Annotated in this window: 60 protein-coding genes, 2 tRNA genes, 1 other RNA gene and 2 pseudogenes (2 of these 65 only partly in view); 26 read left to right on the top strand and 39 right to left on the bottom strand. The window is 65.6% G+C overall.

Going from position 1 to position 52088, the window contains the following annotated elements:
• A protein-coding gene (gene uvrB / locus KQ693_RS02130; protein WP_267261783.1) for an excinuclease ABC subunit UvrB crosses the window boundary here: on the top strand, positions 1–1565 show its 3' portion. 436 nt of this gene lie to the left of the window's left edge; only the last 1565 of its 2001 coding nucleotides appear in the window; its start codon lies off the left edge, out of view; its stop codon occupies positions 1563–1565.
• Here uvrB and KQ693_RS02125 read toward each other — a convergent pair.
• Entirely contained in the window at positions 1562–2680 is a 1119-nt protein-coding gene (locus KQ693_RS02125; RefSeq protein ID WP_267261782.1) for an E3 binding domain-containing protein, read from the bottom strand. The genes uvrB and KQ693_RS02125 overlap by 4 nt on opposite strands.
• A 20-nt stretch (positions 2681–2700) precedes the next feature.
• Between KQ693_RS02125 and KQ693_RS02120 the strand changes: the two genes are divergently transcribed.
• A complete protein-coding gene (locus KQ693_RS02120) occupies positions 2701–3789 on the top strand; it encodes an aminopeptidase (protein ID WP_267261781.1) in 1089 nt (362 codons plus the stop codon).
• On the opposite strand, the gene KQ693_RS02115 is transcribed toward KQ693_RS02120, so the two are convergent.
• Together KQ693_RS02115 and KQ693_RS02110 are read right to left on the bottom strand one after the other, a co-directional pair.
• A complete protein-coding gene (locus tag KQ693_RS02115; protein WP_219758848.1) occupies positions 3786–4556 on the bottom strand; it encodes an ABC transporter permease in 771 nt (256 codons plus the stop codon). The genes KQ693_RS02120 and KQ693_RS02115 overlap by 4 nt on opposite strands.
• On the bottom strand, positions 4549–5427 hold the full coding sequence (locus tag KQ693_RS02110; protein ID WP_267261780.1) for an ABC transporter ATP-binding protein: 879 nt from the start codon (positions 5425–5427) through the stop codon (positions 4549–4551). The genes KQ693_RS02115 and KQ693_RS02110 overlap by 8 nt, the downstream gene beginning before the upstream one ends.
• Before the next feature lie 19 nt (positions 5428–5446).
• Here KQ693_RS02110 and ffs point away from each other — a divergent pair.
• Positions 5447–5547: signal recognition particle sRNA small type (gene ffs / locus KQ693_RS02105), an RNA gene on the top strand.
• Between the two features lie 85 nt (positions 5548–5632).
• On the opposite strand, the gene KQ693_RS02100 is transcribed toward ffs, so the two are convergent.
• Positions 5633–6835 carry a CaiB/BaiF CoA transferase family protein gene (locus KQ693_RS02100; RefSeq protein ID WP_267261779.1) on the bottom strand — a complete coding sequence of 401 codons (1203 nt, stop codon included), beginning with the start codon at positions 6833–6835 and terminating at the stop codon, positions 5633–5635.
• 44 nt (positions 6836–6879) lie between these two features.
• Between KQ693_RS02100 and KQ693_RS02095 the strand changes: the two genes are divergently transcribed.
• The 4 genes from KQ693_RS02095 (at position 6880) to KQ693_RS02080 (ending at position 8873) form a co-directional block, all read left to right on the top strand.
• Entirely contained in the window at positions 6880–7665 is a 786-nt protein-coding gene (locus KQ693_RS02095; RefSeq protein WP_038070644.1) for a carbohydrate ABC transporter permease, read from the top strand.
• Positions 7666–7836: 171 nt separating this feature from the next.
• Positions 7837–8358 carry a hypothetical protein gene (locus KQ693_RS02090; RefSeq protein WP_219758846.1) on the top strand — a complete coding sequence of 174 codons (522 nt, stop codon included), beginning with the start codon at positions 7837–7839 and terminating at the stop codon, positions 8356–8358.
• A 12-nt stretch (positions 8359–8370) separates the two neighbouring features.
• Positions 8371–8604 (top strand): hypothetical protein, encoded by a 234-nt coding sequence (locus KQ693_RS02085; RefSeq protein WP_267261778.1) that lies wholly within the window; start codon positions 8371–8373, stop codon positions 8602–8604.
• A 77-nt stretch (positions 8605–8681) separates the two neighbouring features.
• Entirely contained in the window at positions 8682–8873 is a 192-nt protein-coding gene (locus KQ693_RS02080) for a hypothetical protein (RefSeq protein WP_267261777.1), read from the top strand.
• On the opposite strand, the gene KQ693_RS02075 is transcribed toward KQ693_RS02080, so the two are convergent.
• Positions 8851–10098 carry a replication-associated recombination protein A gene (locus KQ693_RS02075; protein ID WP_267261776.1) on the bottom strand — a complete coding sequence of 416 codons (1248 nt, stop codon included), beginning with the start codon at positions 10096–10098 and terminating at the stop codon, positions 8851–8853. The two genes, KQ693_RS02080 and KQ693_RS02075, sit on opposite strands and share 23 nt — an antisense overlap.
• A gap of 44 nt (positions 10099–10142) precedes the next feature.
• Here KQ693_RS02075 and KQ693_RS02070 point away from each other — a divergent pair.
• A pseudogene (locus KQ693_RS02070) lies at positions 10143–10728 on the top strand (hypothetical protein).
• Positions 10729–10793: 65 nt separating this feature from the next.
• Entirely contained in the window at positions 10794–10916 is a 123-nt protein-coding gene (locus KQ693_RS02065) for a hypothetical protein (RefSeq protein WP_256378171.1), read from the top strand.
• Between the two features lie 45 nt (positions 10917–10961).
• Here KQ693_RS02065 and phnE read toward each other — a convergent pair whose 3' ends face one another.
• The 4 genes from phnE to typA form a co-directional block, all read right to left on the bottom strand.
• Positions 10962–12587, bottom strand: coding sequence for a phosphonate ABC transporter, permease protein PhnE (phnE, locus tag KQ693_RS02060; RefSeq protein WP_267261775.1), 1626 nt, complete (start codon positions 12585–12587; stop codon positions 10962–10964).
• Entirely contained in the window at positions 12584–13333 is a 750-nt protein-coding gene (gene phnC / locus KQ693_RS02055) for a phosphonate ABC transporter ATP-binding protein (protein WP_219758841.1), read from the bottom strand. Before phnC ends, phnE begins: the two co-directional genes overlap by 4 nt.
• Before the next feature lie 61 nt (positions 13334–13394).
• Positions 13395–14258 (bottom strand): phosphate/phosphite/phosphonate ABC transporter substrate-binding protein, encoded by an 864-nt coding sequence (locus KQ693_RS02050; protein ID WP_475353408.1) that lies wholly within the window; start codon positions 14256–14258, stop codon positions 13395–13397.
• A 52-nt stretch (positions 14259–14310) separates the two neighbouring features.
• Complete coding sequence (gene typA / locus KQ693_RS02045; protein WP_219758839.1) at positions 14311–16074, bottom strand: translational GTPase TypA; 1764 nt, start codon at positions 16072–16074, stop codon at positions 14311–14313.
• Positions 16075–16126: 52 nt separating this feature from the next.
• On the opposite strand from typA, the gene KQ693_RS02040 reads away from it, so the two are divergent.
• The 4 genes from KQ693_RS02040 to folE are packed head-to-tail and all read left to right on the top strand — an operon-like array spanning position 16127 to position 18684.
• Entirely contained in the window at positions 16127–16993 is an 867-nt protein-coding gene (locus KQ693_RS02040; protein ID WP_267261773.1) for a DUF1028 domain-containing protein, read from the top strand.
• The gene (locus KQ693_RS02035; RefSeq protein WP_219758837.1) at positions 16984–17364 is read left to right on the top strand and encodes an NUDIX hydrolase; all 381 of its coding nucleotides are present in this window, start codon (positions 16984–16986) and stop codon (positions 17362–17364) included. The genes KQ693_RS02040 and KQ693_RS02035 overlap by 10 nt, the downstream gene beginning before the upstream one ends.
• Complete coding sequence (locus KQ693_RS02030; protein WP_267261772.1) at positions 17345–18037, top strand: gamma carbonic anhydrase family protein; 693 nt, start codon at positions 17345–17347, stop codon at positions 18035–18037. The genes KQ693_RS02035 and KQ693_RS02030 overlap by 20 nt, the downstream gene beginning before the upstream one ends.
• 38 nt (positions 18038–18075) lie before the next feature.
• On the top strand, positions 18076–18684 hold the full coding sequence (gene folE, locus KQ693_RS02025) for a GTP cyclohydrolase I FolE (RefSeq protein WP_015718261.1): 609 nt from the start codon (positions 18076–18078) through the stop codon (positions 18682–18684).
• Positions 18685–18722: 38 nt separating this feature from the next.
• Here folE and KQ693_RS02020 read toward each other — a convergent pair whose 3' ends face one another.
• From KQ693_RS02020 to KQ693_RS01995, 6 genes are read right to left on the bottom strand one after another with little or no spacing between them, the layout of a single operon-like run.
• The gene (locus tag KQ693_RS02020; protein ID WP_054391547.1) at positions 18723–19154 is read right to left on the bottom strand and encodes a hypothetical protein; all 432 of its coding nucleotides are present in this window, start codon (positions 19152–19154) and stop codon (positions 18723–18725) included.
• A 15-nt stretch (positions 19155–19169) separates the two neighbouring features.
• Positions 19170–20330, bottom strand: a complete 1161-nt coding sequence (locus tag KQ693_RS02015) for a hypothetical protein (protein WP_267261771.1) — start codon at positions 20328–20330, stop codon at positions 19170–19172.
• Between the two features lie 31 nt (positions 20331–20361).
• Positions 20362–23475: a hypothetical protein gene (locus KQ693_RS02010; protein WP_267261770.1), complete on the bottom strand. Its 3114-nt coding sequence runs from the start codon at positions 23473–23475 to the stop codon at positions 20362–20364.
• Position 23476: 1 nt separating this feature from the next.
• The gene (locus KQ693_RS02005; protein ID WP_267261769.1) at positions 23477–23965 is read right to left on the bottom strand and encodes a hypothetical protein; all 489 of its coding nucleotides are present in this window, start codon (positions 23963–23965) and stop codon (positions 23477–23479) included.
• Positions 23962–24804 (bottom strand): fimbrial biogenesis chaperone, encoded by an 843-nt coding sequence (locus KQ693_RS02000; RefSeq protein ID WP_015718256.1) that lies wholly within the window; start codon positions 24802–24804, stop codon positions 23962–23964. The genes KQ693_RS02005 and KQ693_RS02000 overlap by 4 nt, the downstream gene beginning before the upstream one ends.
• A 52-nt stretch (positions 24805–24856) precedes the next feature.
• Positions 24857–25690, bottom strand: coding sequence for a hypothetical protein (locus KQ693_RS01995; RefSeq protein WP_267261768.1), 834 nt, complete (start codon positions 25688–25690; stop codon positions 24857–24859).
• A gap of 152 nt (positions 25691–25842) precedes the next feature.
• Between KQ693_RS01995 and KQ693_RS01990 the strand changes: the two genes are divergently transcribed.
• Positions 25843–27564, top strand: a complete 1722-nt coding sequence (locus KQ693_RS01990) for a hypothetical protein (RefSeq protein ID WP_267261767.1) — start codon at positions 25843–25845, stop codon at positions 27562–27564.
• On the opposite strand, the gene KQ693_RS01985 is transcribed toward KQ693_RS01990, so the two are convergent.
• The 5 genes from KQ693_RS01985 to rlmB are packed head-to-tail and all read right to left on the bottom strand — an operon-like array spanning position 27475 to position 30600.
• Positions 27475–27696, bottom strand: a complete 222-nt coding sequence (locus tag KQ693_RS01985; RefSeq protein ID WP_267261766.1) for a DUF2905 family protein — start codon at positions 27694–27696, stop codon at positions 27475–27477. The two genes, KQ693_RS01990 and KQ693_RS01985, sit on opposite strands and share 90 nt — an antisense overlap.
• A complete protein-coding gene (locus tag KQ693_RS01980) occupies positions 27683–28591 on the bottom strand; it encodes a glucokinase (protein WP_054391557.1) in 909 nt (302 codons plus the stop codon). The genes KQ693_RS01985 and KQ693_RS01980 overlap by 14 nt, the downstream gene beginning before the upstream one ends.
• Positions 28588–28824, bottom strand: coding sequence for a hypothetical protein (locus KQ693_RS01975; protein ID WP_038028718.1), 237 nt, complete (start codon positions 28822–28824; stop codon positions 28588–28590). The genes KQ693_RS01980 and KQ693_RS01975 overlap by 4 nt, the downstream gene beginning before the upstream one ends.
• Positions 28809–29879, bottom strand: a complete 1071-nt coding sequence (locus tag KQ693_RS01970; RefSeq protein WP_038028715.1) for a M20 family metallopeptidase — start codon at positions 29877–29879, stop codon at positions 28809–28811. Before KQ693_RS01970 ends, KQ693_RS01975 begins: the two co-directional genes overlap by 16 nt.
• Before the next feature lie 4 nt (positions 29880–29883).
• Entirely contained in the window at positions 29884–30600 is a 717-nt protein-coding gene (gene rlmB, locus KQ693_RS01965) for a 23S rRNA (guanosine(2251)-2'-O)-methyltransferase RlmB (protein ID WP_267261765.1), read from the bottom strand.
• 46 nt (positions 30601–30646) lie between these two features.
• On the opposite strand from rlmB, the gene KQ693_RS01960 reads away from it, so the two are divergent.
• From KQ693_RS01960 to KQ693_RS01940, 5 genes are all read left to right on the top strand, one after another.
• Positions 30647–31081 carry a universal stress protein gene (locus tag KQ693_RS01960; RefSeq protein ID WP_105317534.1) on the top strand — a complete coding sequence of 145 codons (435 nt, stop codon included), beginning with the start codon at positions 30647–30649 and terminating at the stop codon, positions 31079–31081.
• 43 nt (positions 31082–31124) lie between these two features.
• Positions 31125–31640 (top strand): LOG family protein, encoded by a 516-nt coding sequence (locus KQ693_RS01955; protein ID WP_267261764.1) that lies wholly within the window; start codon positions 31125–31127, stop codon positions 31638–31640.
• The gene (locus KQ693_RS01950) at positions 31637–32020 is read left to right on the top strand and encodes a VOC family protein (RefSeq protein WP_267261763.1); all 384 of its coding nucleotides are present in this window, start codon (positions 31637–31639) and stop codon (positions 32018–32020) included. The genes KQ693_RS01955 and KQ693_RS01950 overlap by 4 nt, the downstream gene beginning before the upstream one ends.
• A 13-nt stretch (positions 32021–32033) precedes the next feature.
• Positions 32034–32783 (top strand): HAD family hydrolase, encoded by a 750-nt coding sequence (locus KQ693_RS01945; RefSeq protein ID WP_267261762.1) that lies wholly within the window; start codon positions 32034–32036, stop codon positions 32781–32783.
• 84 nt (positions 32784–32867) lie between these two features.
• Complete coding sequence (locus KQ693_RS01940) at positions 32868–33257, top strand: hypothetical protein (RefSeq protein ID WP_219760228.1); 390 nt, start codon at positions 32868–32870, stop codon at positions 33255–33257.
• Positions 33258–33261: 4 nt separating this feature from the next.
• Here KQ693_RS01940 and KQ693_RS01935 read toward each other — a convergent pair.
• From KQ693_RS01935 to amrS, 3 genes and pseudogenes are all read right to left on the bottom strand, one after another.
• A pseudogene (locus KQ693_RS01935) lies at positions 33262–33351 on the bottom strand (Uma2 family endonuclease); the annotation flags it as partial.
• Positions 33352–33365: 14 nt separating this feature from the next.
• A complete protein-coding gene (gene amrB, locus KQ693_RS01930) occupies positions 33366–34178 on the bottom strand; it encodes an AmmeMemoRadiSam system protein B (RefSeq protein ID WP_267261761.1) in 813 nt (270 codons plus the stop codon).
• Positions 34166–35218, bottom strand: a complete 1053-nt coding sequence (amrS, locus tag KQ693_RS01925) for an AmmeMemoRadiSam system radical SAM enzyme (protein WP_267261760.1) — start codon at positions 35216–35218, stop codon at positions 34166–34168. Before amrS ends, amrB begins: the two co-directional genes overlap by 13 nt.
• A 72-nt stretch (positions 35219–35290) precedes the next feature.
• Between amrS and KQ693_RS01920 the strand changes: the two genes are divergently transcribed.
• The gene (locus tag KQ693_RS01920; RefSeq protein ID WP_267261759.1) at positions 35291–36727 is read left to right on the top strand and encodes an SWIM zinc finger family protein; all 1437 of its coding nucleotides are present in this window, start codon (positions 35291–35293) and stop codon (positions 36725–36727) included.
• Between the two features lie 164 nt (positions 36728–36891).
• Here the strand turns inward: KQ693_RS01920 and KQ693_RS01915 are convergent, their stop codons facing one another.
• Genes KQ693_RS01915 through KQ693_RS01905 form a run of 3 tightly spaced genes read right to left on the bottom strand, consistent with a single transcriptional unit; the run spans position 36892 to position 37571 of the window.
• The gene (locus tag KQ693_RS01915; protein ID WP_038028697.1) at positions 36892–37224 is read right to left on the bottom strand and encodes a nucleotidyltransferase domain-containing protein; all 333 of its coding nucleotides are present in this window, start codon (positions 37222–37224) and stop codon (positions 36892–36894) included.
• On the bottom strand, positions 37187–37411 hold the full coding sequence (locus tag KQ693_RS01910) for a HEPN domain-containing protein (protein ID WP_253269348.1): 225 nt from the start codon (positions 37409–37411) through the stop codon (positions 37187–37189). The genes KQ693_RS01915 and KQ693_RS01910 overlap by 38 nt, the downstream gene beginning before the upstream one ends.
• Positions 37332–37571: a HEPN domain-containing protein gene (locus tag KQ693_RS01905; RefSeq protein ID WP_253269347.1), complete on the bottom strand. Its 240-nt coding sequence runs from the start codon at positions 37569–37571 to the stop codon at positions 37332–37334. Before KQ693_RS01905 ends, KQ693_RS01910 begins: the two co-directional genes overlap by 80 nt.
• A 54-nt stretch (positions 37572–37625) precedes the next feature.
• On the opposite strand from KQ693_RS01905, the gene KQ693_RS01900 reads away from it, so the two are divergent.
• From KQ693_RS01900 to KQ693_RS01890, 3 genes are all read left to right on the top strand, one after another.
• Positions 37626–37716 (top strand) — tRNA-Ser (locus KQ693_RS01900).
• An 8-nt stretch (positions 37717–37724) separates the two neighbouring features.
• Positions 37725–37817, top strand: a tRNA-Ser gene (locus KQ693_RS01895).
• Between the two features lie 36 nt (positions 37818–37853).
• On the top strand, positions 37854–38564 hold the full coding sequence (locus KQ693_RS01890) for a DNA/RNA nuclease SfsA (RefSeq protein WP_151165759.1): 711 nt from the start codon (positions 37854–37856) through the stop codon (positions 38562–38564).
• On the opposite strand, the gene KQ693_RS01885 is transcribed toward KQ693_RS01890, so the two are convergent.
• Positions 38517–39263: a ZIP family metal transporter gene (locus KQ693_RS01885; protein ID WP_267261758.1), complete on the bottom strand. Its 747-nt coding sequence runs from the start codon at positions 39261–39263 to the stop codon at positions 38517–38519. The genes KQ693_RS01890 and KQ693_RS01885 overlap by 48 nt on opposite strands.
• Positions 39264–39273: 10 nt before the next feature.
• On the bottom strand, positions 39274–39972 hold the full coding sequence (locus KQ693_RS01880; RefSeq protein ID WP_267261757.1) for an alpha/beta hydrolase: 699 nt from the start codon (positions 39970–39972) through the stop codon (positions 39274–39276).
• 94 nt (positions 39973–40066) lie between these two features.
• Between KQ693_RS01880 and KQ693_RS01875 the strand changes: the two genes are divergently transcribed.
• Complete coding sequence (locus tag KQ693_RS01875) at positions 40067–40891, top strand: DUF4388 domain-containing protein (RefSeq protein WP_219760215.1); 825 nt, start codon at positions 40067–40069, stop codon at positions 40889–40891.
• Between the two features lie 3 nt (positions 40892–40894).
• Positions 40895–42250, top strand: a complete 1356-nt coding sequence (locus KQ693_RS01870; protein ID WP_267261756.1) for an alanine/glycine:cation symporter family protein — start codon at positions 40895–40897, stop codon at positions 42248–42250.
• A 49-nt stretch (positions 42251–42299) separates the two neighbouring features.
• Here KQ693_RS01870 and KQ693_RS01865 read toward each other — a convergent pair whose 3' ends face one another.
• From KQ693_RS01865 to KQ693_RS01845, 5 genes are read right to left on the bottom strand one after another with little or no spacing between them, the layout of a single operon-like run.
• Positions 42300–42698: a hypothetical protein gene (locus tag KQ693_RS01865; RefSeq protein WP_219760213.1), complete on the bottom strand. Its 399-nt coding sequence runs from the start codon at positions 42696–42698 to the stop codon at positions 42300–42302.
• Between the two features lie 2 nt (positions 42699–42700).
• A complete protein-coding gene (locus tag KQ693_RS01860; protein WP_267261755.1) occupies positions 42701–42985 on the bottom strand; it encodes a hypothetical protein in 285 nt (94 codons plus the stop codon).
• 9 nt (positions 42986–42994) lie between these two features.
• Complete coding sequence (locus KQ693_RS01855; protein WP_219760211.1) at positions 42995–43273, bottom strand: hypothetical protein; 279 nt, start codon at positions 43271–43273, stop codon at positions 42995–42997.
• 1 nt (position 43274) lies between these two features.
• Positions 43275–43751, bottom strand: coding sequence for a YbaK/EbsC family protein (locus tag KQ693_RS01850; RefSeq protein WP_219760210.1), 477 nt, complete (start codon positions 43749–43751; stop codon positions 43275–43277).
• The gene (locus KQ693_RS01845; RefSeq protein ID WP_267261754.1) at positions 43748–44863 is read right to left on the bottom strand and encodes a M20 family metallopeptidase; all 1116 of its coding nucleotides are present in this window, start codon (positions 44861–44863) and stop codon (positions 43748–43750) included. Before KQ693_RS01845 ends, KQ693_RS01850 begins: the two co-directional genes overlap by 4 nt.
• Before the next feature lie 198 nt (positions 44864–45061).
• On the opposite strand from KQ693_RS01845, the gene KQ693_RS01840 reads away from it, so the two are divergent.
• Entirely contained in the window at positions 45062–46681 is a 1620-nt protein-coding gene (locus KQ693_RS01840; RefSeq protein ID WP_219760207.1) for a 30S ribosomal protein S1, read from the top strand.
• Positions 46682–46745: 64 nt separating this feature from the next.
• On the opposite strand, the gene KQ693_RS01835 is transcribed toward KQ693_RS01840, so the two are convergent.
• The 6 genes from KQ693_RS01835 to KQ693_RS01810 all read right to left on the bottom strand — a co-directional run.
• Complete coding sequence (locus KQ693_RS01835; RefSeq protein ID WP_267261753.1) at positions 46746–48008, bottom strand: cytochrome b; 1263 nt, start codon at positions 48006–48008, stop codon at positions 46746–46748.
• Between the two features lie 9 nt (positions 48009–48017).
• On the bottom strand, positions 48018–48647 hold the full coding sequence (locus KQ693_RS01830; protein WP_219760204.1) for a QcrA and Rieske domain-containing protein: 630 nt from the start codon (positions 48645–48647) through the stop codon (positions 48018–48020).
• A gap of 10 nt (positions 48648–48657) precedes the next feature.
• Entirely contained in the window at positions 48658–49140 is a 483-nt protein-coding gene (locus tag KQ693_RS01825) for a cytochrome C (RefSeq protein ID WP_219760202.1), read from the bottom strand.
• A 13-nt stretch (positions 49141–49153) separates the two neighbouring features.
• Positions 49154–49879, bottom strand: coding sequence for a c-type cytochrome (locus KQ693_RS01820; protein ID WP_219760200.1), 726 nt, complete (start codon positions 49877–49879; stop codon positions 49154–49156).
• Positions 49880–49975: 96 nt separating this feature from the next.
• A complete protein-coding gene (locus KQ693_RS01815) occupies positions 49976–50743 on the bottom strand; it encodes a sugar phosphate isomerase/epimerase family protein (RefSeq protein WP_219760198.1) in 768 nt (255 codons plus the stop codon).
• A gap of 134 nt (positions 50744–50877) precedes the next feature.
• Positions 50878–52088, bottom strand: the 3' portion of a protein-coding gene (locus KQ693_RS01810) for an ABC transporter substrate-binding protein (RefSeq protein ID WP_267261752.1). Its footprint extends 7 nt past the window's final position; 1211 of the gene's 1218 nt are visible here — the last part of the coding sequence; its start codon lies off the right edge, out of view — the gene reads right to left on this strand; its stop codon occupies positions 50878–50880.

The raw sequence follows: 52088 nt of genomic DNA, 5'->3' as shown, positions 1-52088 counted from the left end.
GCGACCCCCGGGAGTACAGGGAGCGGAACCTGGTGGTGGAGCGGGGGGCGGTTTACCCACGGGAAGCCCTTTTGGAAAGGCTTTTGGAGCTTGGGTACCAGCGGAACGACATCGACCTCTCCCCGGGCCGGTTCCGGGCCAGGGGGGAGGTGCTGGAGATCTTCCCCGCCTACGAGACGGAGCCCCTGCGGGTGGAGCTCTTCGGGGACGAGGTGGAGCGGATCCTCCAGGTGCACCCCATCACCGGGGAGAGGCTTAGGGAGCTCCCCGGCTTCGTGCTCTTTCCCGCCACCCACTACCTTTCCCCGGAAGGGCTGGAGGAGATCCTGAAGGAGATCGAGAAGGAGCTGTGGGAACGGGTCCGCTACTTTGAGGAAAGGGGCGAGGTCCTCTACGCCCAGCGCCTTAAGGAGCGCACCCTCTACGACCTGGAGATGCTCCGGGTCATGGGCACCTGCCCGGGGGTGGAGAACTACGCCCGCTACTTCACCGGTAAGGCCCCGGGGGAGCCTCCCTATACCCTTCTCGACTACTTCCCTGAGGACTTCCTGGTCTTCCTGGATGAGTCCCACGTGACCGTGCCCCAGCTTCAGGGGATGTACCGGGGGGACTATGTGCGCAAGAAGACCCTGGTGGACTATGGCTTCCGCCTGCCGAGCGCCTTGGACAACCGCCCCCTTCGCTTTGAGGAGTTCTTGGAGAGGGTGTCCCAGGTAGTCTTCGTTTCCGCCACCCCGGGGCCCTTTGAGCTTCAGCACTCGGGGCGCATCGTGGAGCAGATCATCCGCCCCACGGGGCTTCTGGATCCCCTGGTGGTGGTGAAGCCCACGGAGAACCAGATCCTGGACCTCATGGAGGGGATCCGGGAGCGGGCGAATAGGGGGGAAAGGACCCTGGTCACCGTCTTAACCGTGCGCATGGCGGAGGAGCTCACCGCCTTCTTGCAGGAGCACGGGATACGGGCCCGCTACATGCACCACGAGCTGGATGCCTTTGAGCGCCAGGCCCTGATCCGGGACCTGCGCCTCGGGCACTTTGACGCTTTGGTGGGGATCAACCTCCTGAGGGAGGGCCTGGACATCCCCGAGGTTTCCCTGGTGGCCATCCTGGACGCCGACAAGACGGGCTTCCTGAGAAGCGAGCGAAGCCTCATCCAGACCATTGGCCGGGCGGCCAGGAACGCCAAGGGGGAGGTGTGGCTTTACGCCGATACCATCTCCGAGGCCATGGAGAGGGCCATCCGGGAGACTAACCGGAGAAGGGCCCTCCAGGAGGCCTACAACCGGGAGCACGGCATCGTCCCGGAGACCGTGCGCAAGGAGGTTAGGGCCATCATCCGCCCCGAGGAGTACGGGGAGAAGGTTCCTGGGGAAGCCTGGGAGGGGGAGGACCTGAAGGAGCGGATCGCCGAGCTGGAGCTAGCCATGTGGCAGGCGGCGGAGGCTTTGGACTTCGAGCGGGCGGCGAGGCTAAGGGATGAGCTACGGGCCCTCGAGGCCCGCCTGCAAGGCCTCACGCCCCCGGAAGCCCTGCCGGGAGGCCGGAAGCGGCGCAGGCGGCGCTAGGCCAAAAGCAGCACGGGGTTTTCCAGGTAAAGGGCCACCCGTTTTAAGAGCTTTTGGGCGATGGGAGCCTCGAGGCCCGAGGCGGCAAGCACCCCCTCCTGGGAGAGGAAAAGGCTCGGGCGGCCGGAGTGCACCTCCTCCTCCCCCGCGAAGCAAAGAAGCCCCTCCCCTTCCTCCCCCTCCTGCTGGCGGAAGAGGGCGAGGAAGCCGCCCATGGGCCTTACGCCCCGCACCTCCTCCCCTGCCACCTGGCCCAGGAGGGGCCTTAGGGGAAGCTCCAGCTCCGCCAGGGCCTTTTCCGCCGCCTTCAGCAGGAAGGGAAGGGGGTTATGGGGCACCCCGTGGGCCTGGTGGAAGGCTTCCAGGGCTGCCTCCAGCCTCCCGGGGTCAAACCGCAGGCGCTGCACCCGCAAGAGGAAGGGAGCAGGGGCTGGGGCGGCAGTGAGGCCCGGGGCCGGGCTGGGCGGAGGAACGGGGGCAGCCGGGGGCGGAGGTTCTGGGGCAGGGGGTGCTTCCTCCAGGGCCTGGAGGGGCTCCGGAGAAGGAGCTTCCTGGGTTTCGCCGAGGAGGAGGTCTTCCTCGAGCTCCAGCTCCTCCGGTTCGGGGGAAAGCGTTTCCTCCTCGGCGGTGAGGAGGAGCTCTTCGAGCTCCTCTTCCTCCACGGGCTCGGGGAGGAGGGTTTCCTCTTCCTCCAGCCCGGAGAGGGAAGGGGCTTGGTCTTCCCGGGCGGGTTCCTCGGCCAGGAGGAGGTCCTCCTCCAGGTCGAGGTCAAGGTCCTCCAGGAGGGCGGGCTCGAGGTCCAGCTCCTCTTCCGCCACCTCCTCCACCGCCAGGGTGGGGGCCTTGGGGGTTTCGGGGAGGACGTCTTCCAGATCCACGCCCTCCCGGCTCAGGACCTCCTGTACCCGTTTCAGTTCCTCTTCCGGGGGAAGGGGCGGGGCTTCCTCGGGCATGGGGGGCAGATCCACCTCCCCGGCCATCACCTTGGCCAGGAAGGCGAGGATGTCCCGCTCCACGATGGTGCCATCGGGGCCGGTGCCCTGGAGCCTGCGCCAGTCTATGCCGTTTTCCTCGGCAAGACGCCGGGCCAAGGGCGTGATCTTGGGTTCTGCCATCTTGGCCCTATGATAACAAAGTGGAAGCCGCTTTCGCTCAACTCCTGGTGGAGTACTGCCTCGAGGCCCAGGAAGGGGAGACCATTTTGGTGGAGGCGGAGGCCCCGGCCTTACCCCTCCTGCCCCATTTGAAAAGGGCCTTCCTGAAACGGGGGGCCTACCCCCTTTTCCGCATAGGCTACCCCGGGGAGGGGCGGGACTTCCTCCTCTACGGGGGGGCTTGGCTGGAGAGGATACCGGAGGTGGAGCGCGCCCTTTACGAAAAAGCGGACAAGTTCCTGCGCATCCTTTCCGCGGAAAACCCCCTGGAGGGAGCTTCCCTGGACCCCGGCCTTTCCCTAAAGCACCAGCGGGCCTGGCGGCCCCTGGCCGAACTCCGCCTGAAAAAGCGCTGGACCCTCACCCTCTACCCCACGGTGGGGTATGCGGTGGGGGCAGGGATGGGGACGGAGGAGTTCCGGGAGTACCTTAAGGGGGCGTTATTCCTGGACCGGGAGGACCCGGTGGGCGCCTGGCGGGCCCTTTCCCGCTTCCAGGAGGCCTTGATCGGGAGGCTTTCCCAGGGCAGGGAGCTTCGCATCCAGGCCCCGAGCACGGACCTCAGGCTTTCCGTGGCGGGGAGGAGGTGGATCAACTCCGACGGCCGGCGCAACATGCCCTCGGGGGAGGTGTTCACCGGGCCCCTCGAGGATTCCGCCGAGGGGGAGGTGCGCTTCAACCTCCCCGCCTTCGTGGGGGGCAGGCGGGTGGAAGGGGTTTACCTGCGCTTCCAGGGAGGCGAGGTGGTGGAGGCCCGGGCGGAGGTGGGGGAGGAGTACCTGCTTGCGGCCCTGGCCACGGATGAGGGGGCCAGGCGGCTTGGCGAGGTGGGGATCGGCACCAACTTTGGCCTCACCCGGCCCACCGGCCTCATCCTCCTGGACGAGAAGATGGGGGGCACCGTGCACCTGGCCCTGGGCCGGAGCTACCCGGAAACCGGCGGGAAGAACCCAAGCGCCCTGCACTGGGACCTGGTGCTTTCCCTAAGGGAAGGAAGCCTTCTCTTGGACGGCAAACCCCTGGTGGAGCAAGGGCGCTTCGTGGGCGTTTCTGAACCCCATCCCTTCTAGAGGTCCTTGCGTTCAAAAACCAAGGCCGCCAGGAAGGCGAAGCCCAGGGTGTAGATGAGGAGGAGGGGCAGGCCAAGCCCCGCCGCGCTGGGCCTTAAGTGGAGGTCCAGGTAGGTGGTGAGGAGGAAGGGGGTAAGGGCGGGGAAGGCCACCAGGAGGCGCATGAGAAGCAGGGTGGCCACCGCCGCCAGGGCGCTTGCCGTGGTGGAGAGGAAGACCGTGGCGTAGAGGAGGGCTAAGGCGGCGAGGGGCAGCAGGACGATCCCCGCCAGGAGGTGGGCGGAAAGGAGTTGGCCAAGGGCCTCTTGGGCGCTCAGAAAGCCTACCCCGGCGAACCCTCCTGCCCCAAGCCCCGTGCCCCCGTAGAACCCTCCTAGCCCGTGGGGCAGGCCTGCCAGGAGGCTTCCCAGGAAGCTCGCCCCCAAAAGGACGAAGGGGTAGAGGAGGGCAGAGAGGAGCTTGGCCAGGATCAGCCGGGTCCGGGGGAGGGGGTGGAGGAGGAGGCTTTTCAAGGTGCCTTGGGCCACCTCGCTTCCCAGGGACTCGCTGGCCGCCATCACCACCAGAAAGGGAAAGAGGAACTCCATCCCCGCCATCAGGCTTAGGGAAACCACCTGCCAGCCCGAGGCCAGGACCAGGCCGTACACTTCCTTAAGCCCCGGGGCCAGGGCCCACAGGAAGGGAAGAAGGAAGGCGGCCAGAAGCCCAAGCTGGACCGAGCGCAGGCGGAAGAGCTTGTAGAGCTCAAAGACCAGAAGCCTAAGCATGCTTCACCCTCTCCTGGTAGTAGAGCTTCAGATCAAAGCCTTGGGGATGGAGGGCCTTCACCCGGTACCCTTCCCTGAGGAGGGCTCCTAAGGCCGCCTCCGCCTCGCCCTCAAAGAGGATGGCCTGGCCTTGGATCCTGGCCGAGGCCACCTGGGGCAGGGTCTTGAGGAGGGCCAGGGCGCCTTCCAGGGGCTCGGCCTCGAGGCGGTAGGCCTTCCGCCCCTCGAGGACCACCTCGTCCAGAAGCCTCCCTCCTCCCAGGATCCCCACCTTGTGGGCGTACTGGCTCACCTCCTCGAGGTGGTGGGTGGAAAGGAGAACGGCCACTCCCTCCCGAGCCACCTCCTGCAAGAGGCTATGGACCAGCTCCACCCCCTCGGGGTCCAGTCCGCTGGTGGGTTCGTCCAGGACCAGGACCCTGGGCCGGTGCAGGATGGCTGCCGCCAGGCCCAGGCGCTGGCGTTGCCCCAGGGAATAGCTCCCCACCCTCTGGTCGGCCACGGCGAGGAGCCTTAAGCGAGCCAGCACCTCCGTGATTCGGTCTTCCTCCTTCACCCCAGCCAGGTAGGCCCGCATCCTGAGGTTCTCCCGGCCCGTGAGGTAGGGATAGAAGGCGGCCGGAGCTTCCACCACCGCCCCCAGGTGGCGCCGGGCTTGGGGGTTTTGGTGCACGTCCTCCCCCAGGAGGAGGGCCCTTCCCTCGCTGGGAAAGGCCAGGCCGGTGACCAGGCGGATAAGGGTGGTCTTCCCCGAGCCGTTGGGTCCCGCCAGGGCGTAGACCTCCCCGGGGTGCACGGAGAGGTTTATCTTCTCCAGGATGGGTTTGCGCCCGTAGCGCTTGCCCAGGCCCTCTAGCCTTAGGGCTTCCATGGGTGCTATACTACCCAAGCCCCCGGTCCAGCGCGACGGTCCGGGCGTGAACCGGGTCAGGTCCGGAAGGAAGCAGCCCTAAGCGCCACGGGTCGAGTGCCGCTGGGGCGCCGGGGGCAGTTATCCACAAGGTTATCCACAGGCCAAAAGAACCCATGAATAGCGGACCCGGGAGCAAAAAGGGCCTTGGGGACGAGGATTTTCCTCACCGCCTTTCCTTGGCCTGGATGCGGACCACACCCTTTTCCACAAGCCGGGCCACCTCCTCCGGCGTATAGCCTGCTTCCCTCAGCACCGCCTCCGTATGCTCCCCCAGCAGGGGCGGGGGCAGGGAGGGGCTTGCCGGGGTGCGGGACAGGAAGCGCAAGGGGTTCGCCAGGGTAGGCAGGGCTTCCAAAAGGGGGTGGGGAAGGGTCCAGATGGCCCCCCGGGCCTGGGCCTGGGGGTCTTGGAAGGCTTCGGCCAGGTCGTTCACCGGGGCGGCAGGGATGCCCTTCTCCCGAAACCTTTCCAACCAGTGGGCCCGGGGTTGGGTCTTGAGCACCTGGGAAATCGCCTCCACCACCTCCTTTCTTGCCTCCACCCTCTCTGCGTTAGTGGGAAACCGTGCCAGGAGGTCCGGCAGGTCCAGGACCTGGCAGAGCCTGGCGAACTGCTCGTCGTTCCCCACCGCCAAAACCAGCCACCCGTCCGCCGCGGGGAAGGCCCCGTAGGGCACGATCTGGGCGTGGGCGTTCCCCAGGCGCTTGGGGGGTTTGCCCGTGAGGAGGTAGCTTTCCCCCAGGTTGGCCAGGGCGAAGAGGCCCACGTCAAAGAGGGAAAGGTCGATGTGCTGGCCCAGGCCGCCTTTTTCCCGCTCGTAAAGGGCGGAAAGCACCGCCACCGCCCCCATCATGCCCGTCATCACGTCGATCCAGGCCACCCCCACCTTCATGGGGGGGCCTTCCGGCTCCCCGGTTACGGACATGATGCCCGTGTAGCCCTGCAAGGCGGCATCGTACCCGGGTTCCTGGGCCCTGGGTCCCGTGTGGCCGAAGCCGGTGATGGAGAGGTAGACCAGGCGGGGGTTAAGCTCCTTCAGGCTTTCATAGTCCAGGCCGTAGCGCCTCAGGTCCCCGGTTTTGAAGTTTTCCACCAGGACATCGGCCCTTTGGGCTAGCCTGCGCACCACCTCCTGGCCCTCGAGGGTCTTGAGGTCCAAGGCCAGGCTCTTCTTGCCCCGGTTCACGGAGAGGAAATAGGCGCTCTCCCCCTTCACAAAGGGGGGTCCCCAGCCCCGGGTTTCATCCCCCCAAGGGGGCTCCACCTTGATCACCTCCGCCCCCAGGTCGGCCAGGATCATGGTGCAAAGGGGTCCCGCCAGCACCCGGGAAAGGTCCAGCACCTTGATGCCGGAGAGAGGTTGCATGGAAGCATCTTAAGGCCCAGGCCCCTGTGGGGTATATTGGGCACGTGGGCCGGGCTTTGGGGCATCTTCTGGTCTTTTTGGCCTTGTTTTTCGTCCTCCTTCCCTTTCTCTGGATGGCCTACGCCGCCTTCATGCCCAAGGAGGCGGTGTACTCGGGGGAGCTCTTCTCCAAGGTGGGCTTTAGCCTGGAAAACGTCCAGGGCCTAGCCAAGGAGGGGTTTTGGGGCCGGCTCTTCTTCTCCCTGGGGCTTTCCTCGGGGGTGGTGATCCTTCAGCTCTTCACCGCCCTTTTGGCCGCCTACGCCTTAAGGGCGGGGCTTGGGCTTCTGCCCTTTTACCTGGTGCTTATGGCCATACCCGCCGAACTCCTCCTGGTGCCCCTGTACGGCATCCTCAAAGGGCTTTCCCTCCTGGATACCGCCTTGGCCTTGGCCCTGCCCTTCGCCGCCAGCCCCTTCGTCATCTACCTGGTCTACCAGGCCATGCGGGCGGTGCCGGAGGAGCTTTTGGAAGCCGCCAGACTCGATGGAGCGGGGCACCGGGTGCTGCTTTTCGGCATCCTTTTCCCCTTGGTGCGCCCCACCCTGGTGGCGGCTGGGGTGCTGGCCTTCGCCGCCCATTGGAACCTGGTGCTCTACCCCAGGGTGATGGTTTCCGACCCCAGGTTCTGGACCCTCCAGACCTGGCTTACGGACCTGCAGCGCAAGTACCCCACCGACTGGGGCCTCCTTTCCGCCGCCGCCCTTTTCTCCGTCCTTCCCATCGCCTTGCTCTACCTTGTCTTTGAAAGGCGGGTGGTGGCTACCTTTGAGGAAGGGCTAAAGGGGTGAGCAAGGCTCTGGTGGGGTGGGGAACTCCTCCCGGCTTCCCCTGAGGAAGGCTTCCTACCAGGTTCTTTGCCGTCCTAGCTGGGCTTCGCCGGGGGCTGGCCAGCCAGGGCTTAGAAGGTGCCTGCACGGGGTCCTCGAGGGGGCTATAGTCAAGGCTAAGGGGGTGAAGCCATGCGGGTTCTCTTGTTGGCCCTGGCCTTGGTGTTGGCCGGTTGTCTGCCGGTGGCGGTGTTGCGCACCCCGGAGCCCGTTTCCGGGAGGAGCCTGGCCTTTGGCCTGAGCGCGGTGGGGGTGGAGGGAGGGGTGGGGTTCCTCCCCTATGCCGCGTACGCCCAGGGGGATGGCCAGACCGAGTACAACTTCTCCGTCCAGATGGGCTTCAGGGCGGGGATCAAGCAGGCCCTGGCCCCGGGGTTCTCCCTGGATATGGGCCTGACCCTGCCTCCCCTGCTGGGAGGGGGTGGGGTGCCCTTGGCCCTGGATGCCGGGCTTCTCGTGGGTCTGGGGGATGTCTACCTCTCTCCGCGGGTGCACTGGATAGGATTCCAGTCCCAGAATACCAGCGTGTCGGGTTTGCTCTACCAGGCCACCCTGGGCTACGCCGGGGAGGGGTTTTTAGGGGAGGGAAGCATCCTCTTCAGCGGCCAAGGGGGAGGGTTGATATTGGTCGTTTCCGCAGCAGCGCGTTTCTAGGGGGGTTAAAGGATGCGGGCCCTGGCGCTTCTGGCCCTTCTTTTGGCGGGGTGCGTACCCATCGCCGTGCTTCGTTCGCCGGAGCCGGTGCAGGGGCATGTCTTTACCGTGGGAGGCAGTGTTTTCCCAAGCTCCCAGGGCCAGTACCCGGTCTGGGCCGTGCCGTACCTGGGCTATGCGGGAGGGAATGGCTTTTGGGAGCTTAGCCTCTCCGTTCAAGGGAGCCCAAGGGTGGGGGGAAGCTGAAGCTGGCCCCGGGGCTCAGCCTGGATGGCGGCCTCAGCCTTCTGCTAACATCTCGGGGGTCTGTAGCGTTTCGCGATGTGGACGTGGGCTTGATTCTGGGCGTGGATCGTTTCTACTTTTCCCCTCGCCTTCATGCGTTGGCGTATGGGGACCGCTCCGACCTTGCTTTCCAGGTGAGCCTGGGTTACTGGGGAGAGGGTTGGGTCCTGGAGGCGGGCTACCCAGGTCCCTACCTGGCCTTGGGCCTCAGCTTCGGAACCGCTCTCTAAGGGCTTTGAGCCGTTCCCGCACCCGTTCTTCCCAGCCTTCCCCCGTGGCCTCAAAGAGGAGGAGGTCTTCTAGTCCCTCCGGCAGGTATCGTTGGGCGAAGCTGCCCTCCTTGTCCTCGTGGTAGTAGGCGTACCCCTTACCGTGGCCCAGGGCCCGTTGCAGGCCGGTGGGGGCGTTCCTGAGGTTCAGGGGGACGGGGGCGTGGGGGTGGGCCCCTGCGGCCTCTTCCGCCTTCTTCCAGGCGGTGTAAAGGCTGTTGGACTTGGGGGCCAAGGCCAGGTAAACCGTGGCCTCCACCAGGGCCAGCTCTCCTTCCGGGCTTCCCAGGGCCTCGTAGGCTTCCTTGGCCGCCATCGCCAGGCGCAGGGCCAGGGGATCGGCGAGGCCCACATCCTCCACCGCCACCCGGATGAGGCGTCGGGCCAGGTAAAGGGGGTCGGCCCCGGCCTTAAGAAGCCTGGCCAGATAGTAGAGGCTTGCGTCCACGTGGCTTCCCCTGAGGCTTTTGTGAAGGGCGGAAACCAGGTCGTAAAACTGGTCCCCTTCCCGGTCCATGGCGAAGCGTTCCGCTCCCAGGGCCTCCCTCACGCTGCTGGCGTCCACCCGGCCCAAGGAGGCGGCCAGTTCCAGGGTGTTGAGGGCAAAGCGGGCATCGCCTCCGGCAGCCTGGGCCAGGAGGCGGAGGGCCTCCTCCTCAAAAGGGGTTCCCGGGAGGCCCCTGGGGTCCGTGAGGGCCTTCTTGAGGAGGGCGAGGAGGTCCTCCTCGGAAAGGGGCCTTAGGGGAAAGAAGCGGAGGCGGGAGCGGAGGGCAGGGGTGAGCTCAAAGGCGGGGTTTTCCGCGGTGGCCCCGATCAGGGTGAGGAGGCCGGACTCCAGGTGGGGTAGGAGAGCATCCTGCTGGGTGCGGTTGAAGCGGTGCACCTCGTCCAGGAAGAGGACCAGGCCCCCTTCCCTCCGGGCTCTTTCCACCACCGCCCTTACCTCCTTAACCCCGGCCTCCACCGCGGAAAGCCTTAGGAAGGGCTTGCCCACCCCTTCCGCCAGGATTTGGGCCAGGGTGGTCTTGCCCGTACCGGGGGGGCCGAAGAGGACCATGGAGGAAAGCCTTTTCGCCTCCAGCATCCGCCTTAAAAGCCCTTTGGGCCCCGTGAGGTGGGGCTGGCCCAGGACCTCGTCCAGGGAACGGGGCCTGAGGCGCTCGGCTAGGGGCTCCATCCCCTTCATGCTAAGGCCAGGGTAAGGGGAGGCATGGTAGGCTTGGAAGCAACATGCGCTGGCTTTTCCTCCTGCCCTGGGGCCTCTTCCTTTTGGGGCTTGCTCCCTTGGCCTTGGCCGAACCCCTGGGCCAGGTGGAGCGGGGGCTTGGCCTTCTGCTCGCCGCCCTTTTGCTGGCGGCGGCGGGAAGCCTGTTCTCCCGGTTCCCCGTGGTCTTTTCCGTGCAGTTTTTCCTGGTGCTGGGCCTTGGCCCTGGCCATAGCCTTCTTCCTGGGCACCGGCAGGGAGGCACCCCTTTTGCCGGCCCTCGAGGGGGTGGGGACCCGGGAGGACCTCCTGCGCCTGGCCGGGGCCTTGGAGGGGCTGGCCCTTAGGCGCCCTCTGGTGCTGGTGTACCTTTCCACCTCCGCCCCCCCTGAGCGGCTTCAGGCGGAGCTTCGCCGGGGGGACTTGGCCTTCCGCCTGGCGGGGGGGTATCTTCTGGTCCTCCAGGGAAGCCGGCCTGAGGATGCGGCGGGGCTGGTGCGAAGGCTTAAGGAGCGGTTTCCCCTTTCCGCCTACGCCGTGGAGCGCTGGCAAGGGGGGAGCCTGGAGGGTGTGCTGGCCCGCCTCGAGGCGGAGGCCCTTCTCCAGTCCTGAGCGCTTTGGTGTAGGTAGTAGAGGCTACACCGACCCCGGGGTGTACGGGTTTTTTCTTTACCTTGATGCGCCTGCCCCTCCCGCCCCTTACCCTTAGGCTCAGGGAGGTCAAGATGGAGCAGGCCAAGGAGATCAGCCAGGCGTGGCAGGAGGCCCTGGAAACCTACGGGGAGCGGGAAGAGGAGTAGGCGGGAAGAAAGCCCAAACCGGGCCCCATGGGGCCCGGTTTTTTTCTACACCAGGCGGCTTCGCAGCCAGCTGGAGGCAAAGTCGATCAGGTTCACCACGATGATGATGGCGATGATGCCGATCACCATCTGGTCGTAGTGGCCCGCATCCATGGCACCCTTGATGAAGAAGCCAATCCCCCCGGCCCCCACCAAGCCCAGGACGATGGACACCCGGAAGTTGATCTCAAAGCGGTACAGGGTATAGGACACGAAAAGGGGAAGCACCTGGGGCAGAATAGCCCAGCGCAGCACATTGCTCCCGCTGGCCCCCACGCTCTCCAAAGCCTCGATGGGCCCTTTGTCCACGTTCTCTATGGCTTCGGAGTAAAGCTTGCCCAGGTCGGCGATGGAGTGGATGGCCATGGCCAGCACCCCGGCGAAGGGGCCCAGGCCCACCGCCGCCACCAGGATCAGGGCCAGGATCAAGGTGTCCACCCCCCGGTCCACGTTGTAAAAGCCTCGCATCAAATAGAAGAGAATGCGGAGCAGGGGGTTCTGGAAGGTGAGGTTGCGGGCGGCGAGGAAGCTGGTGGGCAATGCGAATAAGGCGGCCAGCAGGGTGCCCACCAGGGCGATCTCCAGGGTCAGGAGCATCTCGCTGGCCACGCTCTGGAGCGGGTAGATGCCGCTTTGGGGTTGGGCCAGATTGGGGGGCCAGGCCCGGTCCAGGAAGTTCACCAGGAAGGGCCAGCCTTTGACCAGTTTGCCCAGGTCAAACTCGGTGGCGTCAAAGGCGGGAAAGACGCTGGCGGCCACCAGGGCCAGGACCAGGCCCGTGCGGAGGTCATCGGGTTGCGCCAGCTGGGGTCGGAGAAGAAGCCAGATCCCCGAGCCCATCATCACCCCCAGGAAGAGGAGAAGGGCCACGTTGCCGTAGGCGGTGGACTGGGGTTGCAGGAGCCGGTAGCCCGCCTGGGCCACCTCCTGGGGCAGGCGCCCCTCGTTGAGGCCCGTGAGGTCCCGGATGGGCTTTAAGGGGGGAAGCCCGATTTCTTCCCGCACCCGGTTTAGCTCTTCCAACCCCTGGTTGTACGCCGCCACCAGCTTTTCTTCGGTCCCGGGCTCGGCGGGAAGGATGAGCTTATAGTAGCCCTCCATCCGGGGAAAGTAGGTGTGGGCCTGGGGGGAGGTGAGCCAGGCGAAGGTGGAAAGGGCCAGGGCCACCCCCAAGGGTAGCCAAAGCCCAGCCTGTTTCCTGCGCCAGACGGCCAGGAGCACGAAGGGAACCAGGAGGCTTAGGGCCACCACTCCCTCCATAAGCCCCGGGAGGGGTTTAAGCCGCACCAGGTGGGCAGGGCCCTGGAGGAAGGTCAGAAGGCTTGCAAGAGCCAAGCCCCCGCCCAGCACGCCTCCGACACCTGCGGCCCGCCCGCCGAAGTGGGCCAGAAGCAAGGCCAAAAGGGCTCCTAAGGGAACCAGGGCCAGGTGGGGGGCCATGGGGAGGAGGGCCAGGAGGGTGGGCCCCAGGGTTTCCCGGGAAAGGTACCCCACGGCCTCCACCACCGGGAAGGTGGGGGTGGCCACCAGAAGGCCCAAGGCCGTAGCCACCAAGTAGCGGCGCATGGAACCCCGGCCTAGGCCGAGGAGGCCCGCCAGGGCCATACCCAGCAGGAAAACCGCCAAGTTCATAGAGCCTCCAGGTTGCCCGCGTAGACCATCCGCTCCACCTCGAGGGTCAGGGCCTCCACCGGACCGTCAAAGACCAGCCTTCCCCGGTTGAAGGCCAGAATGCGCCGGGCGTAGCGCCGGGCCAGTTCCAGCACGTGGATGTTCACCAGGACCGTCACCCCTTTTTCCTGGTTGTACTCCTTGAGAATGCCCAGGATCACGTCGGAAAGCCTGGGGTCCAGGCTGGCCATGGGTTCGTCCGCCAGGATCAGCTGGGGTTCCTGGGCCAAGGCGCGGGCGATGGCCACCCGCTGTTGCTGGCCCCCGGAAAGCTGGTCGGCCCGGGCTTGCTCCTTTCCCTGAAGCCCCACCCGACGGATCTGCTCGAGGGCGATGGCGATATCCTCCTCCCGGTAGAGCCCAAGGAGCCCCTTCCACGTGGGCAGGTAGCCCAGGCGCCCGTGAAGCACGTTTTCCAGGACGGTGAGGCGCTGCACCAGGTTGAACTGCTGGAAGATGAAGCCCACCTTCCGGCGAAAGGCCTGGAGCTCCTTGCGGGAAAGCCTGGTCACCTCCACCCCCCCCACCCACACCTCGCCGGTGGTGGGCTCTACCAGGCGGTTTAAGGTGCGCAAAAAGGTGCTCTTCCCCGCACCCGAGAGGCCGATGATGGCCACGAAGTCGCCCTGGGGGATGGAGACGTTCACCTCCGAAAGCGCCCGGGTCCCGTCGGGAAAGACCTTGCTCAGGTTCTTGACCGCGATCATGTTTCCTCGGCTTCCCCAAAAAGGCCCCCAGGGGGTCCTGGGGGCCCGGAGGGTCAAGGCCTCACTTGTCCTGGCCGGAGATGCGCCGGGCCTCACGCACCACGTCGTAATCGCTATCCTTGGCCGGGACCATGTAGTCGATGCGGTAGAGGTTTTGGAGCAGGGTGCATTTGGGCGCCTGGCAACGCTGGATAGCGGCGGCGATTCCCTTGGCCAGGTTGAGGTATTTGCTGAGGAAGTCCTTGGCTACGGAGAAGGTGTCGCCGGGGATGGGCTTGGAGTAGAAGATGGCGGTGATCTGCCGTGCCTCCTCGGGTTTTAGGAACTGGGTCCAGGCCCCGGACTTGTTCTTGTCGTCGTTGGCGAAGGTGGCGGCGGCGTCCACGGACTTGTTGAGGACCGCCAGCACGGCAGCGTCGTGCTTGCCGGCGAAGACCTGCTTGGCGAAGAAGGTGTCGGGGTTGATGCCCCGGCTCACCAGGGCCGCCCGGGGGAAGACGTAGCCGGCGGCGGAGAGGGGGTCTACCCAGGCGATGGTCTTGCCCTCGAGGTCCTCGATCTTCTTGATCCCCGAGTCCTTGCGCACGATGATGGCCGACCAGTAGTAGGGGCTGCCGTTCCGCACCGACTTGAGGAGGACCTCCGCCCCCGCTTCCCGGTGGGCCAGCACGTAGCCGTCGGGGGGGAAGAAGGCGAACTCCAGCTTCCCCGCCCTCATGGCCTCGATGAGGCCGCGGTACTCGGTGGGGACGAAGATCTCCACCTCCACCGTCCCCCTGAACTCCTTCTCGATGTAATCGGCGATGGCCTGGGCGGCCGCCTTGAGCTGGTCGGAGTTTTGGGTGGGGTTAAAGCCGATGCGCACCTTTACCGGGGCCTGGGCAAGACCCAGGCCAAGGCCCAGAAGGGCCAAAAGAAAAAGCATGAAGCGCTTCACGGGCCGATTCTACACCGCTTGGACCCGGGGGCAAGGGGGGCTACTTCCCCACCAGGCGTTTGCGCTGGGAAGGGTCCAGCACCTTCTTGCGCAGACGAAGGCTCTTGGGGGTTACCTCCAGAAGCTCATCCTCGGCCAGGAACTCCAGGGCCTCCTCCAGGGAGAGCCGCCTCGGGGGAACCAGGCGGATGTTCTCATCGGAGCTCGCCGCCCGGATGTTGGTGAGCTTCTTGGCGAGGGTGACGTTCACATCCAGGTCGTTTTCCCGCACGTGCTCCCCCACGATCATGCCCACGTAGACCTCGGTGCCCGGCTCGATGAAAAACTGGACCCGCTCCTGCAGGCGGTTCAGGCTGTAGGCGGTGGCCACCCCGGCCTCCATGGCCACGGCGCTTCCCGTGGTGCGGGTGGGGATGGGGCCGGCCTCGGGGCCGAAGCCGTGGAAGGTGTGGCTTAGAAGGCCCTCCCCTCCGGTGAGGGAAAGGAAAAGGCTACGGAAGCCGAAAAGGGCCCGGGCCGGGACCACGAACTCCGCCCGCACCCTTTCCCCCACCTCCATGTGCACCATCTCCGCCCGGCGGGCTCCCAAAGCCTCCATGACGCTTCCGAAACGGTCCTGGGGCACCTCCACCACCAGAAGCTCGTAGGGCTCGAGGCCATCCTTGGTGAGCACCCGGGGCTGGCCCACGCTGAACTCGTAGCCCTCCCGGCGCATGGTTTCCAGGAGGATGGCCAGATGGAGCTCCCCCCGGCCCCTAAGCTCAAAGACCTCGGGGCCCACCTCCTCCACCTGGAGGGCCACGTTGGTGCGAAGCTCCTTAAGGAGGCGCTCCTTCAGCTTCTGGCCCGTCACGTGCGCCCCCTCCCGTCCGGCGAAGGGGGAGGTGTTGGCGGTGAGGGTGAGGGCCACGGTGGGCTCGTCCACCTTAAGGCGGGGAAGGGCCTCAGGGGCTTCTCTGGCGGCCAGGGTGTCCCCGATTCCCACGCCCTCCACCCCTGCCAGGGCCACGATGTCCCCGGGGAGGCTTTCCTCCACCTCCACCCGCTCCAGGCCCTGGTGGGTGTAGACCGCCACCACCCTGGCGGAAAGGACCCCGTCCCCTTTCAAGATGGCCACGCTTTCCCCCTTGCGCACCCGGCCCCGGGCCACCTTGCCGATGGCGATCCGCCCCAGGTAGGGGGAGTGGTCCAGGTTGGCCACCAGAAGCTGGAAGGGCCCTTCCTGCCACCTGGGTGAGGGGATGTGCTCGAGGATGGTCTGGAAAAGATCCGAGAGATCTTCTTTGGGTACTTCCCGCCAGGCCCGGCCATCCCGGCCGATGGCGTAGAGGTAGGGGAAGTCCAGCTGCTCCTCCGTGGCCCCCAGCTCCACCATGAGGTCAAAGGTGAGGTTGAGCACCTCGTCGGGGCGGGCCTCCTTCTTGTCCACCTTGTTGAGGACCACGATGGGCTTGAGCCCGGCCTGGAGGGCTTTCCGCAGAACGAACCGGGTTTGGGGCATGGGGCCCTCGGCGGCATCCACCAGAAGGAGCACCCCGTCCACCAGGGAAAGGGCCCGCTCCACCTCCCCGCCGAAGTCCGCATGGCCGGGGGTGTCCACGATGTTGATCTTCACCCCATCCCAGACCACAGCGGTGTTCTTGGCCAGGATGGTGATCCCCCGCTCCTTCTCCAGGTCGCCCGAGTCCAGGATCCGCTCCCCTTCTTCCTTGGACAAGGCCTTGGCCTGGCGGAGCATGGCGTCCACCAGGGTAGTTTTCCCGTGATCCACGTGGGCAATGATGGCAATGTTTCTAATCTCCATGGGCGCACCCAATCCCCCCACTCTACCACGTGGGGGCGCGTAGGATAGGGGCATGGTGGTGGCTACCTTTTCCCTGGTGGCCCAGGACCCGGAAACCGGGGACCTGGGCGTGGCCGTGGCCAGCAAGTTCCTGGCGGTGGGCTCGGTGGTACCCTTTGCCCGGGCGGGGGTGGGGGCGATCGCCACCCAGTCCTACGCCAACCCCCGCTTTGGGCCGCAGGGGCTTGCCCTTTTGGAGCAAGGGGCAAGCCCAGAAGGGGTCCTGGAGGCCTTCCAGCGCACCGATCCCGGGTTGGAAAGGCGCCAGTTCGGCCTGGTGAGTGCCCGCGGCGAGGCCCTCACCTTTACCGGAGGGGAGTGCCATCCCTGGGCCGGGGGGAGGGCGGGGAAGGGATTGGCCGCCCAGGGCAACCTTCTGGCAGGTCCCCAGGTGGTGGAGGCCATGGTGGAAACCTTCCTGCAGGAGGAACGGGTTCCTTTTCCCGAAAGGCTTCTTCTGGCCTTAAAGGCGGGGGAGGAGGCGGGAGGGGATAAAAGGGGCAAGCAGTCCGCGGCGCTTCTGGTGGTGGGGGAGGGCAAGGGGTACGGAGGGCTTTGGGACCGGTACATCGACCTCCGGGCCGACGACCACCCGGAGCCGGTGGAGGAGCTTTTCCGCCTGCTTTCCCTCCACCGCCTCCTCTTTGAAAGGCCCAAGGAGCGCCGCCCCTTGGCCCCGGAGGAGGTGCGGTGGTTGCAGGGGGTGCTCCGGAGCCTTGGGCTTTACGCAGGGGAAGTGCATGGGGAGTTTGACGAGGCCACGGAGCGCGCTTTCCTTGCCCTGATCGGCATGGAGAACCTGGAGGAGCGCTACCAGGGAGGCCCGGAGGTGGACGAGGCCACCCTGAGCTACCTCAAGAGGAGGTATCCATGGAGCTAGGGGCGGGAGGTGTGGTCTTCAACGAGAAGGGGGAGGTGCTCCTCCTCCGCGACCGCATGGGCTTCTGGGTCTTTCCCAAGGGGCACCCGGAGCTGGGGGAAACCCTCGAGGCGGCCGCGGTGCGGGAGGTCCTGGAGGAAACCGGGGTAAAGGCGGAGGTTCTGGCTCCCCTTTTCCCCACCCGCTACGTGAACCCCAAGGGAGTGGAGCGGGAGGTGCACTGGTTCCTCATGCGGGGCACCGGGGAGCCCCGCCTGGAAAAGGGGATGACGGGCCTGGGGTGGTTCAGTCTGGAGGAGGCCCGCTTGCTCCTTTCCTTCCCCGAGGACCTGCGCCTTCTAGAGGTGGCCCTTGAGCGTTTACCGCTTTGAGGACAAGCTTCCCAAGGTGCACCCCAGCGCCTTCATCGCCCCCGGGGCCTACGTGGTGGGGGAGGTGGAGGTGGGGGAGGGAGCCTCCATCTGGTTTGCCGCCGTGGTGCGGGGGGATCTGGAGCGGGTGGTGATCGGCCCGGGAAGCAACGTCCAGGATGGCGCCGTTCTCCACGCGGACCCGGGTTTTCCCTGCCTTTTGGGTGCCGGGGTGACCGTGGGGCACCGGGCGGTGGTCCACGGGGCGGTGGTGGAGGAAGGAGCCCTGATCGGCATGGGGGCGGTGGTGCTGAACGGGGCCCGGGTGGGCAGGAATGCGGTGGTGGGGGCAGGGGCGGTGGTTCCCCCGGGGATGGAGATCCCCGAGGGTACCCTGGCCCTGGGGGTTCCAGCCCGGGTCAAGGGTCCCGCCGGGCCCCCGGGCAACGCTCCCCGGTACCGGGCCCTGGCGGAGCGGTACCGGAAGGGGCTTTTGGCCATGGACCTTCCCAGGCACTACCGCCTTACCCTGCGAGGACAGGATGCCCTAAACCCCTTTAGCGAGCTTCACCTCCACCTGAAGCGCACCCGGAAGGACGCCCTGGAAGCCTTGAGGCGGGCTTCCCAGGGGTTTCCCCTGGCCCTGGAAGAGGCCCTGCCCCTGGTGGAGGAGGGCTTCCTCGCTCCGGAGTGAGCCCAGGGCCACACAGGGGGAGGACCGGAGGTGGCAAGATGGAGCGCAAGATGGTGGAGCTCGAGGATACGGGTCTTACCTTTGAAACCCACGTGGACCTGGGACGCCTGAAGCGCCTGGCGGCGGAGTGGCTGGAGGTCATCGGGGAGGATCCCAGCCGGGAAGGCCTCCTGAAGACCCCCGAGCGGGTGGCCAAGGCCTGGGCCTTCCTCACCCGGGGCTACCGCCAGGACCTGAAGGCCATCGTCAACGGGGCCCTCTTCCCCGCCGAGGGGAGCGAGATGGTGGTGGTGAAGGGCATAGAGTTCTACTCCATGTGCGAGCACCACCTCCTGCCCTTCTTCGGCCAGGTGCACATCGGCTATATCCCGGGCGAGAAGATCCTGGGCCTTTCCAAGTTCGCCCGCATCGTGGACATGTTTGCGAGAAGGCTGCAGGTGCAGGAACGCCTGGCGGTGCAGATTGCCGAGGCCATCCAGGAGATCCTCGAGCCCCAGGGGGTGGGGGTGGTGGTGGAAGGGGTCCACCTCTGCATGATGATGCGGGGGGTGGAGAAGCAGCACTCCCGCACCACCACCAGCGCCATGCTGGGAGTCTTCCGGGAAAGCCAGAAGACCCGGGAGGAGTTCCTGAGCCACCTAAAGTGAACCCCCCTGCTCAGGCAGGGGGGCTTGGTCCGGTGCTTCTAGTCAGGGTTTTGCGGGGGTGCAGGCAGTTCGCATCCCGGCACCGCCATTTCAGGGGAGATGCCTTCCACCGCAATGGGGATTTCCGCATCCCCCACGCCTTCCACGTGGATCCTCAGAATGCCGCTTTCTGCTCCCATGGGCACGCGGAACATCAAGGTGGCGGGATTCTCAGCCTGGGTGATCTCGGGGTTTTCCGCGGGCAGGCCTGGATCCGGGGGAAACAGGGCGCGGTTGATGCCGGCATCCCATTCCTCCTGCGTGCCAAAGGTGTTGCCCTTAAGGGCCATCCAATCCCCGGCCCGCACGGTGCACCCGGAGACCACATCGGGCTGGACGCTTTGGATGCGCAGCTTCCCCGTGGTCTTGATGCCCTGAGGGGCCGAGCAGGCCGCAAGGGCGAGGAGCAAGAGCCAGCCGATCTTTTTCATGCTTCCTCCAGGGTTTTACTCTGAGCAATGACCGGGGCCGATGAGGCCGTTGTTGTAGCTGTCCAAGGTGGCGGCGTACCCCTTGGCCTGGTTGGCCAAGGTCTTGCTCAGGGAGTCGGTGGGCTTATAGGTGCCGAAGAAGCCTTCCGCCCAGGCCAGGGCCGCATCCACCTCAGGGGTGGTGGAGGCTCCGTTCAGGGTGTTCAGTTTGGCGGCGATGTACTGATGGGCCAGGATGTAGTAGGCATTCCCCCTGGGTGAGGTCCAGAGAACCTGGTGATAGCTCTGGCTAGAAATGAAGAAGGGAGTATCCTCGCCTATCTTTGCCCAGGTGTCGTCGTAGGGAGCGGGGCCATAGCGGGAATGGGTCTTCCAGTAGCCCTGGGTTAAGGTGCACCCACCCGCACAGGGTACGGAAACCTTTACCGTGGCCGAGGCGGAACCCTGGGTCTGGGTGGTGGAGGTGGTGAAGGTGGCGGTGTTGTCCACCTGGTACTCCCCGCATTTATCAAAGCTGACCCAGCGCTCAAAGAAGTAGGTCTGGGAGATCACGCCCTCGGGGGTGATGCCGCTGATGGCGCTGACCGGGGTGGCCGAGGGGTCGCTTACCTGCACGCTGCCGTCCACCACCTGGGTGGGCGTGGTGAAGGCGAAGCTGGCCTGGCCCGAGGCAGTGCCGCTTTCCCCGTTGCTGGTCCAGTTCACCGTGGCGGTGTTGGTCCGGCTTTGCCCGTTGGGCAGGGCTTGGCTGTAGGTGCAGCTAAGGGCTTGCCCTGCGGGCAGGGTGTAGGGGAAGCTTACACCACAGTTAAGGGTCACGGTCTCCCCTGAGGAGAGGGTATCGCTGGGAGCTTCCAGGAGGACATCCACGCCGCCTGTGTTCTTGATGGTGACCGTGCCCTCCACTTGGAAGTCCGAATCCGTGGGCGTGCCCACCAGGTATACCGCATACTTGACCAGGTAGGACTGCCCTGGGGCCAGGGTAAGGGTTCCGCTTGCCGGGTCCGTCACCTTCTTCTCAATGGTCCAGCGGTAAGTGCGCTTGAACTTGGGCACCGCCGTCTTTTCCACCGTCACCGAGGCGCCTACCGCCACCTGGGGCTTCACGCCTTGGGGAGCCTGGGAGCAGGCTCCAAGGAGCCCCACCGCTAAAAGAATCCCGTACCAATACCGCATACCCATCCTCTCCTTTCCTGAATCCTTTACCTCAATGATTTGCGCTCTCCGAGGGGATGGCCAGGTCCAGCTGTCCTAGCCTTTCCCCGTCGGCCAGCACCAAAAGGGTGTAGCGACCGGGGCTCAAGGGCACCTCCCCGGTCCAGGTGTAGCCGTCTTCGCTCTTTAGGGCGAAGCTTTGGCCTTTTTCCGTGAGGGCCACCTGGGTGGCCCGGAAGCGCAGGGCGATCTTCACCTTGGGTCCTTCCAGGGAACTGGGGCTATAAAGGGAGCCGGAAACCACCTGAAGGAAGAGGGGAGCCTCCGCTTCCCCCTGACCCCTGGCCTTGACGGAAAGGGTGTGGAACCCCGGGGGCAGGGTCAGGCGGATCCGGGCGGTGTAGTAGTTTCCTTCCTGGCGGCTCAGGGGCACCGGTCCCGAAGGTAGGTCCAGAAAGACCTCCTCTGCTTCTCCCTGGACCAAAGCCTTGACCTCCACCTCCGCTCCGGCGATGGGGGTGGTGGGATCGGCGGTGGCCACCAGGCTGAGGCGGCCTGCAGTATAGGTCACCTCCACCTCCCGCTTGGGGGGGAGGGCCACCACCTGGATGGCCTTGGGGAGTGCGCTGGGATCCACCTGGGCCTGGACCCCGCCTTCCTGCCGGTAGCCCTCGGGCAGGTAGCGGGGGTCGGCGTAGACCCGGTACTCCCCCCGGAAAAGCCCCCCGATGAGGGCGCGGCCGTTGGCATCCGCCCGGGTGCAGCGCTTCACCAGCCCTTCGGCGCAGACGCCGGCGAAGGCCAGACCCTGCTCGTTTCCGCCGTCCAGCACCTGAACGACCAGGGTGGTGGCGGGGGCGAAGGGGAGGTTCTTCTCCAGGCTGGCGTTTAAGGTGACCTGTACCCGTTCCTCCCCCAGAAGGGCCAGGGTGGCGGGAAGGTTGGGGAAGGCGAGGGCACCTTCGCCTGGGGCCACGAAGAGGCGGTAGCGGCCCTGGGCGTCCGTGGTCTCGCAGGTCTTTCCCAGGCAGATCCGGACGTCCGCCAAAGGCGCCTCTCCGGGATCCAGGCGTCCATTCAGGTTTTCGTCGCGGAAGGCCTGGCCCACCACCTCACCACCCTTGCGGCCGCCAAAGAGGTCCACCATCTCCTTCGGGGTGGTGAAGGTAAAGGTTTGGGTGTAGGCCAGGCTGAGGCCAAAGGCGTGGCGGGCTTCCCCGGACTGCAGGAGAAGGGTATAGGAGGCTCCCAAGGAGAGGCCGGCTTCCAGGAAGTTGCGCTGGGCTAGGGCAAGGCCCAGGCGCTGGCTGGTGGCCTCCTCCAGGCGGTACTCGTAGAAAAGGCGGCTTTGCAGGCTTCCGGGCCAAAGCTGGTTCCAGGCAGCCCCGTAGAGGGTGAGGTCCTTTTCCGTTCCCCGCTTGATCAGGTACTGCCCCTCGAGGCTCCCTCCCTCCAGGGCCATCCGGAGCAAAAGACTTCCTTCCCACAAGGGGTTCTCCTGGAGGAGGTAGCGCAGGTAGCCGGAGAGGCTGAGGTTGCGGGTACCCAGGGTGAGGCTGGCCTGGTAGCTCTGGTTCTCCGGGGCCTCCCCGGAAAGCCTGCGGTTCAAGCCGTAGCCCAGGCTGAGGCTTCCGGCGTACACCCCGGGTTCGCCAAAGGTGGTGCTAAGGCTTGGGGCCAGGCCGAAGCTCCGGTTTTCCCCCTGCTGGCGGTAGCTTCCCGCAAGGCTCAGGAAGGCTCCGGCCACGGGTTGGGCATACAGGGTGAGCTGGTTTTGCCAAAGGCCCTGGCTGGGGCCAAGCTGCCAGCTGGTGCTTCCACGAAGGCCCAAGGGGTAGAGGTTTCGGGTGCCTCCCGCCAGGCCCAGGGTGTGAAGGCCGGCCAGGGGTATGCCGCCGTAGCTTTGCACCAGCTCCAGGTCCTGGGTCTGCCAGGTGAGGCTTTGGCTCAAGCCCAGGGAAAGGCGGTAGCCCTCCCCGGTCTGGCCGCTGAGGTCGGTGCCGAGGCCCAGGTTGAAGCCCCCCTCCAGGGGAAGCCGGTAGCGCAGGCTAAGGTTGTCCTGGCGGCCCGTGGGGGCAGTCTGGGTGGAGAGGGCCCCCTGAAGGTCCAGGTTCTTGTCCAGGCTTACCGCGCCGGCCCTAAGGGCCAGGGCCTCCGGGCGGTAGGTGCCCTCGAGGCTAAGCCGCACGGGATCCAGGCGGAAGGTGGTGGCCAGGCCGAAGCTTCCCTGCCCCCCTTGGGCCCGGGCCTCCCAGCCCTCCCCCTTGAGGCTTAAGGCAAGGGTTTGGGGCAGGCGCAAGGGATTCTGCAAATCCCCCGTGAGGGGGCTTGGGGCGGCAGTGGCGGTCACGTAGTCCGAGAGGGCTCCGCTGAGGCTTGGGGCCAGAAGGTAGCCCACCTGCCCCTGGAGCTGGCCTCGTTCCAAGGTAGCCCCCAGGCTCAAGGCCACGCCTAGGCCCAGGGTGAGCTCAGGGTCCCGGCCCTTTTGGCCCCTTGCCAGCAAGGGGTCCTTGAAAAGCACGATGATCCCGGCTTCCTTGCGGGCCTCGGGCTGGGTCCTGGGGGTGACCCGAAGCTTCATGTAGAAGCGGTATCCAGCGGAGATCTCCCCCTGGGGGTTCACCAGCACCCGCACCACCCCAGTTTCCCCGGGAGCCAGGCTCAGGCCAGCCGGGTTTAAAAACACCTGGAACATGGCGGCCTCCGCCTGCAGAAGGAACTCCTCCTTTTGGTTGGAGCGGTTGCTGACGTAGACCGGAAACTCAAAGGGTCCTCCCAAGCTGGCCTCGAGGGTGGCGGGAGCGGATAGGGCCACCTGGATTAAGGGCAACACCTTTAACGCCACCTCGGTCCTGGCCACTTCCTTTTCCCCCTCGTAGGCCACCACCAAGGCCTTCCCCTGGGTGCCTGCAGCCAGAGGCGGCACCCTTAGGGTGAAGCTCAGGGTTTCCTCCTTTCCCTCCAGCACCGCCTGCCTTTCCTGGGAAAGAGCCTGCCAGCCCTCCGGGGGAAAGAGGCGGAAGCGCACCGACCCTGTTCCCTCCACCCTCAGGCTTAAGGTGAGGTAGTCCCCCGGGACCCCGGCGAGGCCAGGGGTGGGGAGGAAGTGCACCTGGGCCCAGGCTAGGCCCAAAAGAAGGGGGAAAAGAGCCAGGAAACGCCTCATCTCAAGGTTGCCTCAAGGCGGTGACCAGGGCCTGGACCACGTAGCTACCGGCGCGCTCGTTGCCGAGAAGCTCGAGGGCAAACTCCAGGTGGATTTCCAGCCAGTCCCCCGTGGGGCCCGCCTGGGTGTAGATGATCTGCGGGGTGCCGTCGGCCCTAAGCCAAAGCCCCCCGTTCACCCGGTAGAGGACCTGCCTGGCAGGCAGAAGCAAAGCCCCGTTTTGATCCTTGAGATCCGGAATCTGCAGGAGGAGGCTCCACACCCCGGGGGCGTTGGAGAAGACCTGGACGGGCAGGATGCCCCCTTCCAGGTTGCTGGCGGGGTAGGTGGCGGGGAAGGCCTTGGGGGGGTAGTCCTGAAGGTCAAAGGCAATCTGGGTGGTGGGGGTGCGGAGGGCGATGGTTTCGGGGATCAAGGTCTGGACGATCCAGGTGGCCTGGGCCAGGGCTGGGGTAACCAGCAAGAGGAAAGCGGTTAGCCAACTTCTCATGGGGTCTTTCCTTTCTCCCCCTCGTCCGCAGGGGGCGCAGGAGGGGCGCTCAAGGGGGTGCGCAGGGTAAAGGGAAGGTCTGCGGCCACGTCCTTGGTGGCGTCGCCGTAGTTGAGGATGGCCAAGGCAGTGTAGTTGCCCACGGGCAAGGGACCCACCAGGGTCACGGGCAGGATGCGCACCTGACCCGGCAGGACCACCACCTCCTCCACCTCCACCTCCGCCACCTTGCGCCCCGAGCCATCCCGCACCTCAAAGCGGCCGGAAAGCTTCTGGGCGGTGTTGCCGGTGTTCTGGTACTGGATGGCGAAGCGGTAGGGATCCTGGGAGGCCTTGGGGGGACTGGGCACGATCCCGGTGATGCGCCCGGCGGTGCTCAGGGGGGCGATGTTCACGTAAAAGACATGGGCCATGCGCACCCGGAAGGTGGCCAGGGGCACCCCGGGAGGTGGGTTGGGATCCTCGGATTCCAGGAAGAGGATGCCCCAGTGGGTGCCGGGAGTGGCCTCCTTGGGCACGGTGAGGGTGTAGGTGAGGGGCCGGCTCTGCTTGGGCTCAAGCAGGAACTCCGCCGGGGAGAAGGTGGCCCATGGGCTTGCGCTTTCCCTTAGCGAGCCCGTGGGGAGAAACTGGATCTTTCCCATGGGATCGTAGGTCCAGTCCCCCAGGCTGGCCCGTACCCGTACCGGGCGGGTGCCCACGTTGTAGACCGTGAGGGTTTGCGTGAGGACCTCCCCTGGCTTGGCTTCCTTGAGGAGTACAGGGGGTTCCACACCCAGGGTGCTTTGGGCCAGGGCGCTGAGGGCCAGGGTGAAGAGGAAGGGAAAGATTCGTTTCATGGTTCACCGAAAGGGCGAAGGCCTGGCCCTAGGGCCAGGCCTTCAAGGTCGCTTACCAAGCAGTCGTGGCCAGGGTGTAGGTGAGGTTCGCGGTGCTCTTGCCCCAGAGGTCGCTGTTGACCTTGACGGCCACCACCACCAGGTCATCCAGCCAGCTCTTGTAGCCGCACCGCTCGGGGTTGTTGCCGGAGCGGGTTCCCGTGGGGCCGGCCTGCAGATTGCGGGGTACCAGTTCCAGGGTGGCTCCGTTGGGGAGTTCGTAAAGCCCCGTGGCCGCGCCGAAGGTGTCGCAGGGGTTATCCTGGATGTAAAGGTGCTGGATGCCCTGGGTTCCTTCGGGGTCGTTGCGGTTCACGGTCAGGTGCCACTGCTTCCCGTTGGAGAACTTCTGCAGAACGAAGGTGCGGTAGCAGACGAAGTAGTTCTTGCTCCCCGGCACCAGTTCCCCGTCCTTATCCAGCTTAATGGGAGGATAGGCAGTCACCGCCCCGCCACCATTGATGACGATATTGGGCCAGGTGGCGGGTTTGTAGCTGGTGCCCAGGGGCAGGGTCTGCACCTGGTTGTAGAAGTTGTCCCCCAGCTTGGTTTGCACATCCTTGTCCGCAAGCCCGTAGACGCACACCATCTGCCCGCCGAAGTCCGGGTTGGAGTTGGGCCACTTCGCTCCGTCCAGCCCCGTGAGGTCAAAGGTCAGGGTGGTCACGTCCAGGTGCAAAGCCGTGGCCTTGGGGAGGATGAGTTCGATGGTCTGGTTCACGGCGGCCGAATCGGCGCCCTTGGCGTAGGCGTCGGGGCCGTTACCCTTGGTGGGGGCCACGGTGGGAGCCTGGGCCAGGGCCAGGGGTGCCAAAACCAATACTGCTGCCAGAATGCCTTTGCGCATATTTCCCTCCGAATCTGCCCCTCGAGGTGGTGGCCTCTCAGGACGCCCTCACCCTAAGGGAAGGAGCGTTACGGAAGCGTTACAGGAAGGAAGTCCGTGGCCCAAGGAGCCTACGGAAAAGTGGTAGGATGGAGGGCAAGGAAGGTAACGCTTTGAAACGCTCCCTTAACGATCCGGTTTATGTCCTGCCCCTTTTCGGCCGGGCGAGGGTGCTTTGCCAGGGCAAGGAGGTACGCCCTTCCCGGAAGGGGCTTGCCCTCCTTTATTACCTGGCCCTCGAGGGACCCACCTCGAGGGCCCGCCTGGCTGACCTGCTCTACGGTCACGGCTCGGCCCTGCAGAACCTGCGGGTGGAGCTCCACCGCCTGGGCCAGGCCTTTGAGCGGGAGGTGTTTCCCAAGGGGCAGGATCCCCTGAGCTTACCTTCCTGGCTGAAGCTGGAAGCCTCGGGGCACGGGGAAGCCCTGGAGGGCTTGGAGGAAGTGGGCAGCTTGTGGGAGTGGGTGCAGGAGGTGCGCGCCCGCCATGAGCCTGCTCCTGGCCTTCCCTGGCGCCAGGAGCTTTTGCGGGAGCTTGCTGCCTTGCGTCCTCCCTTTCTCTTGGTTTTAAGGGGGCGGATTGGAGCGGGCCAGCGGGGGCTGGCCCAGGAGCTGGCCCGGGTCCTGGGCTTGGCCTTTCACCAGAGCCTGCGTCCGGAGGGTCTGGTTTACCTGGAATTCCCTTATCCCCAGGTACCCGTGCGGGAAATCCTGCGCTCCAAGGCTTTTTTGGTCCTGAGCCTGGACCCCGGGGAGGAACCCCGCCTTTTCCTAGAGCTAAGGGCCCACTATCCCCCAGAGCGCATGCGGGTGCTGGAGCTGGCTCCCTTAAGTTGGTTGGAGGCTCGGGATGGGCTTTTGGCTGGCTACACCTTCCAGCAGGCGGCAGGGGCCTACTTCTTGGCGGGAGGGCAGCCGGAGTGGATACCCGAGTGGCTGGCGTGCACCACTTCCCCCCAGCGCCCCCTGGCCCAGCTTCGCCTTAAGGCCCGCTGGCTCAGCGAGCCGGCCCGGGTGGCCTTGGAGCGGCTTTCGGTGGTTTCCGGCCTCATCCCCGAGCAGGTCTTGGATGCCCTCGGAGCCTTGCCTTACCTGGAGGAGCTGGAGCGCAAGGGATGGCTGGTTTACCAGGGAGGGTATCGCTTCGCCAGGGAGGCGGAGCGCCGCCTCTTCTATTCCACCCTGTCCCCGGGCCGGAGGCACGAGCTCCACGAGCGGGCGGCTACCGCCTTGGCCTTGGCGGGGCGCGGCCAGGTGGAGGCTTGGCACCGAAAAGTCTTAGGGGAAAGCTACGAAAGTCTTCTTGACCCTCATCTACGGGAGGTCCTTCTCAGCGGGGGAAGGGTGTGGGCCAAAAGAGGGCTGGGACGGGAACTGGCCTTGCTCACGCAAGGGGGCGAAGGCGTCTTCCCCCTGGGGCAGGGGTTTGGCCTGGCTTTTCTGGAACCGGAGGAAAAGGCGCACCTGGACTTTTCCTCCCTGGAGGAGGAGGCAGTGTTGGAGCTTCTGGGGGAGGCCTATGCTCCTGAGGATTCCTGGGGGCTTCTTTTAAGCGTGCGGGGGGCCTGGGGGGAAGGGCACCTGCGCCTGGAGGAATCCTTTGCCCATCGGCTTCTCCTTCCCCCTGGTCCTTTTCACCTCCGCTTTTCCGGTGTGGGGGTGGCCGAGTGTACCCTGCGGGCCTACCGCCCGCGGTCGGACGAGGGCACCTTCCCTTCAGGCAAGGCTCCGGTGGACGTGTGGGTCTTAGCGGCGAAGAAAGCCCAGGAGGTTCCAGAGCAGGGTAAGGAGAAGGGAAAGAACCAGGGCCGAGGTGAGGGGAATGTACACCCGTAGACCTTCCCGCTCTATGCGGATGTCCCCCGGCAGGTGGCCGAACCAGGAAAAGAGCTTGGGGAAATAGAGGAGCACCAGGCCAAGAAGGACCAGCAAAACTCCCAGGAAAAGTAGAGCCTTACCCACCTCCATCCCGAACCTCCAGATAGGCGGTGAGGGCGGCACCCAAGAGCCCAGCCTCCCCTCCCAGAAGAGCCCGGCGCAAGGGGGGAGCCTCCCAGCCCGCCAGGTAGTGCCGGTAGGCTTCCTCCAAGGCTTCCCAGTAGGCCTGGGGGGCGTTTAGGGCAAGCCCCCCGCCCACCACCACCACCCCGGGGTCGAAGGCCTTGACCAGGCTGGCCAGGCCCATGCCCACATAGCGGGCTGCCTGGAGGAGGATGCGCCGGGCCTTGGGCTCGCCTTCCTGGAAGAGCTGGAAGAGCTCCTTGGTATCCACCTTGCGGTGGTAGGCGTAGGAGGCTTCCCGCTCCAGGGCCCTGCCCGCCGCCAGGGCCTCGAGGCACCCCTCCAGCCCGCAGCCGCACACCGGCCCCCCGGGAAGCAGGGTGATGTGGCCGAGCTCCCCTCCCTGCCCTCTTTCCCCCCTCAAGACCCGCCCCCCCAGGACCACCCCACCCCCGATCCCCGTGGATACCGTGAGGAAGAGGGAGCTACCCTCTCCCCTTGCCGCCCCCAGGTGGTGCTCGGCCAAGGCGGCGGCGTTGGCGTCGTTTTCCAGATGGACGGGCCTTTTGGTGGCCTCCTCCAGAAGGCGGCGGATGGGGAAGTTCACGAGGCCCCGGATGTTGGGGGTGAAGCGGATCACCCCCTCCTTGAAGTCCAGGGGCCCCGGGGTGCCCAGGCCGATGGCCACACCCTCCACCCCAGCCTCCGCCTCCGCTTTCCTGGTGGCCTCGGCCAGGGCCTGCACCACCGCCATCCCACCTTCCTCGGGGGTGGGGAGGACCACCTTGGAAAGAAGCCTCGTTCCGTCAAAGACCCCGGCGGCGATCTTGGTGCCCCCTAGGTCCAGGCCCACCACGGTCATGGGATCTCCTCCTCCAGGGCTGCTTCCGCTTCCCCCAGAAGGGCCTCGGGCACAAAGAGGTTCACGTCTCCCATGTAGGTGCCCAGGGCCGCCTCGGGCAGACCGGAAAAAGGGGTTTCCAGGATTACGGGGATGCCCCTGGCCTCGAGCCTCGCCTTCACTCCCTCGGCCACGGGCCGGGGGGCGGTGAGGAGCTTCCGGTAGGGGGTGCCGGCGATCAAGCGGCGTTCCATAAAGCCTCCACCAGGCGCACGTAGTCCTGGGCGGCCCTTTCCACCTCGGCCAAGGGAATATGCTCCCTGGGGGTGTGGGCTAAGGAGGGATCCCCCGGGCCGTAGCCCAAGACGGGAGCCTTGGTGCCCAGATAGGGGGCGTCGGTGGTGAAGGGCCAAAGGCCCGCCCCTTCCTGGCCCAGGGCCTTAAGGGCCGCAAGGAGCACGGGGTGGTCCTCCGGCAGGCGGTAGGGAGGCCAGAGGGCGGGGATGACGAGGCGCACCTCCCCCGAGGCCCGCTCCTCCTCGGGAATGTAGACCGAGGCATCCCCCAGGGCCTTGAGCCTTTCCAAAAGAGCTTCCAGGTTGGCCTCGGGCTCGTAGCGCACATCCAGGTACAGGCGCACCACTCCGGGGGTCTGGTTCCGGGCCCCGGGGTAGGTGTCCACCCGGGTGGGGGTGAGCTTGAGGCCGGGGGGAAGGGGAAGCTCCTTTAGGGTCAGGAGGTACTCTCCGAGGCCGAAGAGGGGGTTTTCCGGGCCCGAGAGGGCGGCGTGGGCTTCCTCCCCTTCAAAGTCAACCCAGACCTCCGCCCGGCCCCGGTGGCCCCGCATGAGCCTTCTTCCTGAGGGCTCCCCCAGGATGAAGGCCAGAGGGGAAAGCCTTTTTGCGGCATGGCGGCTTCCCAGGCCCCCCACTTCCTCCTGCACCGTGGCGAGGAAGCGCGCCCGTCCCTTGAGGGCTCTTTGGGCAAGGGCCTCGAGGGCCAGGAGCATGGCCACCAAAGGCCCTTTCATGTCCACCGCCCCCCGGCCCCAGACGGCCTCCTGGGCCACGGTGCCCTGGGGGTAGGGCCAGTGCAGGGGATCCCCCACGGGCACCACGTCCAGGTGCCCGGTTAGCACCACCTCGGGTTCCTTCTCCCCCAGAAGGGCCTCCACGTTTCCCGCCTCGTCCAGGGTGGCCGACAGGCCCATGCCCTTAAGGGCCTCCAGGAGGAGGGCCGCCGCCTCCCCTTCCTGCCCGGGGAGGCTTTCCGCCTGGAGGAGGCGGGAAAGAAGCCGGATCCAGTCCACGACCCTATCCTACACCCCGGCCCAGGGCTGCCATGTAGAGGGCTATCCCCAAGGCCACGGAGGCGTTCAGGGACTCGGCCTCCTCCCGGATGGGGATGCGGAAAAGCTCGTCGCAGCTTTCCCTTACCAACCGGCGCATACCCTCCCCTTCCGAGCCCACCACCAGGGCCAGGGGCCTTTGGAAGTCCAGCTCCTTGGGGGTTTTTCCCCCCCTTACGTCCAGCCCGTACACCCAAAGCCCCTTTTGCTTGACCTCCTCGAGGGCCCGGGGAAGGTTTTTCACCTTCACCACGGGAAGCTTTAAGGCGGCCCCGGCGCTGGCCTTCAGGGCCAGGGGCGAAAGGGGGGCGCTTCGGCGCTCCTCGGACACCACCCCATGGGCTCCCAGGGCCAGGGCGCTTCGGATCATGGCCCCGTAGTTCCTGGGGTCGGTGATGCCGTCCAGGAAGACCAGCAGGGGAAGCTCCTTGCGGGCTTCCGCCAGGAAGAAGGCTTCCTCCAGGGGGGCGTAGCGGGGTTCCTCCACCTCCGCAGCCAGGCCCTGGTGGTGGGTGGTTCTCAGGAGGGTGTCCAGCTCAATCCGGGGCACCAGGGTGTACTCCGCCCCGAGCCTCTCCAGCTCCCTTAAAAGCCAGGCCTCCACCCCCCGGGCCACCAAAACCCGCCGCACCCGGCCCTCCTTCAGGGCCTCGAGGACCGGGTTCCTTCCGTAGATCCACATGGCCTGAGTTTACGACGGGGTATCATGAAGGCGAAGGAGGCGAGCCATGTACAAAACCATCCTGATGCCCACGGACGGAAGCCCCTGTAGCCTGCAGGCCCTGGAGCACGGCCTTTCCCTGGCCAAGACCTTGGGGGCCAAGGTTCACTTCCTCTACGTGCTGGAGAACCCCGCCCAGGCCATCTGGATCGCTCCCGAGAGCGTCCCTTATGGCCTTGAGCTCCTGGAGGACCTGAAGAAGGCGGGAGAGGAAGCCATTGCCAAGGCCTTGAGCCTGGCCCAGGAAAAGGGGGTGGAGGCCACGGGGGAGGTGAAGGAGGGAGTGCCGATACCCACCATCGTGGAGGCGGCCAAGGGATTCGACCTCCTGGTCATGGGCACCCACGGGCGCACCGGGCTGGACAAGCTCCTTTTGGGCTCGGTGACCGAGGGGGTTTTGCACCGGGTGGGGATACCCGTTTTGGTGGTGCGGTGCCGTTAAACTCCATCTTCCTGCCCGGTTGGGGGAAGCCCTGGCTGTAGCGATGCGGCTTATTAGCGCCTTCGTTTCCTCGAGGGTGGCCCCCAGCGACCCCCGGTACTCCCGCCTGGTCCGCTACGGGGAGGTGATGGCCGAGGAAGGCTTTGGCCTGGCCTGTGGGGGCTACCAGGGAGGGATGGAGGCCTTAGCCCGGGGGGTGAAGGCCAGGGGGGGGATGGTGGTGGGGGTTACCGCCCCGGTCCTTTTCCCCGAACGCAGAGGCCCAAGCCCCTATGTGGACCTGGAGCTTCCCGCCTCTTCCTTGCCCGAGCGCATCGGGAGGCTTTTGGACCTGGGGGCGGGGTACTTGGCCCTGCCGGGTGGGGTGGGCACCTTGGCCGAGCTCACCCTGGCCTGGAACCTCCTCTACCTGCGGCGGGGCTTGGGGCGGCCCTTGGCGGTGGATCCTTACTGGCTTTCCCTCCTCAAGACCCACGGGGAGATCGCTCCGGAGGACCTGGACCTTTTGCATGTGGTGGCGGACGAAGAAGACTTGCGGGCGTTTTTGCGGAGCCTATGAGCGAAACCCTTGTGGTGTACGTGCCGGATCTGGGCCAGGGCGTGAGCTTCTACCAGGCTTTGGGGCTGGCCCTGGAGGAGCTGATCCCGGAACGGGAGGCCCTTCTGGCTCCCCTCGAGGGGCCCCTCCTCCTCCTGCGCCCTGGAAGCGGGGGGGTGGAGCAGGGGCCCAACCGCCCCCGGCCCGAGGGGCGTGGCTTTGCCCGGCTGGGGGTGGAGGAAGGCCGCCTGGTGTTCTTCGTGGAGAACCTGGAGCACGCAAAGCTTCGCCTTGCCAAGTACGGCCTTCCCTTCCGCGAAACGGGGGAGCACCTCCTCCTCTTTGACCCGGGGGAGAACCCGGTCTTGGTGCGGGGGCTTCCCCCCGAAAAGCATCCCTGACCCGAGGAGATACATGAAGCTTTGGCTTTTGGACCTGGACGATACCCTTCTTGTGGACCACCGGGTGAGCGAGGAGGTCTTAGGCCGCTTGGGGCAGGAAGCAGGGGTGGAGGGGCTACCCCAGGCGGTGCGAAGAAAAGCAGAGGAGTTCTTCCGGCAGGCTCCCTTCTACCCCTGGGCCGAGCGCATCGGCCACTCGGCCCTGGAGGCCCTTTGGGCCCGCTACTCCACCCCGGGGCTGGAAACCTTGGCAGAGTGGGCCTGGCCTTTTCGGGAAAGGGTTTTCCAGGAGGCCCTTAGGGCGCTTGGCGGTCCTGTGGAGCGGGCCCGGGAGCTGGCGGAAGCCTTTTTCCAGGAGAGGCGCCGCTACCCCCTTTTCCCCGAGGTGTCGGAGTTTCTGGAGGCCCTTGGAGCCAGGGGGGCCATCCCGGTCCTCCTCACCAACGGCGTGCCCGACCTGCAGCGGGAGAAGCTCGTCGGGGCAGGCCTCGGGGAGGCTTTTTCCCTCACCTTGGTTTCCGGGGAAGTGGGGCTTGGCAAACCCGACCCCAGGCTCTTCCGCATGGCCCTTTGCGCTTTTGGCGTGGGCCCGGAGGAGGCGGTGATGGTGGGGGATAACCCCGAGCGGGACATCAAGGGAGCCCTTTCGGCGGGGATAAAGGCCGTGTGGGTGGACCGGGGCCACCGCTCCAAGGACCCCCGGTATCCCGCCCACCTGGAGGTCCAGGACCTCCGGGAAGCTTTGGCCCTCCTGGAGGCTTGACCCTCCTTGGCCGCAAAGGAAAATTTTGATACCCTTTGTGATTTCCTTCCGTGGGCCAAGGGCTGGCTGGGATAGCCTTGGACCATGTTCGAGGCGGTCCTTTTCCTGCACAACCTGGTGCGCTGGGCGGTCTTGGCCTTTGGCTTCCTGGCCCTCTGGCGCCCTGGGGCTAAAGAAGGAGCCTTTTTCGCCCATACCCTCACCCTGCAGGTGGTGTTAGGGATCCTGCTGGCCTTCGTGAGCCCTCTCTTCCAAGGGGCCTTGGCCAGCCTCGAGGCCACCCTGCAAACGCCAAGCGAGGCCCGCTACTTCGTGGCCGAGCACTGGGTGGGGGGGCTTGTGGCCTTGGGCCTGGCCCACGCTGGACTTTCGCAGGCTCGAAAGGGAAAGCCCCGGGCCCGGCTCCTCTTCGCCCTGGCCCTGGCGCTGGTGCTCCTTTCCATCCCCTGGTTTCGGCCCCTTCTTAGGCTTTAGCCCGAAGCTCCACCCGGTCGTCCTCTCCCAGGAGGCCCGCCTGGGCCATCCTGTGGAACTCCTCCACGGTAAACCGCTTGCGCGCCGGGGTCATGCGGGGTCATGGTTTCATCTTAAGGCGGGTGGACCTTGCCCTAAATAGGCCACCGCGGCGTACCCCACCACGCGGCTTGTGTCCCCGGAGGCCTCGGCGCTGGTGGCGTAGGCCAGAAGCGTGGGCTTCCAACCCAAGCTTCCGGCTAGGGCGGTAAGGGTGGCCCAGGGAAGGTGGCCGCAGGCTTCCCCTTGGGCCACTCCCTCCACATCCAGGGCCAGGGCCTTTTCCAGGGTCTTTTGATCCCGCTTTCTGGCCACGGGGTCGGGATGGTAGTGGGAGAGGTCGCTGGAGGCCACCACCAGGTCCCCTTCCCCAAGCTCCGACAACAGGGCCTCGGCCACCTCTTTAGGATCCACCTCCCCGAAGAGGAGGGGCAGGATGGGCGTGTCCGGCAAGGCTACCTGGAGAAAGGGGAGGAGGACCTCGAGGCTATGCTCCTCCCGGAAGGGTTCCTCGTAGGTCAGAAAGGAAGATCCCTTGGCCACAAGGCGGCCTCCCCCTTCCAGGTCCACCGCCACCTCCCCCAAGGGAGTGGCCCAGGCCCGGTAAGGGTAAAAGGCTGCTCCCAAGAAGGGTACGAAGTGGCTGGGCCCCAGGAGGAGGATTCTCCTCGCCCTTCCCCGCCAGGCGGAAAGCGCCTTAAAGCCCTCCGCCGCCACCTTCCCCGAGTAAAAGTAGCCGGCATGGGGGGAAAGAAGCCCCCTGACCCTTGGGTCAGGGGAGGCTTGGGCTTTCTGCAGAAGGCCTTCCACCTCCTGCCTTAAGCGCTCTGCCTCGAGGGGATAGAAGTAGCCCGCCACTGCCGGCAGCCTCACCAGGTCCATACCCCGGGAATCCTCCTCCCGCACCCCGGGCAGACCCCGGGGACCTCCCAAAGGGGCTCCACCCGGAAGCCCCGGCGCCGGATGAGGAGCCTCCCGCAATCCGGGCAGTGGGTGGAGCTTCTTTCCTCGTCGAGGACGTTGCCCACGTACACGAACTCAAGCCCTTCCTCCTTGGCGATCTCGTAGGCCCGCACCAGGGTGCTGTGCCGGGTGGGTCTCAGGTCCAGCATGCGGTAGTCGGGATGGGCGGCGGTGAGGTGCCAGGGAACCTCGGGGGAAAGCCCCTTGAGGAAGCGGGCCATGGCCCGGACCTCCTCCGGGGAGTCGTTGTAGCCCTCCAGGAGGAGGGTGGTCACCTCCACCCAGACTCCTTGGGCCAAAAGGTGCTCGAGGCTTTCCAGGACCGGCTTGAGCCGGGCCCCGCAGATCTTCCGGTAGAACTCCTCGGTGAAGCCCTTCAGGTCCACGTTGGCGGCATCCAGAAAGGGCCGGATATACTCCCAGGCCTCCTTGGTTTCAAAGCCGCTGGTGACGAAGACGTTTTTCATGCCCCGTTCCTTGGCGAGCTTGGCCGTGTCGTGGGCGTATTCAATCCAGACGGCGGGCTCGTTGTAGGTGTAGGCGAGAAGCCTCACCCCCAGGGCCTCGGCCTTCTCCACGATGGCCTCGGGGGGCCAGTCCTCCCCGATAGGCCGGTCCAGGTAGCCTTCCGGCGTGACCTTGAACTCCCGGAACTGGGAGATCTGCCAGTTCTGGCAGAAGGCGCAGAAGAGGTTGCACCCCACGGTTCCCAGGGAAAGGATTCCTTCTCCGGGGTGGAAGTGGTAGAGGGGCTTTTTCTCCACTGGGTCCAGGTGAACCGCGGCGGCTTTTCCATAGGTCACCAAATAAAGCCTGCCTGCAAAGTTGCGCCTAACCCCGCATTTGCCTGCCTCTCCTTCCGCGATGGCGCAGTAGTGGGCGCAGGCCCGGCACTGCACGTAGCCCTTGGGCAGGGGGCGCTTCAGATCCGCTTCCCTAAGGGTAACCGTCAGGGTCATTTCATAAGCTTCTCATCTCATGATACCACGCCCGGGGGGTTTCCGTCCGATGGCGAGCCTTAAACTGATCCTGTGCCGCCTTTTCCCCCCAGGGAGGAAAGGGACTTCGCCTCCCTTGTTCCCCAGGAGGTGCTGCGCCGGGGGCTGGCCTACTACCAGGAGGGCCGGGTGCTCAGGGTCTTCCGGGTGGGGGAGAAGGTTTTGGGCTTGGTGCAGGGCTCGGCAGAGGCGCCCTACCGGGTGGAGGTGGGCCCGGGGCTTTGGGGCCGTTGCACCTGCCCTTATCCAGAGTTCCCTTGCAAACATGCGGTGGCCCTCCTCTACGCCTATGTGGAGGAAAAGGCTCCGGACCTGGCGTCCCTGATCGAGGCCCTGACCCCTGAGGAGGCCAGGGGCCTCCTGAAAAAACTCGCCCTCCTTCCCGAGGTGGGCCTTTACCTGGCGGAAGCCCTGGCCCCGGAAAAGGCCTTTCTGGAAGGGGTGAAGGACCTGCGCCGGGCCTTCCGGCTGGGGGGAGGGCAGGAGGAGGCCCGGACCCTGTCCTTGCGCTTGGACCGGGTGGGGAGGAAAGAGGTGGAGGCCTACCTGGAGGCGCTTCTGGAAGCTCCCTTTGACTCGGAGCCCTACTTGCGGGTAGCCCTGGAGCGCTACCTGGCCCTCACCCCTAGGCTTTCCTTCCTCCTGAACCTTTACCTGAGGCACCCTTCCGAGGCCTTGCGGGAGGCTTTCCTGCAGGTGGCGGGGGAAAGGGGGGAGGAGGCCCTTCACCTTTTAAGGGGTGGGAATGGCTTGGAGCTTAAGCGGGCGCTCAGGGCCGAGCTTCTCTTCCGCCTGGGGCGGGTGGAGGAGGGGCTTTCCGCTTTGCGGGAGGGGCTGGAGGGGATTGGGGACTACCTCCTCCTGGTGGAGCGCCTTATGGCCTTGGGCCGGGTGGAGGAGGCCTTAAGGTATGCGGAGGAAGCCCGGGACTGGTTTGGAAAAGACCCCAGGCTCCTTCCCCTTCTGGACCTGTTGGTGGCCCATCGGGGAAGCCCGGAGGATCACCGGGCCCGCTTTGGGATGAGGCCGAACCTCGAGGACTACCTGGCCCTAAAGTCCAAGCTGGGCCGGGAGTTTTACCGGGAGCGCAAGGCTCTTCTCAGGCAGGTGCGGGACCCTGCTCTTCTCGCCCGCATCTACCTCTTGGAGGAGGATTGGAAGGCCTTGGACCGCCTGTTGAGGAACGCCCCGCCGGAGGCCTATCCCGCCTTGGCAGAGGCCCTGGAGGAGAAACTTCCCGAGGAGGCCAAGAGGCTTTACCTGGAGGCGGCAAGGCGCGAGGTGGAAAAGGGAACCCGCAAGGCTTACCGGGAGGCAGCCAGGCTCCTTGGGCGCCTTTCCCGTTTGGACCCCAAGGCAGCCCGTGAGGCGGCCTTGGCCTTGCTGCAGGCTTATCCCCGTCGACGCGCCCTAAAGGAGGAGCTCGGCTTTTGGCTCTCGGAAAAGCCCCATGGGCCTATGACAGAATAGCCCTGTGGAGCGCTTTCCCTGGGTGGAGGTCTTCCAAGGGCCTGCCATTTTGGAAGTGGTTCTCCATCATGTTACGGGCCGCTTCCTGCGGGAGCTTGATCCGGGAGGCTGGGAATCGCATCTTCTGGCGGCGGTGAACCGCGGTTTGTCCTGGCCTGGCTCCGCTAAGAGTCCAGAAGGGGGATGGCCTGGGCCAGCATCTGCCTAAGAAGGGGTTCTAAAGCCTTTGCTTCCTCCTCCGTGTAAGCATGGAGTTCCACCGGAAGGCCCTTAAAAGCCTTCCGCGCCAGGCGGTGAAGGTCCCCGCGGGCAGGGCCTTGGTAGATGAGGAGGAGGTCCACGTCGCTTCCCGGTAGCGCCCGACCCGTGGCCCAGGAACCGAAGAGGTAGGCCTGCCGGAGGGGAACTTCTTCCCTTAGCACCGCTAGCCCTTCCTTCAGGCGCTTTAGGATTTCCTCTTTAGTCCAAGGAGGGAAGAAGACCCTGACAGAAGGCATAGATTTCCTCGGCATGCTGCAAAAGCCGCTCGGCCTCGGGGCGCCGGTAGCGCTCAAAGGGAGCCCCTTCAGGGAGGGCATCGGGATAACGGGTGGGGATGTGGGCCTTATCCAGCTCGCTGGCTGCGTCTAGGAGGGACTCGCTTATGGGATGCCGCTTGGCCAGCTCCTCCAAAAGACCCAGCACCGAGTGCCCCCAGGCCACAGCCCCTAGGTGCTGATTGTTGGGCGGAGAAGGCGGCCCACTCGTAAAACCCCTTTTCCAAGGCGAAGCGGGCGTGCTCCAAGTCCCTCCTTGCTTGAAGGATAAAGTCCCGGCTTCGCTCCACAAAGGCAGTATAGCCCATCCCGATTGACAACCTGAGGAGCTTGCCGCATAGTAAACCTTGCGGCCATACCTTGGAGGGTTGGCCGAGCGGTTGAAGGCGGCGGTCTTGAAAACCGCTGTGGGCTTCAGGCCCACCGGGGGTTCGAATCCCTCACCCTCCGCCAGAAGGCTTGGAGAGGTGGCCGAGTGGTCGAAGGCGGCACCCTGCTAAGGTGTTGTACCGGGAAAACCGGTACCGCGGGTTCGAATCCCGCCCTCTCCGCCAGAAAGCCCGGTCTAAGACCGGGCTAACGTTTTGGTCATGCTGGCCTTGCCCTTGTCTCCCCTAAAACCCTGCCGTTTCCTGAAGAGGAAAAACCGCTTCCTGGTGGAGTCGGACGTGGGGCCCTTGCACCTTCCCAACTCCGGGCGGATGGGGGAGCTTCTCCTTCCCGGGACCCCTTGCTTTTACCATCCCAGGGCTACCCCCAAGACGGTGGGGCGGCTTCTTCTTTTGGAGAGCCGGGGCGTGCTGGTGGGGGTGGATGCCTCCTTGGCCAACCGTCTCCTGGAGTTGCTTTTGAGGGAAGGGGTTTTCGGCTCCCTTACGGATTTGCGAAAAGAGGTGCGCCTGGAAGGGGAGAGGCTGGACTTCTCCGCCCGGATTGGGGGGAAGGAAGCCCTTTTGGAAGCCAAGAACTGCAACCGGGTGGAGGGAGACCTGGCCCTTTTCCCCGATGCCCCTACCCCTCGAGGGGCCCGGCACCTGAGGCTTCTTTCGGGGTTTGCCCGGGCCGGGGGCTTGGCCTATGCGGTGTGGATGGTCCAGCATCCCCTGGCCCGGGCCTTCGCCCTGGACCCTGAGGACCGGGTTCTTTACCAGGCAGCCCGGGAGGCAAAGCGGGCTGGGGTGCAGCTTCTGGCCTACCGGGTGCGGCCGACCCTCGAGGCCCTCCACCTGGAGGAACAGCTTCCCTGGATCTGGTTACCCTCCCAGGAGGATCTGGAAGGCCACCATCACGGCCGCGGCTAGGGTGAGGACCGTGGCCACCCCCTCGGCCTTGGCTTCCTTCAGGGCCTCGGGGAGGATCTCCGCCGCCACCATCCAGATCATGGCCCCGGCGGCGAAGCCCAGGCCCACCGGCAAGGCGGGCTTGAAGACCTCCACGAAAAGAAAGGCGGGCACGGCCATAAGGGGTTGGGGCAGGCTGGAGAAAACGCTCCAAAGGGCAGCGCCTAGGACGCTAACCCCCCTGGGGATCAGGACCAGGCTGATGGCCAAGCCCTCTGGGATGTTGTGCACGGCGATGGCCAGGGTGATGAAAACCCCTAAGGCCTCCCCGCCCCCGAAGGCCACCCCCACCCCCACGCCCTCGGCGAAGGAGTGGAGGGTCATGATCCCCACGATCATGAGGGCCTTGCGGGCATCCAGGCCGTTTAGGCTCCCGAAGCTTACTTCCCGGCCGTGGAGGAAGCGGTGGGAAAGCTGGATGAAAAGAAGGCCCAGGACCACCCCCAAGAGGGTGCGGGCCAGGTGGTAGTGCACGCCCTCGTAGATGAGGCCGAAGCTGGCCGAGAGCATCAGGCCAGCGGCCGCGGCGTTGGCCAGGCCCAGGTGGTGGGCCAGGATACGCCGGGTGAAGAGGAAGGGCAGGGCTCCTAGGCCCGTGGCGATGGCAGTGAATAGGGCGTATAGAAAGACGGTCCAGGGGTAGGTGGAGGCAGACTCCATGGCCTTTATCTTAATGCAAGTGAGTACTATTAGCGATTAGCCAGTCCCGTACCGCTAAGGCCACCGCCTCCCGGTCCCGGTCCAGAAGAAGGTCGTGGCCGCTTTCGGGAAAGACCAGGTACTCCTTCCTCGAGCTTCCCAAAAGGGCATGGTAGCTCCGCACCCCGGCAGGGTCCACCACCTTGTCCCGGCCCGCCTCGATCACCAGGGCGTTGGCCTTCACCTTGGGCAGGACCTCCGGGGTGCGGCGCATTAAGGCCAGAAGCTGAAGCAGGGCCCGGGTGGGGAAGTAGGGGTAGTTGGGGTTTTGCTTCTTAAGCTCGGGGTCCTGGATGGAATCGGGGCCGGGAAAGCGGGGGATCAGCCAGGCCAGGAGGGGTGCCAGGGGAGCAAGGGGGTGTTTGAGGGCCATGGCCGGGGCCAGGGCCACCAGGGCCTGGGTGGGGGTTTCCGCCGCCAGGAGGGCGGAAAGCAAGGCCCCCATGGAAAGCCCCACCACCCCTCGAGGCTCGGGCAGTTCCCGGTAAAAAGCCCGGGCTGTTTCCAGCCAGTCCTGCCACCGCACCTTGAGGAGGTCCTCCGGCCGGGTGCCGTGGCCGGGAAGGGCTGGCTGGCTCACCTGAAACCCAGCCTCCCGCAACACCTGGGGCAAGGGACCCAGGGTGAGGACGGGGTGCGAGGTAAACCCGTGGAGCAAGAGGAGGTTCATGCCCCTAGCTTACGCAAATGGGTTTGCCCTTCGGGCAAAGCAACAGGGTACCCCGCCTGGACGCTTGGGAGGTGGCATGGTAAAACGGGGGGGAATGCTGGGTCAACCGCCGGGCCATTCTGGGCAACCTTCAGGCCACCTTGAAGGCAACCTTGCGGAGTTTCCCTTCTCGGCTTTGGTGGGGGCTTTGATGAGCACCGGGCGCACCGGCCGGCTTCTCGTCCGCACCCCTTACCTTGAGGGGGAGGTCTTCCTGCAAAACGGCCAGGTGGTCCACGCCCGGGTGCGCTCGGGGGAGAAGGTCTTGGAGGGGGAGGATGCCCTGGACCTGCTGACGGGGATCAAACGGGCTCCCTACCGCTTTGAGCCCGAGGTTTCGCCACCCCACACCACCCTGTTGGGAGGGCTTGCGGTGTCCGCCCGCCTGGCGGAGGCCGAGGCTCAGTGGCGGGGGCTTGCCCTTCCCGCCGACTGGGGGTATGTCCTGCGCCTGCCCGCCAGGGGAGGTGCGGTGGAGCTTGGCCCCGAGGCCTTGCGGGTTCTTGCCCAGGTGGAGGGGAAACGCATCGTGGAGGTGCTCCTGGCCCCCGGGACCCTGCGCCTGGCCCGCATCCTGCACACGCTTTTGCAAATGGGGGCCCTCGAGGCGGTCCCCCTGGTGGAGATATCGCCCGCTTCCCTTTTGGTCCTTCCCATCTACGGCCCGGGGTCCGGGGTGGCCTATGTGGACGAGGCCCTCTACGCCGAGTGGGCGCGGGCCATCCGCCATGGATTCCGCCTGCGCCTAAAGCCTCCCGAGGTGGTGATGGAGGTGCGGCCCAGGCCTAACATCCCGGGCCGGCTGGGCCTATTGGAGGAGGATCTCAGGCGCCTCCGCCTCAGGCGGGGGGATAAGGTGGAGGTGGTGCCGGAGGTATAGGCTATGGATATCCTGACCCTAAACGAGTATCTCAACCGGGTGGTGTATGGCTTTCCCATGAAGCTGGTCTTCCTCCTGGTGGGGGCCTATCTGGTCATCTTCCAGATCCGCTGGTTCAGCTCCCCCTTGCGGATGATGCGGGTTTCCTTCAGCGAAACCCTGGGGGCCATCCGCGAGCGCGCCTACGGCTTCGGCGGGCAGATCACGCCCTTCCAGGCCACCATGGTGGCCCTCTCCGCCACGGTGGGGACCGGTCACCTTTTGGGCATGCTGACGGCGGTGCTCATAGGGGGCCCGGGGGCGGTCTTCTGGATGTGGCTGGGCTACTTCTTCGGCACCGGCACCAAGTTCGCCGAGGCCACTTTGGCGGTTCATTTCCGCCGCCGCTATGCCGATGGCTCGGTTTCCGGCGGACCCATGTACTACCTGTACCGGGGTTTCCCTAGGCTCCGCTTTCTGGCCTACTTCTTCGCCTTCTTCGCCGCCGTGGCCGCCTTCGGCATCGGCAACCTTTCCCAGGCCGGGGCGGTGGGGGGTGCCCTGGCTCCTTTGGGGGCACCTCCGGCTTTGGTGGGGCTTTTCCTGGCCCTGCTGGTGGGGGTGGTGTTGGGGGGAGGCATCGTGCGGGTAGCCCGCTTCGCCCAGGTGGTGGTGCCCTTGAAGCTCCTTCTTTTCCTGGTGGCGGTGGTTCCCCTTCTGGTGGTTTACGGGGGCCGAATTCCAGAGGCCCTAGCCCTGGTCTTCCAGGCGGCCTTCAGCCCGGAGGCAGCCTTGGGGGGGGCGGCGGGGTATAGCCTCTTCGCCGCCATCAACGCCGGGCTTGGCCGGGGCATCTTCGCCAACGAGGCGGGCTTGGGCTCCGCGCCCATCGCCCACGCCCAGGCCCAGGTGGACCATCCCGTGCGTCAGGGCTTCTGGGGGGTCACGGAGATGTTCGTGAGCTTCCTGGTTACGAGCCTCACCGCCCTTACCTTCATCGCCTCGGGGCTTTGGCGAGGAGGGGGAAGCGCCGCCGAGGCTGCCAGCGCCCTCTTCCAAGCCCATCCCCTGGGCGGGCTTATCCTGGCCGTCACCGTGGCGGTCTTCGCCCTGGGGACCATGGTCTCCTGGGGATTTTACGGGGAGGAGGCTGCGGCCTTCCTCTTCGGGGAGGGGATCCGCTGGCCCTACCGCCTCACCTTCGCCGTCTTGGCCTTTGTGGGGCCTTTGGGAGGCCTCGAGGCCTTCTTGGCCATCTCCGACACCCTAAACGGCCTCATGGCCATCCCCAACCTTCTGGGCCTCATCCTCTTGGGGCCGGTGGTGGCCCGGCTGGTCTACGGCTTCTTCCGGGGCGAGCCCTGGATACCGCCCCGCTGACAGGCGCTTTAAGGGTGGTTTTCCGGGAGGTGGGTTTCCCTTTCCCAATTTAATGGAATAGCGCCCGTATGGCCTTTTCCAGCTCCTCCCCCGCTTTGCGGTCCAGGGTGAGCTTGACCTTGAGGGCTACCCTTAAGGCTTCCTCCTCGAGGGCCTCCCGGCTCTGGCACCCCTCCAGGCGGGCCACAAAGGGATTAGCCTTGGGGCCGAGTCGGGTTTTGAGGAGCCCCACCAGCTTCTGGCAAAGCTCCTTGGCGCCCTCCACGGGCAGGATCAAGCCCCGCTTGAGAAGAGCGGCCAGGATGGCGTAGGCCTCCTCCCCGAGGCCGCTTTCCCGCACCACCTCCTCCTCGGTGCGCCGACCGTCACAGAGGGTGTAGACCCGCCACTCCTCGGGGGAGGGCTTCCAGTCGGTTTCCGGGGGGTTGGGGTTACGGCGGAAAACCATGGCTACAAGGAGGCCACGATGGCGTCCACCAGGCGCAGGACCATGTAGACGAAGACCGCCCCCAAAAGGAGGATCAGGGAGAGGAGAAGGAGGAGGAGGCTACTGGGCTCGCTCCAGGTGAGGATCAGGACCACCAGGTAGGCAAGGGCGAAGAAGACGATGAGCCCGAGCATCTGCCCGCCCCTTTCCCCCATGACCCCGCCGGGGATGGCCCGCTTGAGCCGAAAGCCGTAAAGGACGTTGTACACCATGACCAGAAGGCCTAGGAGTAGCAAGAACTTTTCCATGGCCTTATTCTAGCCGTTCCATTCCCGGATAGGTATAAGCTCTCCTCCCTCAATACTTTTGCGCAGAGGGCGATAACGGGTGTCAAACCAGATCTCCAGGACCGCCCGGTCCAGGCTCTTGGGGGCCACGATCTCCTTGCGCACGTAATAGCCTCCTTCCACCGGGCTGATCTCCATGCTCTTGGAGAGCCTTAGTTCCACCACCTCACCGCTTTTCGTGCGCACCCGCACCCGGAAGGCCAAAGGCCCTTCGGGCTTCACATGGGGGTCTTTGCGGAGGATCCACACGCTAGGCCTCCTTTAGATCCGTCACCCGGGCCCCTGTGAGGGCCAGGAGCTCCTCTGGGGTCAGGGAGAAGAGGGCCTTGGGGGTACCCCCTGCGGCCCAGACCAGGGAGTAGGCCAGGAGGTCCGGATCCAAAAAGGCAGGAAGTGGAGTTTCGTGTCCCACAGGGGGCACCCCGCCGATGGCGTAGCCGGTCAGGGCGCGCACCTCCTCCGGGGTGGCCCGCCTCAGGGCTTCGCCCGTGGCCCTTTGGGCCTTGGAGGGGTCCAGGCGGTTCCTCCCGCTTATCAGGAAGAGGTAGGCTCCGTTTTCTCCCAGGAAGACCAGGCTTTTCACAATCTGACCCACCTCGGCCCCCACGGCTTCTGCCGCCTCCTGGGCAGTGCGGGTGGAGGTGGGAAGCTCCACCACCCTTAGGTGGCCGAAGCCCTTTTCCTCCAAGAACCTTTGCACCTTCTTTGCGGAAGGGGAGAGGCTCATAGGGCATAGAGGAGTTCGGCCAGCAGGGCCGTGCGCCGGGGGATCTCCGAGACCACCACGTACTCGGTCTTCTGGTGGGCGTCGCCCCCAAAGAGGCCGAGGCCATCCAGGGTGGGCACCCCCAAGGCAGCGGTGAAGTTGCCGTCCGATCCCCCGCCCACCCGCCCCGGGCGCAAGGAGAGGCCCAGGGCCTCGCCGATGGCCCGGGCCTTCTCAAAGAGGGCCAGGCTTTCCGCCGTGGGCTCCATGGGAGGACGGTTCAGGCCTCCGGAAAGCTCCAGCCTGGCCCCGGGCAGGATGGGGGTGAGGCTCTTGAGGCCTTCCTCTACCCGCCTGGCTTCCTCCAGGGTCCAGGCCCTGAGGTCGATCTCCACCCAGGCTTCCTCCGCCACCACGTTGCTCACCGTACCCCCCGCCACCACGTTGGGGCCTAGGGTGGTGCCCTTTCCCCGGTCTTCGAGGGCCGCCACCCTCACGATCTGGTGGGCGAGTTCCAGGATGGCGTTCACCCCCTTTTCCGGCTCCACCCCCTGGTGGGCGGCCTTGCCCAGGGCCTTAAGGCGGTAAAGCCCTACCCCTTTTCGGGCCACCTTGAGATCCCCTTCCGCCGTGGGGGGCTCGAGGATCAACACCGCCCGGGCCTTTCTGGCGGCGGCCTCGATGAGGGGCCGGCTTTCCTTGGAGCCGATCTCCTCGTCAGGGGTGAAGAGGATTTCCAAAGGGGGAAGCTTCCTTCCCGTAGCCTCCGCATGGCGGAGGGCGTAGAGCAAGGCTACGATGCCCCCTTTCATGTCGTAGACCCCAGGCCCCACCGCCCGGTCCCTTTCCACACGGAAGGGCTCGGGGAAGCTTCCCTGGGGGTGGACGGTGTCGTAGTGGCAAAGCACCAGGACCGGGGCCCCTTCCCCCTCCCGCTTCAAGAGCAGGATGGGGCCCAAGGGGGTATCCTTGCGGGAAAGCCGCCCCTGGAGGGGCCCGAAGGCCTCTTCCAGGAAGGCCGCTGCTTCCATTAGGCCCTTCAGGTCCCTGGAGGGGGATTCCCGGCGCACGATGGCCTCGAGGTCCTTTAAAAACTCAGGGAGCTTCGCCTGCATCCAGGCTAGGGTTTCCATGGGCTCATTATGACCTAAGCCCAAGGGGCCTGGTGCCTCTTGGCAAGGGGGCCTCCCCGTGGTATAAAGGAAAGGTATGCCCTTCGGGGCCGGTTCACACGGAAGCGGGGAGTGAGGCTTCTCCCCCTCCTTTTCGTGTGGACGTGCGCAAAATGCGCCCGCCTTCCCTGGAAGGCGCGTAAGGAGGAAAGAGGCGGCATGGAAGAAAAGGCGACCCAGGTCAGCGAAGCCAACTTGACCCCAGGCCAGACGTTCAGCATGGAGGAGGCCCTTCAGGAAACCGAGGCCCGCTTGGAAAAGCGCGTGCGCCCGGGCCAGATCCTGACGGGCAAGGTGGTCCTGGTGGGCTCGGAGGGTGTGGCGGTAGATATCGGCGCGAAGACGGAAGGCATCATCCCCTTTAACGAGCTAACGGAGAAGTCCCTTCCCGAGGAGGAGCTAAAGGCCCTTTTGAAGCCCGGGGATCTGGTGCGGGTCCAGGTGATCAAGGTGGACCCCGAAACGGGCCAGGTCCTTCTTTCCCGCAAGCGGGTGGAGGCCACGGAGCACTGGGACCGCATCCGGGAGCTTTATGAGAAGGGCGAGCCGGTGACCGTCACCGTGAAGGAGAAGGTCAAGGGGGGTGTGGTTGCCGACCTGGATGGCGTGTCCGCCTTCATCCCTGCTTCGCAGCTGGACCTCAAGCGCATCCCTAACCTGGATGCCTACGTGGGCCAGCAGATCCTGGTGAAGATCATCGAGTTTAACCGCAAGAAGGGGCGGGTTCTCCTCTCCCGTCGGGCGGTTTTGGAAGAGGAACAGAAACGGGCCAAGGAGGCCTTTTTCCAAAGCCTGCAGCCCGGCCAGGTGGTGGAGGGTACGGTGGTGGACGTCACCGACTTCGGGGCCTTCGTGAACCTGGGCCCGGTGGACGGCCTGGTGCACCGTTCCGAGATCACCTGGGGGCGGTTTAACCACCCCAAGGAGGTTATCCACAAGGGGCAGAAGGTGCGGGCCCAGGTGGTTTCCGTGGACCCCGAGAAGGAGCGGGTCAACCTTTCCATCAAGGCTCTGATCCCCGATCCCTGGACCACCGTGGCCGAGAAGTACCCGGTGGGAAGCCGGGTCCGGGGCAAGGTGGTGGGCCTCACCCAGTTCGGGGCCTTCGTGGAGGTGGAGCCTGGCCTCGAGGGGCTCATCCACATCTCCGAGCTTTCCTGGACCAAAAGGCCCAAGCATCCCTCCGAGGTGGTGAAGGAGGGGGACGAGGTGGAGGCGGTGGTGCTGAGGCTGGATCCCGCCGAGCGCCGCCTCTCCCTGGGCCTCAAGCAAACCCAGCCCGATCCCTGGCAGCTCCTCACCGAGAAGTATCCCCCGGGCACCGTGGTCAAGGGCAAGATCACCGGGATCACCGACTTTGGGGTCTTCGTGGAGCTGGAGCCTGGCATGGAAGGACTGGTCCACGTTTCCGAGCTGGATCACGGGCGCATCGAGAATCCCGCTGCCCTCTTCAAGAAGGGGGAGGAGATGGAGGTGGTGGTCCTCAACATCGACCCCGTGGAGCAGCGGATCTCCCTCTCCCGCAAGCGCCTGCTGCCCCCGCCTCCCCCCAAGACCGAGGAGGAGCGGCCCCGCCGGGCCAAGGGCAAGGAGGCCCGGGGCAAGAGGAAGCCCGGACCCCGTCGGGAGGAGCGCCGGGAGTACGAGTACGGGGCGGTGGCCGAGTACAACCTGTACGATGCCTCGGCGGTGCCCACGGCAAGCGCCAGCGTGAAGCTGGGCGACCTCTACGGCGACCTGCTGGCGAGCCTGGGCCTCGAGGAGGAAAAGTCCTCTTAGGCTGAAGGATTATGCAAGGGCCCCCGCCACAGGCGGGGGCCTTTCTTCTAGTAGGCCAAGGGGCCTAGGCCTTATGCGGGGCTTCCTCCTTTCCGTAGAAGATGCGGAGCAGGGTGTAGGAGACGATATAGGTGAGCAAGGGCCCGCCTAGGACTAGGCTCCAGAGCACAGCGTTGTTCCCCAGGATGGAGCCCTGTTGCTGGAAGTCGATCTTGTACCCGGCCAGGGTGGCCATGAGGAAGAAGACCAAAAGGGCCAGGATGACACTGGTACGCACCGGATGCTCCGAGGGAAGCTCCATGTAGCGCATCTTGTCCTTGCGGGTGTCCACGAAGGGCAGGAGAAGCCCCACCAGGGCCAGAATCCCCGGGATCACCACCCCCCCGATGAACTCCGGCCCTATGGTGGCCCCGAAGAGGTGGAACTCCCAACTGGAGGGGATGAGCTGCAGGATGCCGTAGATCCAGAGGAAGTACCAGTCGGGCTTGACCGCCGGGGTGTTGGGGGTGGGAGGGCCGAAGGCCTCGATGGGGTGGGCCAGGAAGGCCCCGGCGATCATGGTCATGATGCCCACGTACAAGGCGAAGAGGATGCCCATCATAACCAGCTGCTGGGGATACATGGGCACGCCGAGAATCCTTCCAGGGGCCACCCTTTCCGCATACCGGGGCTGGGTGTGCTTCTGCTTCATCATGATGGCCATGTGCACCCCGATGAGGGCCATGAGAAGCAGGGGAAGCCAGAGGACGTGGAGGCTGAAAAGCCTGGGGATGGACTTGGTCGAGCCCGGGAACTCTCCCCCGAACATCACCTGGGCCAAGGTGGCTCCCACCCAGGGGATGGAGTTTGCGATCCCGTAGCCGATGCGGGTGGCGGTGACCGCGTAGTTATCGTAGGGCAGGGCGTAGCCGGTGAAGGCGGTCACCACCGCCAGGCCCAAAAGGACCAGGCCCACCAGGTAGTTGAGTTCCCGGGGTTTCTTGTAGGCTCCCGAGAGGAGAATGCGGAGCATGTGCAGGAAGGCGGCGGCGATCATCACGTGGGCCGACCAGTGGTGGAGGCTGCGGATCACCGCCCCGAAGGGAAGGCTGTCTATGTAGAGGACGCTGGCGTAGGCAGCGGGCACGGTGCGGCCGTCGGGGAGCTTCACCTCCCGGATGGAAGGTTCGAAGTTCAAGGTAAGGAAGATACCGGTGAGCACCAGGACGATGAAGGCGAAGAGGGTGATCTCCCCCAGAAAGAAGGAATGGTGCACCGGGAAGGCCTTGCGCAAGACCTTCTGGTAAAGGCCCGTGAGGTCTAGGCGTTCGTCTAGCCATTTGTACATGCTTTCCTCCTAGACGTGACGGCAGAAGCCCGCTTCCGCCTTCACCCCCACCTCGCCCAGAAACTCCCCAGCGGCCACCAGGACGCCTTCTTCCACCTTAAGAGGAAGCTGGGGCACAGGCCTGGGCGGGGGGCCGGCGATGACCCTGGCCCCGTGGGCGAAGTCATAGATTCCACCGTGGCAGGGGCAAAGGCCCGCTTTCTTGTCCGCCACCCACTGGCTCACAATGCAACCCAGGTGGGTGCAGACGGCGGAGTAGGCCACGATCCCTTCCACCCCGTTCTGGGCCACCTCCGGGGAAAGCTCACCCGGGTTGTACCGCACCACCAAGACGGTGTTCTTGGCCTCACCGCTTTTCACCACCTTGGTCTTGGGGTCCATGGGGTAGGCCAGAACGAAGGGGTCGCCGGGCTTGAGCTCCTCGGGGCGTATGGGCTTGGGCTCCCCCCCGCCTTGGGCGTAGACCAGGATGTCCCCCGGCTTCAGGGGTTCCTTCTCCGGGGTGACCTCCGCCTTGGGGCGCAGGCTCGCCCCCACGTAGAAGGCGGAAACCAGGGAGAGGCCGATTCCGGTGCCGATGGCGGTCTTCAGGAAAAGCCGCCTGCGGGATCTTTGCAAGCGAATCTCGCGTTCGTCCATGCTTCACCTCTTACCAGGGGAAGTGGCTCTTCTCCTCCTCGGTGACCACCTCGTCCCGGCCAAAGTACTTCTTGTAAATGCCCAAAAGGGTGGCCACCACCAGACTGATGGCCCCGAAGACCAGGCCCTGGAGCCAGGCGGGGTTGTGCCCGGTCTGGGCGGAGTAAACGATGAGGCGGACGAAGAAGCCGGAAAGGGCGGTGAGGAGGAGAACCAGGATTACCCCTACCGCCACAGGAGCCGTGGAGGGGGTGGGGAAATGGCGGCCGGGGCGCAGCTCTACTCCCTCCAGCCAGTAGGACACTAGGCCGATGAGGCCGTAGAGAAGGAAGACACCGCCGAAGGCCATCAGGCCGATCTGGCCCACGGAAAGCTCCTGTGGGGTGTGGCCCAGGAGGCGGGCAATGTGGAGACCATCCAGGTAGGCCATGTAGAAGAGGCCTGCGGCCAGGATGAGGGCGAAGGTGGGTACGATGGGGTCATTGCGGTACATGCCTTAGCCCTCCTTATTCCACCGGGCCGAAGCTGTTGCCGAAGCTATTGCGGATGTAGGTGGCCACGGCCTTGAGGTCCTCGTCCGAGAAGGCGGCGCCCACCGCTGGCATGGCCCCACGGCCGTTTTTGATGGTGTTCAGGACCAGCTGGGTGTCTTTGAGGTTGGGATTTCCCGCCAGAGCAGGAAAGGCAGGGGGCATCCCCTGGCCGTTGGCCTGGTGGCAAGCAACACAGTTGGCCTCGTAGATGGACTTGCCCTTTTCCATAAGGGCCTGGTCTACCTTGGCGGCCTGGCCAGCGCCTTCCTTGGGAGCCTGGGCCTCCTGGGCTGGGGGGGCCAGCTCGGCCGCCACCTTCTCCGCCGTAGGGGAAAGGGCAAAGTATGCCCAGATGCCGCCCAGCACGATCACCGAGGCTACCACGTACCAAAGGGGGTTGAAGCGCACCGGCTCCACGGGGAGCTCGGGTTCCCCCACGGCCAGGCGGAGCTCGAGGGCCCCCGCCACCTCTCCGCCTTCGTCTAGGCCCAGGACCATCACGTCGGGGTAGTTGTTAACGGTGAAGGGGATTTCCCGGATCTCCTCGCCTCCGCCGCGGAAGTGGGTCACCAGCCGCAGGACATGCTCCCCGTCGGGGATCTTTCGGGTGTCCAGGTTTAGCCGGTAAGGGGGTTCCTTTAGAACCGCCAGGGGCTCGCTGGCCCCGTCCAGGTACACCTCAATCCGGTCTACGACCATTCTGCCTCCCTTTGTGAAGGGGGGTACAAACCCCCACCCCACTACTATAAGGGTACCCTGGCAAGGACAGATGTCCCCGCTTATGGAAAGGGAGGCTCAGGAGGCAAGGAGGGTCTGCAGGCGGGAAAGGCTCTGGCGTACTCCTTGGATGTTCCCACCCACCTCGAGGGCCGCGGTGGCAGGGAAGCCCCTCAGCCGGGGGGCCAGCCTTTCCCAGGGCACGGCTCCCGTGCCCACGGGCAGGTGGTCATCCCTGCGGGCGTGGTTGTCGTGGAGGTGCAGGTGGATGAGCCGGTCTCCCAGGGCCTCCCAGTAAAGGGAAGGGCCCAGGGGACCCAGCTCCACCAGGGCGTGGCCTACATCCAGGCAGAAGCCGTACTGGGGGAAGCGGTCCAGGAGGGCCTTTAGCTCCTCCGGGCCCCGGAGGAGGTCCTCCTCGGAAAGGGCCAGGTTTTCCAAAGCCACGGGGAAGGGAAGGGGAAGGAGGGCGGAGAGGGTCTTTTCCAAGGCCTCCCGGGCCAGGCTTAAGGCCATGGGGTGGCGCACGGGCACCTGGCCAGTGTGGAGCACGCCCACCTTGGCCCCCAGGGCCTCGCCAAACTCCAGGGCCCGCTTGAGGCGCTCCTCGGCCAAGGCGCGGACGCTGGGGATGAGGCTGGCCGGGTTCATCTCCACGAAGGGCAGGTGCAGGGTGAACCCTACCCCCAGGGCTTCCCCCGTGGCCCGCAAGGTCTTGGCGTCGGGAAGGGACAGGACCTCGTGCAGGTCGTAGGGAACCTCGAGGTCCAGCCCGAGCTCCGCCGCCAGGCGGAAGGCTTCCTCATAGCCCATCTCTGCATTGAAGGGACTGAAACCTAGGCGCATCCCTGCCATTTTAGGGTCCTTGCGGAGGCGCTAACCCCTTCTCGCCATATTGTGCCCCTTGGGTACTCCCAGACGTGGCTTGGAGAAGGGGCTTCTCGGGACCCCCACCCTGGCAGAGCCAGGGTGGGGTGGTATTACCGGATGGCCTCCGCCTTCTTCTGGGCTTCCTCCAGGGCCTTCTGGGGAGGAACCCCGCCCTTTAGGGCCTTTTCCAAGGCTTCTGCCAGGACGCCGGCCCAGGCGGAGAACTGGGGAATGCGGGGGCGCTCCTGGGCGTGGGCGATCTGCTCAAAGGCCACCTTGCGGAAAGGGTTTTCCCGGTAGAAGCCCTCCAGGAGGGGAATGGCCGACTTGCGCACGGGCGCGTAGTAGCTGGCCTCCACCCAGCGGGCCACGTTCTCGGGCTCCATCAGGTACCTCCAAAACTCCAGGGCGCCCCGCACCTGGGCCTCGGAGGCTCCCTTGAGCACCACCAGCTGGGCTCCGCCCAGGGGCACCTTGCCCCCGGGTTCCCGGGGCACCGGGGCCACCCCCAGGGTGAAGGCGAAGGAGAAGTTTTCCGCAGCGGGCCAGTTGGCGATGGAGGCCATGACCATCATCCCCTTGGTGCGCACGAAGTCCAGCTGGGCGAAGGTGGCCTCGGCCATGCTCCTTGCGGAAAGGGCCCCGGCGCGGTTTAAGCGCACCAGCATCTCCAGGGCCTCGAGGGCCTCCTTGGAGGTGAAGTTGGGCTTGCCCTCCCGCACCAGGTTCCCACCCCGGCTGGTCACCATGGCCTCAAAGAGCCAGGCCTGGGGGTCGGTGACGAAGATGAATCCCTTGGCCTGGCGGGAGGTGAGGGCCTTGGCCACCTCCTCAAACTCCTTCCAGTTCCTCGGGGCTTTAAGCCCCTTGGCCCGGAAGACGTCCAGGTTGTAGAAGAGAACCGGGGTGGAGGTGTTTAGGGGAAGGCCGTAGCGCTTTCCCTCCATGACCCCGTAGTTCCAGGCGGGTTCAAAGAGATCCTCCAGGAAGGCGCGCTCCAGGTTCAGATAACCATCCAGGGCCAGGGCCCGGCCTTCCCCCACCAGCCGGGGGAAGAAGCTGATTTCCGCCTGGAAAAGCACGGGCTGGCTTCCCGTGCGTAAGGAGGCCACCAGCTTGGTCTCGGCATCCCGGTAGTCCCCTGCATACTGGGGCACCACCCGGTAGAGCCCCTGGCGGGCGTTGAACTCCTGGGCGAAGGTGGAAAGAAGCCTCCCCGCGGGGCCGTCCATGGAGTGCCAGAAGGAAACCTCCGTGCGGGTGCTGGCCTGGGCCAAGGCCAGGGGAAGGAGGAGAAACCCTAGGGCCAGGGCTAAGGGCT

This window comes from Thermus brevis (genome assembly GCF_026427635.1).
In the GTDB taxonomy this organism is placed as follows: domain Bacteria; phylum Deinococcota; class Deinococci; order Deinococcales; family Thermaceae; genus Thermus; species Thermus antranikianii.
This window is presented reverse-complemented; position numbering and strand designations above follow the sequence as displayed.

What these genes read in the sequence shown, in the direction of transcription:
- amrB (WP_267261761.1), bottom strand. Translation starts at nt 34,178, where the DNA reads ATGGACCTGGTGAGGCTGCCGGCAGTGGCGGGCTACTTCTATCCCCTC.
- KQ693_RS01845 (WP_267261754.1), bottom strand. Translation starts at nt 44,863, where the DNA reads ATGGAAACCCTAGCCTGGATGCAGGCGAAGCTCCCTGAGTTTTTAAAG.
- KQ693_RS02035 (WP_219758837.1), top strand. Translation starts at nt 16,984, where the DNA reads ATGGAGCTAGGGGCGGGAGGTGTGGTCTTCAACGAGAAGGGGGAGGTG.
- KQ693_RS02100 (WP_267261779.1), bottom strand. Translation starts at nt 6,835, where the DNA reads ATGCAACCTCTCTCCGGCATCAAGGTGCTGGACCTTTCCCGGGTGCTG.
- KQ693_RS01985 (WP_267261766.1), bottom strand. Translation starts at nt 27,696, where the DNA reads ATGGAGGTGGGTAAGGCTCTACTTTTCCTGGGAGTTTTGCTGGTCCTT.
- KQ693_RS01950 (WP_267261763.1), top strand. Translation starts at nt 31,637, where the DNA reads ATGAGCGAAACCCTTGTGGTGTACGTGCCGGATCTGGGCCAGGGCGTG.
- KQ693_RS01815 (WP_219760198.1), bottom strand. Translation starts at nt 50,743, where the DNA reads ATGCGCCTAGGTTTCAGTCCCTTCAATGCAGAGATGGGCTATGAGGAA.
- KQ693_RS01875 (WP_219760215.1), top strand. Translation starts at nt 40,067, where the DNA reads ATGCTGGGTCAACCGCCGGGCCATTCTGGGCAACCTTCAGGCCACCTT.
- KQ693_RS01885 (WP_267261758.1), bottom strand. Translation starts at nt 39,263, where the DNA reads ATGGAGTCTGCCTCCACCTACCCCTGGACCGTCTTTCTATACGCCCTA.
- KQ693_RS01975 (WP_038028718.1), bottom strand. Translation starts at nt 28,824, where the DNA reads ATGGAACGCCGCTTGATCGCCGGCACCCCCTACCGGAAGCTCCTCACC.
- KQ693_RS02075 (WP_267261776.1), bottom strand. Translation starts at nt 10,098, where the DNA reads ATGAAGGGGATGGAGCCCCTAGCCGAGCGCCTCAGGCCCCGTTCCCTG.
- KQ693_RS01960 (WP_105317534.1), top strand. Translation starts at nt 30,647, where the DNA reads ATGTACAAAACCATCCTGATGCCCACGGACGGAAGCCCCTGTAGCCTG.
- KQ693_RS01915 (WP_038028697.1), bottom strand. Translation starts at nt 37,224, where the DNA reads ATGCCTTCTGTCAGGGTCTTCTTCCCTCCTTGGACTAAAGAGGAAATC.
- KQ693_RS01850 (WP_219760210.1), bottom strand. Translation starts at nt 43,751, where the DNA reads ATGAGCCTCTCCCCTTCCGCAAAGAAGGTGCAAAGGTTCTTGGAGGAA.
- KQ693_RS01865 (WP_219760213.1), bottom strand. Translation starts at nt 42,698, where the DNA reads ATGGTTTTCCGCCGTAACCCCAACCCCCCGGAAACCGACTGGAAGCCC.
- KQ693_RS01945 (WP_267261762.1), top strand. Translation starts at nt 32,034, where the DNA reads ATGAAGCTTTGGCTTTTGGACCTGGACGATACCCTTCTTGTGGACCAC.
- amrS (WP_267261760.1), bottom strand. Translation starts at nt 35,218, where the DNA reads ATGACCCTGACGGTTACCCTTAGGGAAGCGGATCTGAAGCGCCCCCTG.
- KQ693_RS02005 (WP_267261769.1), bottom strand. Translation starts at nt 23,965, where the DNA reads ATGAGAAGTTGGCTAACCGCTTTCCTCTTGCTGGTTACCCCAGCCCTG.
- KQ693_RS02065 (WP_256378171.1), top strand. Translation starts at nt 10,794, where the DNA reads ATGCGCCTGCCCCTCCCGCCCCTTACCCTTAGGCTCAGGGAGGTCAAG.
- rlmB (WP_267261765.1), bottom strand. Translation starts at nt 30,600, where the DNA reads ATGTGGATCTACGGAAGGAACCCGGTCCTCGAGGCCCTGAAGGAGGGC.
- KQ693_RS02010 (WP_267261770.1), bottom strand. Translation starts at nt 23,475, where the DNA reads ATGAGGCGTTTCCTGGCTCTTTTCCCCCTTCTTTTGGGCCTAGCCTGG.
- KQ693_RS01840 (WP_219760207.1), top strand. Translation starts at nt 45,062, where the DNA reads ATGGAAGAAAAGGCGACCCAGGTCAGCGAAGCCAACTTGACCCCAGGC.
- KQ693_RS01940 (WP_219760228.1), top strand. Translation starts at nt 32,868, where the DNA reads ATGTTCGAGGCGGTCCTTTTCCTGCACAACCTGGTGCGCTGGGCGGTC.
- KQ693_RS01955 (WP_267261764.1), top strand. Translation starts at nt 31,125, where the DNA reads ATGCGGCTTATTAGCGCCTTCGTTTCCTCGAGGGTGGCCCCCAGCGAC.
- KQ693_RS01860 (WP_267261755.1), bottom strand. Translation starts at nt 42,985, where the DNA reads ATGGAAAAGTTCTTGCTACTCCTAGGCCTTCTGGTCATGGTGTACAAC.
- phnC (WP_219758841.1), bottom strand. Translation starts at nt 13,333, where the DNA reads ATGATCGCGGTCAAGAACCTGAGCAAGGTCTTTCCCGACGGGACCCGG.
- folE (WP_015718261.1), top strand. Translation starts at nt 18,076, where the DNA reads ATGGAGCGCAAGATGGTGGAGCTCGAGGATACGGGTCTTACCTTTGAA.
- KQ693_RS01980 (WP_054391557.1), bottom strand. Translation starts at nt 28,591, where the DNA reads ATGACCGTGGTGGGCCTGGACCTAGGGGGCACCAAGATCGCCGCCGGG.
- KQ693_RS01870 (WP_267261756.1), top strand. Translation starts at nt 40,895, where the DNA reads ATGGATATCCTGACCCTAAACGAGTATCTCAACCGGGTGGTGTATGGC.
- KQ693_RS01890 (WP_151165759.1), top strand. Translation starts at nt 37,854, where the DNA reads ATGCTGGCCTTGCCCTTGTCTCCCCTAAAACCCTGCCGTTTCCTGAAG.
- KQ693_RS02110 (WP_267261780.1), bottom strand. Translation starts at nt 5,427, where the DNA reads ATGGAAGCCCTAAGGCTAGAGGGCCTGGGCAAGCGCTACGGGCGCAAA.
- KQ693_RS02040 (WP_267261773.1), top strand. Translation starts at nt 16,127, where the DNA reads ATGGTGGTGGCTACCTTTTCCCTGGTGGCCCAGGACCCGGAAACCGGG.
- KQ693_RS01820 (WP_219760200.1), bottom strand. Translation starts at nt 49,879, where the DNA reads ATGGTCGTAGACCGGATTGAGGTGTACCTGGACGGGGCCAGCGAGCCC.
- KQ693_RS01830 (WP_219760204.1), bottom strand. Translation starts at nt 48,647, where the DNA reads ATGGACGAACGCGAGATTCGCTTGCAAAGATCCCGCAGGCGGCTTTTC.
- KQ693_RS02085 (WP_267261778.1), top strand. Translation starts at nt 8,371, where the DNA reads ATGCGGGCCCTGGCGCTTCTGGCCCTTCTTTTGGCGGGGTGCGTACCC.
- KQ693_RS01835 (WP_267261753.1), bottom strand. Translation starts at nt 48,008, where the DNA reads ATGTACAAATGGCTAGACGAACGCCTAGACCTCACGGGCCTTTACCAG.
- KQ693_RS01995 (WP_267261768.1), bottom strand. Translation starts at nt 25,690, where the DNA reads ATGCGCAAAGGCATTCTGGCAGCAGTATTGGTTTTGGCACCCCTGGCC.
- typA (WP_219758839.1), bottom strand. Translation starts at nt 16,074, where the DNA reads ATGGAGATTAGAAACATTGCCATCATTGCCCACGTGGATCACGGGAAA.
- phnE (WP_267261775.1), bottom strand. Translation starts at nt 12,587, where the DNA reads ATGAACTTGGCGGTTTTCCTGCTGGGTATGGCCCTGGCGGGCCTCCTC.
- KQ693_RS02125 (WP_267261782.1), bottom strand. Translation starts at nt 2,680, where the DNA reads ATGGCAGAACCCAAGATCACGCCCTTGGCCCGGCGTCTTGCCGAGGAA.
- KQ693_RS01880 (WP_267261757.1), bottom strand. Translation starts at nt 39,972, where the DNA reads ATGAACCTCCTCTTGCTCCACGGGTTTACCTCGCACCCCGTCCTCACC.
- KQ693_RS02115 (WP_219758848.1), bottom strand. Translation starts at nt 4,556, where the DNA reads ATGCTTAGGCTTCTGGTCTTTGAGCTCTACAAGCTCTTCCGCCTGCGC.
- KQ693_RS02020 (WP_054391547.1), bottom strand. Translation starts at nt 19,154, where the DNA reads ATGAAAAAGATCGGCTGGCTCTTGCTCCTCGCCCTTGCGGCCTGCTCG.
- KQ693_RS02015 (WP_267261771.1), bottom strand. Translation starts at nt 20,330, where the DNA reads ATGCGGTATTGGTACGGGATTCTTTTAGCGGTGGGGCTCCTTGGAGCC.
- KQ693_RS02000 (WP_015718256.1), bottom strand. Translation starts at nt 24,804, where the DNA reads ATGAAACGAATCTTTCCCTTCCTCTTCACCCTGGCCCTCAGCGCCCTG.
- KQ693_RS01905 (WP_253269347.1), bottom strand. Translation starts at nt 37,571, where the DNA reads ATGGGCTATACTGCCTTTGTGGAGCGAAGCCGGGACTTTATCCTTCAA.
- KQ693_RS01825 (WP_219760202.1), bottom strand. Translation starts at nt 49,140, where the DNA reads ATGTACCGCAATGACCCCATCGTACCCACCTTCGCCCTCATCCTGGCC.
- KQ693_RS02050 (WP_475353408.1), bottom strand. Translation starts at nt 14,258, where the DNA reads ATGCTTTTTCTTTTGGCCCTTCTGGGCCTTGGCCTGGGTCTTGCCCAG.
- KQ693_RS02090 (WP_219758846.1), top strand. Translation starts at nt 7,837, where the DNA reads ATGCGGGTTCTCTTGTTGGCCCTGGCCTTGGTGTTGGCCGGTTGTCTG.